General features: G+C 74.7%; 59 protein-coding genes and 2 tRNA genes (1 of these 61 cut by a window edge). 36 read left to right on the plus strand and 25 right to left on the minus strand.

Annotation, left to right across the window (positions count from 1 at the left end):
• On the minus strand, window positions 1-1,973 hold a 1,973-nt coding region (locus tag LWC35_RS22225), incomplete at its 3' end, for an ATP-dependent DNA helicase (protein ID WP_232872122.1).
• A 143-nt stretch (window positions 1,974-2,116) separates the two neighbouring features.
• On the opposite strand from LWC35_RS22225, the gene LWC35_RS22230 reads away from it, so the two are divergent.
• On the plus strand, window positions 2,117-3,001 hold the full coding sequence (locus LWC35_RS22230) for a thioesterase family protein (RefSeq protein ID WP_232872123.1): 885 nt from the start codon (window positions 2,117-2,119) through the stop codon (window positions 2,999-3,001).
• 111 nt (window positions 3,002-3,112) lie between these two features.
• On the opposite strand, the gene LWC35_RS22235 is transcribed toward LWC35_RS22230, so the two are convergent.
• Complete coding sequence (locus LWC35_RS22235) at window positions 3,113-3,838, minus strand: class I SAM-dependent methyltransferase (protein WP_232872124.1); 726 nt, start codon at window positions 3,836-3,838, stop codon at window positions 3,113-3,115.
• A gap of 112 nt (window positions 3,839-3,950) precedes the next feature.
• Here LWC35_RS22235 and LWC35_RS22240 point away from each other — a divergent pair, with 112 nt between their 5' ends.
• Window positions 3,951-4,838 (plus strand): AraC family transcriptional regulator, encoded by an 888-nt coding sequence (locus LWC35_RS22240; protein WP_232872126.1) that lies wholly within the window; start codon window positions 3,951-3,953, stop codon window positions 4,836-4,838.
• Between the two features lie 7 nt (window positions 4,839-4,845).
• On the opposite strand, the gene LWC35_RS22245 is transcribed toward LWC35_RS22240, so the two are convergent.
• Window positions 4,846-5,394 (minus strand): nicotinamidase, encoded by a 549-nt coding sequence (locus LWC35_RS22245; RefSeq protein ID WP_232872127.1) that lies wholly within the window; start codon window positions 5,392-5,394, stop codon window positions 4,846-4,848.
• Between the two features lie 65 nt (window positions 5,395-5,459).
• Window positions 5,460-6,758 (minus strand): nicotinate phosphoribosyltransferase, encoded by a 1,299-nt coding sequence (locus LWC35_RS22250; RefSeq protein WP_232872128.1) that lies wholly within the window; start codon window positions 6,756-6,758, stop codon window positions 5,460-5,462.
• A gap of 55 nt (window positions 6,759-6,813) precedes the next feature.
• Here LWC35_RS22250 and clpS point away from each other — a divergent pair, with 55 nt between their 5' ends.
• The 8 genes from clpS (at window position 6,814) to LWC35_RS22285 (ending at window position 12,397) form a co-directional block, all read left to right on the plus strand.
• Complete coding sequence (gene clpS, locus LWC35_RS22255; protein ID WP_232872130.1) at window positions 6,814-7,110, plus strand: ATP-dependent Clp protease adapter ClpS; 297 nt, start codon at window positions 6,814-6,816, stop codon at window positions 7,108-7,110.
• Entirely contained in the window at window positions 7,107-7,658 is a 552-nt protein-coding gene (locus tag LWC35_RS22260; protein WP_232872131.1) for a DUF2017 domain-containing protein, read from the plus strand. The genes clpS and LWC35_RS22260 overlap by 4 nt, the downstream gene beginning before the upstream one ends.
• Before the next feature lie 632 nt (window positions 7,659-8,290).
• Window positions 8,291-8,647, plus strand: coding sequence for a PE domain-containing protein (locus LWC35_RS22265; RefSeq protein WP_232872133.1), 357 nt, complete (start codon window positions 8,291-8,293; stop codon window positions 8,645-8,647).
• On the plus strand, window positions 8,610-9,185 hold the full coding sequence (locus tag LWC35_RS41025; protein ID WP_372463080.1) for a DUF3558 family protein: 576 nt from the start codon (window positions 8,610-8,612) through the stop codon (window positions 9,183-9,185). Before LWC35_RS22265 ends, LWC35_RS41025 begins: the two co-directional genes overlap by 38 nt.
• Before the next feature lie 11 nt (window positions 9,186-9,196).
• Window positions 9,197-10,528, plus strand: coding sequence for a hypothetical protein (locus tag LWC35_RS22270; protein ID WP_232872135.1), 1,332 nt, complete (start codon window positions 9,197-9,199; stop codon window positions 10,526-10,528).
• 51 nt (window positions 10,529-10,579) lie between these two features.
• The gene (locus tag LWC35_RS22275; protein ID WP_037050057.1) at window positions 10,580-11,050 is read left to right on the plus strand and encodes a M67 family metallopeptidase; all 471 of its coding nucleotides are present in this window, start codon (window positions 10,580-10,582) and stop codon (window positions 11,048-11,050) included.
• 54 nt (window positions 11,051-11,104) lie between these two features.
• Window positions 11,105-11,383 (plus strand): MoaD/ThiS family protein, encoded by a 279-nt coding sequence (locus LWC35_RS22280; protein WP_037050058.1) that lies wholly within the window; start codon window positions 11,105-11,107, stop codon window positions 11,381-11,383.
• 63 nt (window positions 11,384-11,446) lie between these two features.
• Window positions 11,447-12,397, plus strand: a complete 951-nt coding sequence (locus tag LWC35_RS22285; RefSeq protein ID WP_232872136.1) for a PLP-dependent cysteine synthase family protein — start codon at window positions 11,447-11,449, stop codon at window positions 12,395-12,397.
• Between the two features lie 15 nt (window positions 12,398-12,412).
• On the opposite strand, the gene LWC35_RS22290 is transcribed toward LWC35_RS22285, so the two are convergent.
• Window positions 12,413-12,784 carry a hypothetical protein gene (locus tag LWC35_RS22290; RefSeq protein WP_232872217.1) on the minus strand — a complete coding sequence of 124 codons (372 nt, stop codon included), beginning with the start codon at window positions 12,782-12,784 and terminating at the stop codon, window positions 12,413-12,415.
• 118 nt (window positions 12,785-12,902) lie between these two features.
• On the opposite strand from LWC35_RS22290, the gene LWC35_RS22295 reads away from it, so the two are divergent.
• From LWC35_RS22295 to rdgB, 7 genes are read left to right on the plus strand one after another with little or no spacing between them, the layout of a single operon-like run.
• Window positions 12,903-13,541: a rhomboid family intramembrane serine protease gene (locus LWC35_RS22295; RefSeq protein ID WP_232872138.1), complete on the plus strand. Its 639-nt coding sequence runs from the start codon at window positions 12,903-12,905 to the stop codon at window positions 13,539-13,541.
• Between the two features lie 40 nt (window positions 13,542-13,581).
• Window positions 13,582-14,412 (plus strand): glutamate racemase, encoded by an 831-nt coding sequence (gene murI, locus LWC35_RS22300; protein ID WP_232872139.1) that lies wholly within the window; start codon window positions 13,582-13,584, stop codon window positions 14,410-14,412.
• A gap of 9 nt (window positions 14,413-14,421) precedes the next feature.
• On the plus strand, window positions 14,422-14,787 hold the full coding sequence (locus LWC35_RS22305; RefSeq protein WP_232872140.1) for a hypothetical protein: 366 nt from the start codon (window positions 14,422-14,424) through the stop codon (window positions 14,785-14,787).
• A complete protein-coding gene (locus tag LWC35_RS22310; RefSeq protein ID WP_232872141.1) occupies window positions 14,780-15,205 on the plus strand; it encodes a hypothetical protein in 426 nt (141 codons plus the stop codon). The genes LWC35_RS22305 and LWC35_RS22310 overlap by 8 nt, the downstream gene beginning before the upstream one ends.
• Before the next feature lie 9 nt (window positions 15,206-15,214).
• Window positions 15,215-15,988 (plus strand): MBL fold metallo-hydrolase, encoded by a 774-nt coding sequence (locus LWC35_RS22315; protein WP_232872143.1) that lies wholly within the window; start codon window positions 15,215-15,217, stop codon window positions 15,986-15,988.
• Window positions 15,989-16,035: 47 nt separating this feature from the next.
• On the plus strand, window positions 16,036-16,758 hold the full coding sequence (gene rph, locus LWC35_RS22320; RefSeq protein ID WP_232872144.1) for a ribonuclease PH: 723 nt from the start codon (window positions 16,036-16,038) through the stop codon (window positions 16,756-16,758).
• A complete protein-coding gene (gene rdgB / locus LWC35_RS22325; RefSeq protein WP_232872145.1) occupies window positions 16,755-17,348 on the plus strand; it encodes an RdgB/HAM1 family non-canonical purine NTP pyrophosphatase in 594 nt (197 codons plus the stop codon). Before rph ends, rdgB begins: the two co-directional genes overlap by 4 nt.
• A 92-nt stretch (window positions 17,349-17,440) precedes the next feature.
• On the opposite strand, the gene pcaC is transcribed toward rdgB, so the two are convergent.
• The gene (gene pcaC / locus LWC35_RS22330; protein ID WP_232872146.1) at window positions 17,441-17,839 is read right to left on the minus strand and encodes a 4-carboxymuconolactone decarboxylase; all 399 of its coding nucleotides are present in this window, start codon (window positions 17,837-17,839) and stop codon (window positions 17,441-17,443) included.
• A gap of 246 nt (window positions 17,840-18,085) precedes the next feature.
• Here pcaC and LWC35_RS22335 point away from each other — a divergent pair, with 246 nt between their 5' ends.
• On the plus strand, window positions 18,086-18,775 hold the full coding sequence (locus LWC35_RS22335; RefSeq protein ID WP_232872147.1) for a TVP38/TMEM64 family protein: 690 nt from the start codon (window positions 18,086-18,088) through the stop codon (window positions 18,773-18,775).
• Between the two features lie 45 nt (window positions 18,776-18,820).
• Here the strand turns inward: LWC35_RS22335 and LWC35_RS22340 are convergent.
• From LWC35_RS22340 to bcp, 3 genes are all read right to left on the minus strand, one after another.
• Window positions 18,821-18,895: transfer RNA gene (locus LWC35_RS22340), tRNA-Leu, on the minus strand.
• Window positions 18,886-19,548, minus strand: a complete 663-nt coding sequence (locus LWC35_RS22345; protein ID WP_232872149.1) for a hypothetical protein — start codon at window positions 19,546-19,548, stop codon at window positions 18,886-18,888. Before LWC35_RS22345 ends, LWC35_RS22340 begins: the two co-directional genes overlap by 10 nt.
• 65 nt (window positions 19,549-19,613) lie before the next feature.
• Entirely contained in the window at window positions 19,614-20,081 is a 468-nt protein-coding gene (bcp, locus tag LWC35_RS22350) for a thioredoxin-dependent thiol peroxidase (protein WP_232872150.1), read from the minus strand.
• 121 nt (window positions 20,082-20,202) lie between these two features.
• On the opposite strand from bcp, the gene LWC35_RS22355 reads away from it, so the two are divergent.
• Window positions 20,203-20,424: a DUF3618 domain-containing protein gene (locus LWC35_RS22355; RefSeq protein WP_232872151.1), complete on the plus strand. Its 222-nt coding sequence runs from the start codon at window positions 20,203-20,205 to the stop codon at window positions 20,422-20,424.
• Between the two features lie 37 nt (window positions 20,425-20,461).
• Here the strand turns inward: LWC35_RS22355 and LWC35_RS22360 are convergent, their stop codons facing one another.
• The 4 genes from LWC35_RS22360 to LWC35_RS22375 form a co-directional block, all read right to left on the minus strand.
• Window positions 20,462-21,688 carry an NAD(P)/FAD-dependent oxidoreductase gene (locus tag LWC35_RS22360; protein WP_232872153.1) on the minus strand — a complete coding sequence of 409 codons (1,227 nt, stop codon included), beginning with the start codon at window positions 21,686-21,688 and terminating at the stop codon, window positions 20,462-20,464.
• A 102-nt stretch (window positions 21,689-21,790) separates the two neighbouring features.
• A complete protein-coding gene (locus LWC35_RS22365) occupies window positions 21,791-22,570 on the minus strand; it encodes a SigB/SigF/SigG family RNA polymerase sigma factor (protein WP_232872154.1) in 780 nt (259 codons plus the stop codon).
• Complete coding sequence (locus LWC35_RS22370; RefSeq protein WP_232872155.1) at window positions 22,567-23,004, minus strand: ATP-binding protein; 438 nt, start codon at window positions 23,002-23,004, stop codon at window positions 22,567-22,569. Before LWC35_RS22370 ends, LWC35_RS22365 begins: the two co-directional genes overlap by 4 nt.
• A 72-nt stretch (window positions 23,005-23,076) precedes the next feature.
• The gene (locus tag LWC35_RS22375) at window positions 23,077-23,508 is read right to left on the minus strand and encodes an STAS domain-containing protein (protein WP_232872156.1); all 432 of its coding nucleotides are present in this window, start codon (window positions 23,506-23,508) and stop codon (window positions 23,077-23,079) included.
• Between the two features lie 142 nt (window positions 23,509-23,650).
• On the opposite strand from LWC35_RS22375, the gene LWC35_RS22380 reads away from it, so the two are divergent.
• Window positions 23,651-25,906, plus strand: coding sequence for a SpoIIE family protein phosphatase (locus tag LWC35_RS22380; protein ID WP_232872158.1), 2,256 nt, complete (start codon window positions 23,651-23,653; stop codon window positions 25,904-25,906).
• A 154-nt stretch (window positions 25,907-26,060) separates the two neighbouring features.
• Window positions 26,061-26,870 (plus strand): hypothetical protein, encoded by an 810-nt coding sequence (locus LWC35_RS22385; RefSeq protein ID WP_232872160.1) that lies wholly within the window; start codon window positions 26,061-26,063, stop codon window positions 26,868-26,870.
• A gap of 204 nt (window positions 26,871-27,074) precedes the next feature.
• Here the strand turns inward: LWC35_RS22385 and LWC35_RS22390 are convergent, their stop codons facing one another.
• The 5 genes from LWC35_RS22390 to LWC35_RS22410 all read right to left on the minus strand — a co-directional run bounded on the left by LWC35_RS22390 (window position 27,075) and on the right by LWC35_RS22410 (window position 32,429).
• A complete protein-coding gene (locus tag LWC35_RS22390; RefSeq protein WP_308191044.1) occupies window positions 27,075-27,380 on the minus strand; it encodes a WhiB family transcriptional regulator in 306 nt (101 codons plus the stop codon).
• A gap of 277 nt (window positions 27,381-27,657) precedes the next feature.
• Window positions 27,658-28,053: an STAS domain-containing protein gene (locus LWC35_RS22395; protein ID WP_232872161.1), complete on the minus strand. Its 396-nt coding sequence runs from the start codon at window positions 28,051-28,053 to the stop codon at window positions 27,658-27,660.
• A 106-nt stretch (window positions 28,054-28,159) separates the two neighbouring features.
• On the minus strand, window positions 28,160-29,965 hold the full coding sequence (gene selB / locus LWC35_RS22400; protein WP_232872163.1) for a selenocysteine-specific translation elongation factor: 1,806 nt from the start codon (window positions 29,963-29,965) through the stop codon (window positions 28,160-28,162).
• Between the two features lies 1 nt (window position 29,966).
• Window positions 29,967-31,319, minus strand: coding sequence for an L-seryl-tRNA(Sec) selenium transferase (gene selA / locus LWC35_RS22405; RefSeq protein WP_232872164.1), 1,353 nt, complete (start codon window positions 31,317-31,319; stop codon window positions 29,967-29,969).
• A 21-nt stretch (window positions 31,320-31,340) separates the two neighbouring features.
• Window positions 31,341-32,429 (minus strand): hypothetical protein, encoded by a 1,089-nt coding sequence (locus tag LWC35_RS22410; protein ID WP_232872165.1) that lies wholly within the window; start codon window positions 32,427-32,429, stop codon window positions 31,341-31,343.
• Window positions 32,430-32,532: 103 nt separating this feature from the next.
• Here LWC35_RS22410 and selD point away from each other — a divergent pair, with 103 nt between their 5' ends.
• A complete protein-coding gene (gene selD, locus LWC35_RS22415; RefSeq protein WP_232872166.1) occupies window positions 32,533-33,576 on the plus strand; it encodes a selenide, water dikinase SelD in 1,044 nt (347 codons plus the stop codon).
• Window positions 33,577-33,581: 5 nt separating this feature from the next.
• Here the strand turns inward: selD and LWC35_RS22420 are convergent.
• A tRNA-Sec gene (locus LWC35_RS22420) sits at window positions 33,582-33,677 on the minus strand.
• Window positions 33,678-33,693: 16 nt separating this feature from the next.
• Window positions 33,694-34,083, minus strand: a complete 390-nt coding sequence (locus tag LWC35_RS22425) for an STAS domain-containing protein (protein WP_232872168.1) — start codon at window positions 34,081-34,083, stop codon at window positions 33,694-33,696.
• A 209-nt stretch (window positions 34,084-34,292) separates the two neighbouring features.
• Here LWC35_RS22425 and LWC35_RS22430 point away from each other — a divergent pair, with 209 nt between their 5' ends.
• The 6 genes from LWC35_RS22430 (at window position 34,293) to LWC35_RS40420 (ending at window position 42,834) form a co-directional block, all read left to right on the plus strand.
• Complete coding sequence (locus LWC35_RS22430) at window positions 34,293-34,574, plus strand: DUF2795 domain-containing protein (RefSeq protein ID WP_232872170.1); 282 nt, start codon at window positions 34,293-34,295, stop codon at window positions 34,572-34,574.
• 54 nt (window positions 34,575-34,628) lie between these two features.
• Window positions 34,629-35,312 (plus strand): alpha/beta fold hydrolase, encoded by a 684-nt coding sequence (locus tag LWC35_RS22435; protein WP_232872171.1) that lies wholly within the window; start codon window positions 34,629-34,631, stop codon window positions 35,310-35,312.
• Window positions 35,313-35,594: 282 nt separating this feature from the next.
• On the plus strand, window positions 35,595-36,377 hold the full coding sequence (locus LWC35_RS22440) for an ABC transporter ATP-binding protein (RefSeq protein ID WP_308194634.1): 783 nt from the start codon (window positions 35,595-35,597) through the stop codon (window positions 36,375-36,377).
• Window positions 36,374-38,074 (plus strand): sensor histidine kinase, encoded by a 1,701-nt coding sequence (locus tag LWC35_RS22445; protein ID WP_232872172.1) that lies wholly within the window; start codon window positions 36,374-36,376, stop codon window positions 38,072-38,074. Before LWC35_RS22440 ends, LWC35_RS22445 begins: the two co-directional genes overlap by 4 nt.
• A 3-nt stretch (window positions 38,075-38,077) precedes the next feature.
• Window positions 38,078-40,456 carry an FtsX-like permease family protein gene (locus LWC35_RS22450; protein WP_232872173.1) on the plus strand — a complete coding sequence of 793 codons (2,379 nt, stop codon included), beginning with the start codon at window positions 38,078-38,080 and terminating at the stop codon, window positions 40,454-40,456.
• Complete coding sequence (locus LWC35_RS40420) at window positions 40,453-42,834, plus strand: ABC transporter permease (protein WP_232872174.1); 2,382 nt, start codon at window positions 40,453-40,455, stop codon at window positions 42,832-42,834. The genes LWC35_RS22450 and LWC35_RS40420 overlap by 4 nt, the downstream gene beginning before the upstream one ends.
• A 28-nt stretch (window positions 42,835-42,862) precedes the next feature.
• Here the strand turns inward: LWC35_RS40420 and LWC35_RS22460 are convergent, their stop codons facing one another.
• A complete protein-coding gene (locus tag LWC35_RS22460; protein ID WP_232872175.1) occupies window positions 42,863-43,261 on the minus strand; it encodes a response regulator in 399 nt (132 codons plus the stop codon).
• Between the two features lie 241 nt (window positions 43,262-43,502).
• Here LWC35_RS22460 and LWC35_RS22465 point away from each other — a divergent pair, with 241 nt between their 5' ends.
• Window positions 43,503-45,233 (plus strand): trypsin-like peptidase domain-containing protein, encoded by a 1,731-nt coding sequence (locus LWC35_RS22465; RefSeq protein WP_232872177.1) that lies wholly within the window; start codon window positions 43,503-43,505, stop codon window positions 45,231-45,233.
• Window positions 45,234-45,392: 159 nt separating this feature from the next.
• On the plus strand, window positions 45,393-45,953 hold the full coding sequence (locus LWC35_RS22470; protein WP_232872178.1) for a dihydrofolate reductase family protein: 561 nt from the start codon (window positions 45,393-45,395) through the stop codon (window positions 45,951-45,953).
• A 30-nt stretch (window positions 45,954-45,983) separates the two neighbouring features.
• Here LWC35_RS22470 and LWC35_RS22475 read toward each other — a convergent pair whose 3' ends face one another.
• The gene (locus LWC35_RS22475; RefSeq protein ID WP_232872179.1) at window positions 45,984-47,339 is read right to left on the minus strand and encodes an MFS transporter; all 1,356 of its coding nucleotides are present in this window, start codon (window positions 47,337-47,339) and stop codon (window positions 45,984-45,986) included.
• Window positions 47,340-47,498: 159 nt separating this feature from the next.
• Window positions 47,499-48,116, minus strand: a complete 618-nt coding sequence (locus tag LWC35_RS22480; protein ID WP_232872180.1) for a TetR/AcrR family transcriptional regulator — start codon at window positions 48,114-48,116, stop codon at window positions 47,499-47,501.
• 153 nt (window positions 48,117-48,269) lie between these two features.
• Here LWC35_RS22480 and LWC35_RS22485 point away from each other — a divergent pair, with 153 nt between their 5' ends.
• Genes LWC35_RS22485 through LWC35_RS22510 form a run of 6 tightly spaced genes read left to right on the plus strand, consistent with a single transcriptional unit; the run spans window position 48,270 to window position 53,607 of the window.
• On the plus strand, window positions 48,270-49,163 hold the full coding sequence (locus tag LWC35_RS22485; RefSeq protein WP_232872182.1) for a hotdog family protein: 894 nt from the start codon (window positions 48,270-48,272) through the stop codon (window positions 49,161-49,163).
• On the plus strand, window positions 49,160-49,987 hold the full coding sequence (locus LWC35_RS22490) for an alpha/beta fold hydrolase (RefSeq protein WP_232872184.1): 828 nt from the start codon (window positions 49,160-49,162) through the stop codon (window positions 49,985-49,987). Before LWC35_RS22485 ends, LWC35_RS22490 begins: the two co-directional genes overlap by 4 nt.
• Window positions 49,984-51,615, plus strand: coding sequence for an AMP-binding protein (locus tag LWC35_RS22495; protein WP_232872185.1), 1,632 nt, complete (start codon window positions 49,984-49,986; stop codon window positions 51,613-51,615). Before LWC35_RS22490 ends, LWC35_RS22495 begins: the two co-directional genes overlap by 4 nt.
• Window positions 51,612-52,106 (plus strand): thiolase family protein, encoded by a 495-nt coding sequence (locus LWC35_RS22500; protein ID WP_232872187.1) that lies wholly within the window; start codon window positions 51,612-51,614, stop codon window positions 52,104-52,106. The genes LWC35_RS22495 and LWC35_RS22500 overlap by 4 nt, the downstream gene beginning before the upstream one ends.
• The gene (locus tag LWC35_RS22505; protein WP_232872188.1) at window positions 52,001-52,453 is read left to right on the plus strand and encodes an NAD(P)H-dependent oxidoreductase; all 453 of its coding nucleotides are present in this window, start codon (window positions 52,001-52,003) and stop codon (window positions 52,451-52,453) included. Before LWC35_RS22500 ends, LWC35_RS22505 begins: the two co-directional genes overlap by 106 nt.
• Window positions 52,450-53,607 carry an acyl-CoA dehydrogenase family protein gene (locus LWC35_RS22510; protein WP_232872189.1) on the plus strand — a complete coding sequence of 386 codons (1,158 nt, stop codon included), beginning with the start codon at window positions 52,450-52,452 and terminating at the stop codon, window positions 53,605-53,607. The genes LWC35_RS22505 and LWC35_RS22510 overlap by 4 nt, the downstream gene beginning before the upstream one ends.
• Window positions 53,608-53,835: 228 nt before the next feature.
• Here the strand turns inward: LWC35_RS22510 and LWC35_RS22515 are convergent, their stop codons facing one another.
• Both LWC35_RS22515 and LWC35_RS22520 read right to left on the minus strand, forming a co-directional pair.
• Window positions 53,836-54,489 carry a class I SAM-dependent methyltransferase gene (locus LWC35_RS22515; protein ID WP_232872190.1) on the minus strand — a complete coding sequence of 218 codons (654 nt, stop codon included), beginning with the start codon at window positions 54,487-54,489 and terminating at the stop codon, window positions 53,836-53,838.
• Between the two features lie 146 nt (window positions 54,490-54,635).
• Window positions 54,636-54,913: the 3' portion of an NAD(P)/FAD-dependent oxidoreductase gene (locus LWC35_RS22520; protein WP_232872192.1), read on the minus strand. 1,066 nt of this gene lie beyond the right edge of the window; the window shows 278 of its 1,344 coding nt (coding positions 1,067-1,344); the start codon falls outside the window, past its right edge; the stop codon is at window positions 54,636-54,638.

A 54,913-nucleotide genomic window follows, 5' to 3' on the forward strand; every position in this document is an offset into this window, starting at 1 on the left:
ATCCTCGGGTCGAGGATCGCGACCACCCCGCGGTCCGCCGTCCCCCGCAGCAGCCGGCCGGCGCCCTGGGCCAGCAGCAGCGCGGCATGGGTGGCGGAGACCGTGAGGAACCCGTTGCCGCCCCGGGAGTCCGCGGCCTTCTGGCGCGCGGCGACCAGCGGGTCGTCCGGGCGGGGGAACGGGATCCGGTCGATGATCACGCAGGACAGCGAGGGGCCCGGCACGTCGACGCCCTGCCACAGCGACAGCGTGCCGAACAGGCAGGTCTCGGTGTCCTCGGCGAACCGCTGGACCAGCAGCATCGTGGAGTCGTCGCCCTGGCAGAGCAGCGGCACGGACAGCCGCCCGCGCAGCGCCTCGGTGGCCTGCTTCGCCGCGCGCATCGAGGAGAACAGCCCGAGGGTGCGCCCGCCGGCCGCCTCCACCAGCCCGGCGATCTCGTCGAGGTACTCCGGCGCCAACCCGTCCCGCCCGGGCGGGGGCAGGTGCTTGGCGACGTAGAGGATCCCGCTGCGGGCGTGCGCGAACGGCGAGCCGACGTCGAGGCCCTTCCAGCGCGGCGCATCGGGATCCCGGACCGGGTCCTCGGAGTCGCCGCCCGCCGACTCGACCCCGCCCTCCGGCCGGGCCGCGACGATCTTCTCCGGCGGCAGGCCCCACTGCCGGGCCAGCGCGTCGAACGAGCCGCCCAGGGCCAGGGTCGCGCTGGTCAGCACGGTCGTGCGCTGCCCGAACAGCCGCTCCCGCAGCAGGCCCCCGACGGACAGCGGCGCCGCCCGCAGCACCTTGTGCCGGGCGCCGTCAGGGCCCTGCTCGGCCAGCCACACGACGTCGTACCGCTTGGCCGGATCGGGCTCCTCGAACGTCCTCAGCACCCGCACCACGGTCTCGGACACCTCGTCGAGCAGCGCGAGCGCGAGCTTGCGCCCGGTGGCGCCCTCGGGGTCCTCGCGGCGCTCCCCGCCGAGCGCCTGGCGGCACATACCGGCGGCGTCCCGGATCACCGTGAGCGCGCCCGTGGCGGCCTGCGGGATCGCCTCCCACCGCCCGGGGGGCAGGTCCTCGAGCACCATGCCGAGGCCCTCGCCCGCCTCCGCCAACCGGTCCGCGAGCGCCTGGTCGACGAGCTTGCCGCAGCGCCGCGCGGCGGCTGCGACCGTGCCGGCGGTCAGCTCCGCGGTGGCGGCGCCGGTGACGCGGTCGACCAGCTCGTGGGCCTCGTCGACCACCACGACGTCGTGCTCCGGGAGGACCTGCGCCTCGCCCATCGCGTCGATCGCCAGCAGCGCGTGGTTGGTGACGACGACGTCCGCCCGGCCGGCCTCGGCCCGCGCCTTCTCCGCGAAGCAGTCCTCGCCGACGGGGCACCGCGAGACGCCCAGGCACTCCCGCGCGGTCACCGAGACCTGGCGCCACGCGTTGTCCGGCACGCCGGGGACCAGCTCGTCCCGGTCCCCGGTCTCGGTGTCCGAGGCCCACTCGTGCAGGCGCTTGACGTTGCGCCCCATGGCCGAGATCGCGAACGCGTCGAACAGCTGCTCCTCGGCGGGATCGGCCATGTCCTCGTCGCCGTGGAGCTTGTTGAGGCACAGGTAGTTCCGCCGGCCTTTGAGGATCGCGAACGTGGGCTCGCGGCCGAGGGCGGGCCTGAGCGCCCTGGCCAGGCGCGGGAGGTCCCGGTCGACCAGCTGGCGCTGCAGCGCGATCGTGGCCGTGGAGATCACGACGGTGGTGTCGCGGGCCATCGCATGGCGGATCGCGGGCACCAGGTAGGCCAGCGACTTGCCCGTGCCGGTGCCGGCCTGCACGGCGAGGTGCTCACCGCTGGAGAGGGCCTTGCGGACGGCCTGGGCCATCGCGTCCTGCCCCTCGCGCCGGGTGCCGCCGACCGCCGTGACCGCCACCTCGAGCAGCTCGGCCACGCCCGGGAGGTCCTGGGAACGGACGGACGGGGAGGCGGGGGCGAGGGGCACCGCCCGACGATAGCCGCCGCCCCCGACAGGACCCGCCGACCGGGCCGATCGGGCGCGCGGAACCGCGGCGAGGTCGGGACGGTCACACGTGATCTCGCCCGTTACGGCAGCTCACGCAGGGGTAGATGGGCATCATGAGGCGGGTGACGTCCACGCAGATCCGACCCGAGGCCGACCGGTACCCCATGGTGCTGGAGGTGACGCCGCGCTACAGCGATCTCGACCCCAGCCGCCGCGTCGGCAGGGAGGCGCTGGTCCGCTGGTTCGAGGACGCGCGCGTGACCGCCGAGCACCGGGCCTTCCCCGAGCGCACCTTCGGCAACCGTCCGGCAGGGACCGGCCAGCTGCTCGCCTCCGTCGGCGTCGACGTGCTCGCGCCGCTGCGCATCGCGGACGACTACCGGGTCGGCGTGGCCCTGAACCGGGTCGGCAGCTCCTCCTTCAGCTACGTCTACGGCGTCTTCACCGGCGACGACCTCGTCGCCACCGGCGAGTCCACCAGCGTCTGGGTGGAGGGCGGCCGGCCCGCGCCGCTGCCGCAGGAGATGCGTTCGGCGCTCGAGCGCCTCGCGCTGCCCGGGGCCACCCCGAGCGAGCGCCGTGAGTTCGAGGAGTCGCGGCTCGTACGCGAGAACTACCCGTTCCGCTACGACGTGCGGACCCGTTTCGGCGACCTCGACACCAACCGGCACGTCAACAACGTCGCCCTCGCCGGCTGGTACCTCGACGGCCTCGCCGAGCTGCACACCGACGTCCTCGGCTACCCGGTCGGCGGCCCCCTCGACGGGCTGTCGCCGAGCTCGCTGCGCGTGGACTACCGCGTCCAGGTGCAGTACCCGGGCATCTACCAGCTGCGCGTCGGCGTCGTCGAGCTCGACGACAAGGAGGTCCGCTACGCGTGCGGGCTCTTCGACGGGCACCGCTGCATCGGGCTGGCCGACGCCGCCGGCGCCGTCCGGGCCGCCGACGCCGAGGGCCGGGACGTCGACCTGCGCGCGGCGTTCGAGCCGTTCCGGATGCGCGGCTGAGCCCGGCCGAGCGACGCCGCCGCCACGGCGCCCAGCCCCAGCGCCCGGCCGAGCCCGGCCGAGCCCCGGCCGAGCTCGGCTGGGGCGACGCCGCCCCGCGGTCGGGTCGGGCTACACCCGTGCCCGGTAGAAGGTCAGCGTGCCGAGTCGGGTGCGCCCCCGGCTCACCGCGGTCGCGTCGGTGAACCCGGCCTGACCCAGCAGGTCGAGCACCGACGGCCCGTGGCCGTGCCCGTGGCCGTGACCGTTGCCGCCCTGCGCCTGTGCGTGCCCGTGTCCGTGTCCGTGCCCGGCGCCCTTCCCGCGCAGCCGGAGCAGGAGCCCGTGCAGGCCGGTCACCACGGCGAACGCGCCGCCCGACTCCCGCGGGTCGCGGTCGAGGTCCATCAGGTGCAGGCTCCCGCCCGGCGCGAGCACCCGGCGGACCTCGCGCAGCGCGCCCACCTTCTCGTCCTCGGGCAGGTGGTGGAGCATCAGCGAGGAGAGCACCCGGTCGACGCTCCCGTCGGCGTACGGGAGCGACTGGGCGTAGGCCTGGTCGAGCTGCAGGGCCAGGCCCGCCCGCTCGGCCTTGTGCCGCGCGAGGGCGAGCGCCTCGGCGTCGGGGTCGGTCCCGATGACCGTCGCCCCCGGGACCGCCCGCTTCGCCAGGAGCAGGACGTTGCCGGTGCCGCAGCCGATCTCCAGCACGGTCGCACCGGGCTCGATCGCCGCCTGGGCGACGAGCTGCCAGTACGAGTCGCCGACGCCGGCGAGCTTGCCGAAGCCGTCGTAGAAGGGCAGGAACCTGGCGTTGATCATCGCGGGCAGGTAGTCCCGCGTCTCGGTGGTCGGCACGTGTGCTCCCGGGTGGTACGAATTTCGGTGGCTACCTGCTAGGTTCCCCAGCGCGTGAGCTGCGGACAAGGGACGAAGTGTGGGTGCAGGGGGACGTTCTTCGGGTGCCGGGATGCGGCAGACCCCGCAGGGTGTGCCGCTGCTCGACTACGTCCGCACGGCGGGGCTCCCGGCCGTCACCGTGCAGCACTGGGCCGGGGAGCACGGGGCGTACGGCCCGCGGTTCACGGGCGCGCACGCCCACGACTTCCTGCTCCTCCTCTACGTCGCCGACGGCGCCCTCGTCGCACGGGTCGACGGGAGCGAACGGACGATCGCCACGGGCGACGCCTTCGTGATCGCGCCCGGCGCCGTCGTCACCCCCGGCGAGCGGGCGCCCGACGGGGACGTCTGGGCGGTCTCCTTCCCGCCCGACGCCGTCGACCCGGCCGCCGCCGCCCCCCTGGTCTCCTGGCGCGGGCACCCGTTGCTCGCCCCGTTCGTCGGCAACCACCGCGGCGGCGGGCAACGCCTGCGCGTCCCCGCCGAGGACCGCCCGGCCTGGCTCGCACACCTCACCGACCTCGACGCGGAGCTGCGCGGCCGGCGCGACGGCTACGCCGACGCCGCCCGCGCCCACCTCACCCTGCTGCTGGTCCGGCTCGGGCGGCTGGACATCGACGGGCCGGACGAGCTCGGCGTCGACCCGCTGGTGGCGCAGGTGCTGGAGTTCGTCGAGAACCGCTACCACGAGGCCATCTCGCTGCGGGACGTCGCCGCCGCGGTCGGGCTGACCCCCGGCCACCTGACCACGGTCGTCGGACGCGCGACCGGCCGCACGGTCCAGCAGTGGATCACCGAGCGGCGGATGCGGGAGGCGCGCCGGCTGCTCGCCGACACCGATCTCACCGTCGCCGACGTCGCCCGCCGGATCGGCTACCGGGACGCGGGCTACTTCGTCCGCCGCTTCCGCAGCGCCCACCGGGTCACCCCCACGGCTTGGCGGCGCGGGGAGCCCTGAGGGGCTCCTAGGCGATCACCACTCCGGCCTCGCGCATCTCCACCAGCGCGAGCTCGGTGGTCACGGGCAGCACGCCGGCGCACAGCTCCAGCAGGACGCCCGTGTCCAGGCCGGCGCGGCGCGCGTCGAGCGCGGTGGCCTTCACGCAGTGGTCGGTGGCGATGCCGGCGATGTCGACGGAATCGACGTCGTGCGCCCGCAGCCACTCCTCGAGGGTGCGCTCCCGGGGCTCGCGGCCCTCGAAGCCCGAGTAGGCGGCGGCGTGGTGGCCCTTGTCGAACACGGCCTCGATCCGCGCGACGTCCAGCGCGGGATGGAAGCTCGAGCCCGGCGTCCCGGCGAGGCAGTGCACCGGCCAGGTGTCGATGAAGTCCGGGGTGTCGCTGAAGTGCCCGCCCGGCGAGACGTGCATGTCGCGGCTGGCGACGACGTGGTCGTAGTCGGCCTGGCGGAGGTACTCGGAGATGGCGGCGGCGGTGGCCGCGCCGCCTTTCACGGCCAGGGAACCGCCCTCGCAGAAGTCGTTCTGGACGTCGACGACGATCAGGGCGCGCATGTCCTCGGTGCTCCCTTCCGGTGCTCTCTTCCGGTGCTCTTCTCGCGGTGCTCTCTTCTCGGTGCTCAGGGCCCCGGGAAGACGGTGGGGATGGCGGGCTCGCCGCGGGAGAGCTTGAGGCCCTCCCACGGCACGGAGACCAGGGCGGCCCGCAGTCGCTCGCGGCCGTCGTCGAGGCCGGGCAGGTCGGCGACGGTCTCGCCCTCGCGGACCAGCGGGATCGGGAGGACGCGGTCGTGCGGGCCGCGCTCCGGGCTGATCGTGACGGGGTGCACGACCTCCTCGACCGCCGTCCCGGTCGGCTTGTGGCGGCGCAGCGCGGACTTCCGCCCGCCCCGCGACTCCTTGCTGCTCGAGCGCTTCGCGACCGGGCGGCCGTCGACCTCGACGAGCTTGTAGACCATGCTCGCGGTGGGCGCGCCGGACCCGGTGACCAGGCTGGTGCCGACGCCGTAGGAGTCCACCGGCTCGGCCCGCAGCGACGCGATGGCGTACTCGTCCAGGTCGCCGGACAGGACGATCTTCGTCCCGGTGGCGCCCAGGGCGTCGAGCTGCTCGCGGGCCTGTCGGGCGAGGACACCCAGGTCGCCGGAGTCGATCCGGATCGCGCCCAGCTCGGGTCCCGCCGCCTCGATCGCGCGCGCGATGCCCTGCCGGATGTCGTAGGTGTCGACGAGCAGGGTCGTGTCCACGCCCAGGGTCTCGACCTGGCTGCGGAAGGCGGCGACCTCGTCGTCGTGCAGGAGGACCCAGGCGTGCGCGGCGGTGCCGGCCGTCGGGACGCCGTGCCGGCGCCCGGCCTCCAGGTTCGACGTCGCGGCGAAGCCGGCGAGGTAGGCCGCGCGGGCGGAGGCGACCGCGGCCTCCTCGTGCGTGCGCCGCGAGCCCATCTCGATCAACGGCCGGTTGCCGGCGGCCGTGACCATGCGGGCGGCGGCCGAGGCGATCGCGCTGTCGTGGTTGAGGATCGAGAGGAAGAGGGTCTCGAGGACGACGGTGTCGGCGAACGTGCAGCTGACGGTGAGGATGGGGGAGCCGGGGAAGTAGAGCTCGCCCTCGGGATAGCCGTCGATGTCGCCGGTGAAGCGGTAGTCCGCCAGCCACTTCAGGGTCCGCTCGTCGAGGGAGCCCTGCAGGGAGGCGAGCTCGGCGTCGCCGAACCGGAAGTCGCGCAGCGCGACGAGCAACCGGCCGGTGCCCGCGACGACGCCGTAGCGGCGGCCGTCCGGCAGGCGCCGGGCGAACAGCTCGAACACGCACTGCCGGTCGGCCGTGCCGTCGGCCAGGGCCGCGGCGACCATCGTCAGCTCGTACATGTCGGTGAGGAGCGCGGTGCTGGCGCTCGAACCCGAGGGGCCGCTCATGCGGTGAGCCTATGCGGCGTACTGCGCGGGCGCGTGTGCGTGACACCATGGACCCATGTCCGCGCCGCTGAGCTCGCCCACCACCCAGGTGGACCCTGCCCTGGACGAGGACGTCGCGGGGGCCACTCCGTGGCAGGCCGTCGTCTGGAACGACCCGGTCAACCTCATGTCGTACGTCACCTACGTGCTGCAGAAGATCTTCGGCTACCCCGAGCCGAAAGCCACCGCGCTGATGCTCGACGTCCACCACAAGGGCAAGGCGGCGGTGTCGAGCGGGGACAAGGACAAGATCGAGGGCGACGTCGCCAAACTGCACGCGGCCGGCCTCTGGGCCACCATGCAGCGCACGTGAACGGCTGGAAGCGCGCGGGGCGCGGGGCGCGGACCCGGTTCGTCGCGACGCTCGAGGAGCAGGAGTCGACGGTCCTGCGGGGGCTGGTCATCGAGGTCACCCAGATGCTCGACGGCCGCGCCGCCGACACCCCGCAGGACGAGCTCGCCGAGCTGACCGGCATGCGCACCGGGCCCACCTCCCGACCCGACGACCGGGTCCTGGCCCGCCTGCTGCCGGACTTCACCTCGGAGGACGCCGACCTCGCCGCCGGGCTGCGCTCGTTGCACGAGCCCGAGCTCATCCAGGCGAAGAAGTACGCGGCCGAGTCCGTGCTCACCGCCCTGCCGTCCCGCGGCGGTCGCGTGGAACTGACGGTCGACCAGGCCGACGAGTGGCTGGCGGCGCTCAACGACGTCCGCCTCGCGCTCGGCACCGCCCTGGACGTCTCGGAGGAGACTCCGGAGGAGTTCCCGGACGACGACCCCCGCGCCCCCCACCTCGGGGTGTACCACTGGCTCACCTTCGTGCAGGACTCGCTGGTCCAGGCGCGGATGCAGGTGCTGTAGGGCGCTTCCGGCAGGTGCCGCTGCCGTGTGCTGTGTGCCGGCAGCACGGTGTTGTGGGCGGTGTCGGCACACTCCGTGCGGTGACGCCGATGCGTGGTGTTGTGCGTGGTTTCGTGGCGCCCACCACGGCATGATCGCTTGTCGGGGATGGGGAGGGTCGGATTTCGACCGTCCTTGTTCACGAGTTGTGATCTTGGGGGGCGAAGCCTCCGCTGTAGAGGCCGGCAGCGCGGTGTCGGGGTGGTGTCGGCCGGCCGGCGTCGTGGGCTGCCGGTGCGGTGCTGCGGCACTGCTGGAGACTTCATCGCTCGTCCTGGACGAGGAGAGTCGTATATCGACCGTCCTCATCCAGGATGAATGATCTTCAGCGCGAGGTGGGTGCTGGAAAGGCCGGCCCCGCAGTGTTGTGGGTGGTCTCGGCAGGCACCTGCGGTGGGGCCACTTGCAGGGGTGCTTTGGCGACCACGGGTGTGGTCGATGGTGGTGGCGGGGAGGGCTCGGGTGAACCGGCCTCGTCCAGGAGCTGGTGATACCGACGTTGTGCGGCCCCCAGGGACCCGATCGTGTTCACGATCGCAACGGGTTCGTCGCAGACGTGCCTCCGTGGGGCGGTTCGCTGAGATCATCCCCGCATGACCGCTCCTCGGTGGGACGACCCGGGTCCCGTCGTGCCCCGCTCCGCGCAGCCCCTCAGCTACTCGCCTGTGCTCCGGATCGACCCGGAGCGGGTCGAGGGGATGGTGGGGAGGTTGGAGGGGGTGATTCGGGAGGTGGCTGAGATTGAGAGGACGCTCGATGTTCTCTTCGTAGCGGCCCCAGCGAACGACGAAGTGAGCAGGAACGCCTCCAAGCAATCCGCTGCCATGATCAATCATGCTCGAGCGTATCTCGCAAGGTGGCGTCAGGACCTGATGGTTGCCGGTGCAGCGGTCGCCGCACAGGCCCAGGGCTATGCTGCAACGGAGGGCACATTTGCGAGCCGTACCTAGTGGTGCCTCGGCGCTCCTGGCGTTTCTGTTGGCGTCCTTGGTGGGCCTCATATCGGCCTGCTCTGGCGAAGTCGGTCCTCCGTCGCGGACCAATGACTCGGCAGTGGCGTCGGCGCAAGGCGTCGCACCTGGGCAAGAGTCTTTCGTGCCCAGGATTGATTCCTGCGGCGTCCTGGACTCGGCAGCGGCTGAACGGCTCAGTATCGGAGTGATGTCAGTCGATCGCGACTCGAGCGAGTTCGCGACCAGGTGTTCATGGATAGCCAAAGATCACACCTTCGAAGTCAACTTGATAATCAATCTGGCGGTTGGTCTCGATCGTTCAGTCGATATGGATGTTCATATTCCTGTGGATATCCAAGGTTATCCTGCGGTCCAGGTCGATGCAGACGGAGGTCCGACCTGTCGCTATTGGGTAGGGATTGCTAGTAATCAAACCTTCAGTGCAGGAGCGAGCAGCCTTTCCACCTCTGCGCCGCCGCTTTGTGATAAGGCGAGGGCGCTGGCGTCGGAGGTTCTGGACGCACTTCGGAAGTAGGGGGAGCTGTGGTGGAGCGGACCTACACCGGGACGGCGGTGGCGTTCGAGGGGCTGACGCTGCCGGAGATCCGGGATCCCGTGGCGACGGGGCCGGGGCCGGGGTCGATGCGGGCGGCGGAGCAGGCGCTGGCGGAGGTGTCGCGGAAGCTCGAGGACGTCAACGCCGAGCTCGGGGCGCTGGAGCGGGAGTACGCGGACGCGCACGAGGGGGAGGCCGCCGAGGCCACCCGGATGTACCTGCGCAAGCTGGGGGAGCCGGGGCGGGTCGGGACGGTGATGTTCCGGCTCGCGGCGCGGGCGCTGGGCGACCAGGCCGAGTACTACACGGTCGCGAACCGCGAGCTCACGGCGCTGCGGACCACGGAGACCTACCTCGGCCGGACCGGCCCGTACCAGCTCGACGAGCGGCAGCAGTCGGCCGCGCACGTCGCGAACCGCTACCAGGAGAACTCGAACGCCAACCTGGCGAGCGCGTTCCAGGCCTTCACCCCGCTCACGCTCCCCACGCCCGACACCACCGCGGTCGCCCCCGCCACGGCGCCCGGTTGGCCGAGAGACGGCGATGTCGCGGTCCCGACCGCGCCCACGGCGACGGCTGCGGCCCCGCCCGGAGGAGGCGCGGCGACGCCCGTGCCACTCGCCCCGCCGGCGCCGGTTCCCGGCGACCCCGCAGGCACCGTTGCCCCGGCCGGAGTGGCCCCGGCTGTCCCGCCGGCCCCGACGCCGGCCGTCGGGGGCGTTCGAGGCGGGCCGCCGGCCCTGCGTCCGCCGAGCGCGCCGGACCCCGGGAATCTCGCACCCACGCCCGTCGCGGGGCTGAACCGCCGGGCCGGCCTCCCGGTCACGGCTCCTCCGCCCCCGTCCGGGGACCGCGCGCCGACGCGACGCACACCGGTCGACCTGCCGCCCGGCGTCCTGAGCCCGTCCGCGCCGAGAACCGCAGCCCCACGAGCCCCCGAACGGATCGGGCCCGAACGCATCGGCCCCGGGAGGCCCGGCACGGGCACACCGTTCGCGGGACCGGGCGAGAGCGGTCGAACCCCGGTCCCGCGCGCCGGCGAGCCGGTCACGCGGCCCACACCCGGTGAGCGGCTCCGGACGGCGGACCCGCTCGGCGAGCCGGCCCGGACCGGCCAGGCGGCGCGGACGTCGCCGTCGCACCTCCCGTACGTGCCCGCGGGAGCGGGTGCCGGCGGCCGCGGCGAGCCGCACCCGCGGCCGGACTGGCTGGTCGAGGACGATCCCGACGGCGTCTGGCTCGCCGACGTGCCGACCTACGGACCCGGCGTCCTGCGCGGCGAGGACGGCGGCGGGGACGGGCGCACCGGATCGGGCATGTGAGTCTCGTCGGGCGGATGTGCTCCGGTCGGACGCGTTACGTACGCTGGCAGCGTGCTGGTCATCCGGAAGGATCTCCTCGACGAGATCGTCGCCCATGCCCGCCGGGACCACCCGGACGAGGCGTGCGGCGTCGTCGCGGGTCCCGAGGGCTCCGACCGGCCCGAGCGGTTCATCCCGATGCTGAACGCGGCGCGCTCGCCCACGTTCTACGAGTTCGACTCGGGTGACCTGCTCCGGCTGTACCGGGAGATGGACTCGCGCGACGAGGTGCCCGTGGTCATCTACCACTCGCACACCGCGACCGAGGCCTACCCGTCGCGCACCGACATCTCGTACGCCTCCGAGCCCGAGGCCCACTACGTCCTGGTCTCCACCCGCGACTCGGCGGAGACGAACCACACGGGCCACGAGTTCCGGTCGTTCCGGATCGTCGACGGTGTGGTGACCGAGGAAGAAGTCGAGGTCGTGGAGACTTATATGTTCGCGCACACCGGCGCGGACGACGTCCCCGACCTCGGCTGACCCGTCCTCGCCACACCCTCACCGAACGAACCCGAGCAGGAGCACCGAAGAACCATGGCCGTCACCGTCTCCATCCCGACCATCCTCCGCACCCACACCGGGGGCGAGAAGGCCGTCGAGGCCAAGGGGGGCACCGTCGCCGAGGTGATCGACGACCTCGAGTCGCGGCACGCCGGCCTGAAGGACCGCCTCATCTCGGACGGCAAGCTGCACCGCTTCGTCAACATCTACGTCGACGACGAGGACGTCCGCTTCGCCGGTGGCCTCGAGGCCCCCGTCAAGGAGACCTCGACCGTCACCATCCTGCCGGCCGTCGCCGGCGGCATGCGCTGAGCTGACGGCACCGGGCGGCGGGACGGAGAACCCCGCCGCCCTCTGCCCGCTCTTGGAGGAGCGATGGCGCGCTACGACTCACTTCTGCAGGCAGTGGGGGACACACCCCTGGTAGGCCTGCCGTCGTTGTCGCCCGCGGAGAACGTCCGGCTGTGGGCGAAGCTCGAGGACCGCAACCCCACCGGCTCGATCAAGGACCGGCCCGCGCTGGCCATGATCGAGAAGGCCGAGGCCGACGGCCTCCTCACGCCCGGCTGCACGATCCTGGAACCGACCTCGGGGAACACGGGCATCTCGCTGGCGATGGCCGCGAAGCTCAAGGGCTACCGCCTCGTCTGCGTGATGCCCGAGAACACCTCTGAGGAGCGGCGGCAGCTGCTCACCATGTACGGCGCCGAGATCATCTCCTCGCCGGCCGCCGGCGGCTCGAACCAGGCCGTCGCGATGGCCAAGGAGCTGGCCGCCGAGCACCCCGACTGGATCATGCTCTACCAGTACGGGAACCCGGCCAACGCCGACGCGCACTACCGGACCACCGGGCCGGAGATCCTGCGCGACTGCCCGGAGATCACGCACTTCGTCGCGGGCCTGGGCACCACCGGCACCCTGGTCGGCACCGGCCGCTACCTGCGCGAGCAGAAGCCCGACGTGCAGATCATCGCCGCCGAGCCGCGTTACGGCGAGCTCGTGTACGGCCTGCGGAACCTCGACGAGGGGTTCGTCCCCGAGCTGTACGACCCGTCCGTCCTCACGGGCCGGTACTCCGTCGGCAGCTACGACGCCCTGCGCCGCACCCGCGAGCTTGTGGAGAAGGAGGGCATCTTCGCCGGCATCTCGACCGGCGGGATCCTCCACGCCGCGCTCGCGGTCGCCGAGAAGGCCGCCGGGTCCGGCGAGACCGCCGACATCGTCATCGTGGTCTGCGACGGCGGCTGGAAGTACCTCTCCACCGGGGCCTACTCCGGCGCGCTCGACGACGCCGCGGAAGGCATCGAGGGCCACCTCTGGGCGTGAGCTGAGCCGGCCTGCTCACCCCAGGTGCACGGCGGGCGTCGCCGCGGCGGCGTCCCGTCGCCCAGCCCTCACCAGGACCAGGACCAGCGACACCCCGATCGCCAGGACCGCGGCCGCCCAGGCGAACGCGACCGTGTAGCCGTGCACCGCCGCGTCGGGCAGCTGCGCGGGATCGGTGATCGGGTGGTCGCAGACGTAGGCCGCCGCGGCCGTGGTGGCGATCGTGTTGAGCGGCGCGGTGCCCTGCGGGAGCGCGATGTTCACGATCGTCGCGTCGAGCACCACCATGAGCTGGGCCAGCGCGATGACGAACAGCGCGGCCCAGCGGCCCGGGTGCCGCTTGTCGGGGCGGCAGGTCGCCGGCGGGTCGGCGACGGGTGCGGACATGCTCGGCTCTCCCGGAGGGCGCGGTGCTTCCGCGGATCATGGTGCCGAAGGGGCCGACACTTCTCGTCCGATTCCCGTTCACGGCAGGGTGACGGGGATTCCGCGTACCCTCGGTCACATGGCTGCGCCGCAGGTACCGAGCTCCCTCCCCGCCGCGCGGTCGTCGCGCGGCCTCGCGCGGATCGTGCCGCCGCACCCGGTGCGGGCCGCCGTGGTCATGCTCCTGTTCACGGCGGTGCTCTACGCCGTGGAGTTCTACGACCAGATGTCGGGCCAGTACCTCGACAACGAGGGGATCATCTCGCGCAACGCCGACGGGGCCTGGGGCATCCTCTGGGCGCCGCTGCTGCACGGCGGATGGCCGCACCTGTGGGCGAACACCCTGCCCTTCCTGGTGTTCGGGTGGCTCGCCATGGCGGGCGGGATCCGGCAGTGGTTCGGCGTCACGGCGCTGATCTGGCTCGGCAGCGGGGCCGCGGTGTGGCTGGTCGGGCCGAGCATGGCGTCGACGATCGGGATGTCCGGCGTCATCTTCGGGTGGCTGCTGTTCCTGCTGGCCAGGGGCTTCTTCGCCCGGTCGGGGCGGCAGATCGCGCTGGCCGTGGTCCTGCTCTTCTTCGAGGGTGGGATGCTGTTCGGTGTGCTCCCCGGCAACCCCGGGATCTCGTGGCAGGCGCACCTGTTCGGAGCGCTGTTCGGGGTCCTGGCCGCGTGGATGGTCGCGCGGGCCGACCGGACACCGGCGCCGGTCCGATGACCGGCGCCGTAAGCCCGCCCCCGATCACCGCAGGACACCCGTGACCGATCGTGACGCGCCCATCGGCATCTTCGACTCCGGCGTCGGCGGACTGACCGTCGCCCGTGCCGTCATCGACCAGCTCCCCGCCGAACGGGTCGTCTACGTGGGCGACACCGCGCACGGCCCCTACGGCCCGCTGCGCATCGCCGACATCCGACGGCACGCGCTCGCCATCGGCGACGACCTGGTCGACCGCGGCGTGAAGCTGCTGGTCATCGCGTGCAACACCGCATCCGCGGCCTGCCTGGCCGACGCCCGCGAGCGCTACCCCGTGCCCGTCGTCGAGGTCGTCCTGCCGGCCGTCCGCCGGGCCGTCGCGGCCACCCGCAACGGCCGGATCGGCGTCATCGGCACGAAGGCCACCATCGCCTCCGGCGCCTACACGGACGCCTTCGCCGCGGCGCGGGACGTCGAGGTCACCGCCGTGGCCTGCCCACGGTTCGTCGACTTCGTCGAGCGCGGGATGACGAGCGGCCGACAGGTCCTGGGCCTGGCGCAGAGCTACCTGGAGCCGCTGCAGCAGGCCCGCGTCGACACCGTCGTGCTGGGCTGCACCCACTACCCGCTGCTCACCGGCGTGCTGCAGATCGTGCTGGGCCCCGACGTCAGCCTGGTCTCCAGCGCCGACGAGACGGCCAAGGACGTGGTGCGCACCCTGATGGCGTCGGACCTCGCGCGGGACCCGGAGACCGACCCGCCGCCCGGCCCGCACGAGTTCCTCGCGACCGGCGACCCGGAGCCCTTCCGCCGGCTCGGCCGGCGCTTCCTCGGCCCGGAGATCGGCCGGGTCCAGCAGGTGCCGGCGGAGGCCGCGGAGGCGCTCCGGTAGCGTCGGAGCGTGATCGGCGTCCTGGAGGTCGTGGCCTACGTGGTCGCGGCGGCCGTCGCGCTGTACGGCCTGTTCACCACGATCCGCAACCGTCCGCCGGACCGCACGCACCGGATCGCGGTCGGGGTCTTCGAGGCGGTCCTGGTGGTGCAGGCGGTCGTCGCCGCGGTGCGGGTGTTCACCGGCGTCCAGCTGCCCGAACAGTCGACGTTCCTCATCTACCTGCTGGTCAGCGTGTGCGTCATGCCGATCGCGCTGCAGTTCGCGACGGCCGAGCCGACCCGCTGGGGCGGCACGGTGATCGCCGTCGGGGCGATCGGGACCGGGGTGGCCGTGTGGCGGCTGCACGACCTGTGGGTCGCCGGCCATGGCTGAGCCGACCGGGGCCCCGGGCAGGCAGCCGCGCGCGACCTCGAGCGGACCGGGCCGGGTCCTCATCGCCGTCTACGCGATCTTCGCCCTGTCCGCGACGGCCCGGGCCGGGGTGCAGATCGCGACGAAGTTCTCCGAGGCACCGGTGGCGTACCTGCTCTCGGGCCTCGCCGGCGTGGTCTACGTCCTCGCCACGATCGGCCTGGCCGGGCGCAGCCCGGGACACCGGCGCCTGGCGTGGGGCGCGGTCGTGTTCGAACTGGTCGGGGTGCTGGTCGTCGGCACGCTGACCGTCTTCGACACCGGCGACTTCCCCGACGACACGGTCTGGTCGGTGTACGGCCGCGGATACGGCTTCATCCCGCTGGTGCTGCCGTTCATCGGGCTCTGGTGGCTGCGTCGCACCTCGTCCAAGGGTTAGCCTCGCCCCATGAAGGTCGTCGTGCTCGGCTGTTCCGGCAGCGGACCGGGGCCGGGTTCGCCGGCGTCCGGCTACCTCGTCGAGGCGGGGGAGACCCGGCTGACGCTCGACCTCGGCAACGGCACCTTCGGCGCGTTGCAGCGCTCCCTCGACCCCTGGGGGCTCGACGCCGCGGCCTTCAGCCACCTGCACCCGGACCACTGCGCGGACTTCTCGGCGCTCGCGGTGTGGCGGCGCTACCACCCTGGCCCGCCCTACGACCCCACGCGCAACCGCCTGCCGGTGTTCGCGCCCGTCGAGGCGCCGGAGCGGCTCGGGGCGGCCTACGCGCCCTCCGCGGCCGAGCGGACGGAGACCGACCTCGCGGACGTCTTCGCCTTCCAGGTCCTCGCGGACGGCTGCGCGGCCACCGTCGGCGGCGCGGTGCTGCGGGCCGCGGCGGTCGACCACCTGTGCGAGGCCTACGCGCTGCGTGTGGAGCACGGCGGCCGCAGCCTCGTCTACAGCGGCGACACGGGGCCGTGCCAGGGGCTGGTCGACCTGGCCCGCGGTGCGGACGTCCTGCTCTGCGAGGCGTCCTGGCCGCACACCGACGACATGCCGGCGGGCGTCCACCTCTCCGGCCGGCAGGCGGGGGAGCACGCCGCGGCCGCGGGCGTCGGACGGCTGCTGCTCACCCACGTCCCGGTCTGGACCGACCCGCACGCGATGCTCGCCGAGGCGAAGGCGGCGTTCGACGGGCCGGTCGAGCTCGTCCGCCCGGACGGCGAGTACGAGGTCTGACCCGGTTCCCGAGAACGGGTCCCGACCCGGGTTCCTAGGATGTCGGGGTGACGCGAGCAGACGGCAGGACGGACGACGAGCTGCGCCCCGTGCGCATCACCCGCGGTTTCCAGAAGCACCCGGCGGGCTCCGTGCTCGTCGAGTTCGGGGACACCAAGGTGCTGTGCGCGGCCAGCGTGACCGAGGGTGTGCCGCGCTGGCGCAAGGGGTCCGGGCTGGGCTGGCTGACCGCGGAGTACGCGATGCTGCCGTCGGCCACCAACACGCGGTCGGACCGCGAGTCGGTGAAGGGCCGGGTCGGCGGCCGGACGCACGAGATCAGCCGGCTCATCGGCCGCTCCCTGCGCGCCTGCATCGACCTCAAGGCGCTCGGCGAGAACACGATCGCCCTGGACTGCGACGTGCTGCAGGCCGACGGCGGCACCCGCACCGCGGCCATCACCGGCGCGTACGTGGCCCTGGTGGACGCCGTGACCTGGCTGGGCGAGCGGAACAGGCTGGCCGACCCCAAGCCGATCTCGTGCCAGGTGGCGGCCGTGAGCGTCGGCGTCGTCGACGGGCGGGTGCGGCTGGACCTGCCCTACGAGGAGGACTCGCGCGCGGAGGTGGACACCAACGTCGTCGCGACGGACACCGGCACGCTGATCGAGGTCCAGGGCACCGGCGAGGGCGCCACCTTCACCCGCAGCACGCTCGATGCGATGCTCGACACCGCGCTCGCCGGCATCGCGCAGCTCACGCGCCTCCAGACGGAGGCGCTCGAGTCGTGAAGATCCTGCTCGCCACACGCAACGCCGGGAAGCTCGTCGAGCTGCGCCGGCTGGCGGAGGGCTCGGGCGTCGAGGTGCTCGGGCTCGCCGACGTCCCGGAGTTCCCCGAGGCCCCCGAGACCGGCGCGACCTTCGCCGAGAACGCGCTGGCCAAGGCGCGTGACGCCGCCACCGCGACCGGACTGCCGTCGGTCGCCGACGACTCCGGCCTCGCCGTCGACGCGCTCAACGGCATGCCCGGCGTCCTCTCCGCCCGGTGGGCCGGCCGGCACGGCGACGACCTCGCCAACCTGAACCTGCTGCTCGGCCAGCTGGGCGACGTCCCCGACGAGCGCCGCGGCGCGGCCTTCGTCTGCGCGGCGGCACTCGTGGTGCCGGACGGGCCCGAGGAGGTCGTGCACGGGGAGTGGCCCGGGCGGGTCGTCCGGGCGCCGCGCGGGAGCAACGGCTTCGGCTACGACCCGATCTTCGTGCCCGAGGGGGAGGAACGGACCGCCGCGGAGCTCAGCCCCGAGGAGAAGGACGCGGACAGCCACCGGGGCCGCGCCTTCCGCGCCCTCCTCCCGCACCTCGAGGCGCTGTCGGCCTGAGTGCTGTCGGGCTGAGAGCTGCCGGCGCGCACTGTGGTTCCACAATGTTCGAAACCGCTGCTCAGAGGCGCGTTGTGGAACCATGGTGCGGGTCAGTCGGTGGGGGCGTCCTCGGCGAGGACCTTCTTGGCCCGGGCGAACGCGCTGTTGGCCGCGGGCACGCCGCAGTAGACGGCGCTCTGCAGCAGCACCTCGACGATCTCCTCGCGGGTCAGCCCGTTGCGGCGGGCCGCCCGCAGGTGCAGCTCCAGCTCGTCGAGGTGCCCGTGCGCGACGAGCGCGGTCAGCGTGATCGCGCTGCGCATCCGCCGGTCGAGGCCGGGCCGGGTCCAGATCCCGCCCCAGGCGTACCGGGTGATCATCTCCTGGAACTCGCCGGTGACGTCGTCGGCCCGCTCCAGCGAGGCGTCGACGTGCGTGGCGCCCAGGACCTCGCGGCGGACGGCGAGGCCCGCGGGATCGAGGTCCAGCTCGCGCTTCTCGGTACTCACGGCCGCACGGTAGCCCGGCCGGTGCCCCCGGACCGGGCGGGTTCCGGTGATCGGAAGGCGGGCGCCGGCGGTGATCGTCGCTCGGGACCTTCGGTAGCCAGATGCGGCGCTGTGCGGTCCCGGACGGCGATCGTGGCCGCGACGCGGCGGCCTCCCGGTCTCGGGCGTGAAGGGATCATCCGCCTGCGGCGGTCGGGGAACGGGTGTGACGCGGGGTCGGCCGGCGCGGTCGGTACCGTCGGGGGAGTGAGAGGGTGGCGGCCCGTGCTGGCCGGGCTGGGCGTGCTGGCACTGGTCGCGGCGGTGCTCGTCGTGGCGCGGGTGTACGGCGTGCCGGGCGTCGCGGACCTGCGGCGGATCACCGCGGAGGCCGGACCCTGGGCGCCGTTGCTGTTCCTGGGCCTGCAGGCGGGGCTGTGCGTCGCGCCCGTCCCGCGGACCGTGTTCACGCTGGCGGCGGGGGTGCTGTTCGGGTCGCTCGTCGGGTTGGTGGTCACGCTGGCCGCGACCACCCTGGCCGGGGTGCTGGCCTACCTGCTCGTCCGGGCGACGGGCGGAGCACTGGTGGAGCGGTACGTCCGCGGCTCCGCGGTGACATGGGTACGGCGCCGCCTCGACCATCACGGCACGCTCGCGGTGACCTCGATGCGGCTGGTGCCCCTGGTCCCCTTCGCCGCACTCAACTACGTCTGTGGGCTGTCCAGGGTGCGGTTCCTGCCCTACCTGCTCGGGACCGTCGTGGGGATCATCCCCGGGACCGTCGCGATCGTGGTGCTCGGCGACGCCGTGAGCGGCCGGCCCTCGCCGGCGCTCGTCGCGGTGTCGCTGGTGTGCGGGCTCATCGGCTTCGCGGGGATCGTCGTGGCGGCCCGCAAGCCCGTCCCGGAGGAGGCTCCGGCCGACGAGGTGGGGGAGGAGACGCGGCGGGCCCGCTGAGCCCCGGCTCGGTGGACTTCGCCGCATCGTCGCTGGTCGGAAGAGTACCGGCGGCGGGATTCGAACCCGCACTGTCAACCACCTAAAGGTCGCGCCTCCTGCCAGTTGGGCTACGCCGGCTCTGTACTTGTGTTCTTTTGCCGGCACCAGGTGTCGGTGACGGCGTGGCAGTTCGGGCACAGGATACGGAGGTTCTCGAGCCGGTTGTCGGTGTGGTCCCCGTTGATGTGGTCGAGTTGCAGCGGCAGCAGCACCCCACGCCACTCGGACAGCCCGCACTCCTCGCAGTGCGCGGGCTTCAGTCCTTCTCTGATGAGTCGTCGCCGCAGGCCGGAGGTCCGGTAGAGGGACCCCCGCACGAGGATCTCCGACAACGGGCGCTTGCGGATCAGCTCCGGGCGTGTCCTCGGCCAGCGCGGACCGACGAAGTGGGAGGTGTCGAGCCCCAAACGCCGGATGTGTCCGTTGAGAAGGCGGTGAACTCCGCCGTTCGGCGTGTACCCCAGCCGCCGGCTCAGGTCGGACACCGAGTCGCGCGCCGCTACCGCGGCGGTGAGGTCCTCGTCCGTCCAGCTCCGCCGTACCGTCCGGCCGGCCCCGACGGCTGACCGCGGGATGTGCGAGGCGTCGAGTCCCAGCCGCGCGATGTGCGTCCGGATCACGTCGTACTTACCGGGCAGGATGCCCAGCTTCCGGCACACCTCGCTCAGTGTGCGGCTCGACGCCACCGCCTCGGTCAGCTGCTCGTCCGTCCACCTGCGGGCTCTCGGCATGAACCGAAGGTAGCGAACACATGTTCGAACCTGCTCGAGTTGTCCACAGGGGCAGATCCACAGGGTCAGACCTTGAGGTCCCGCCGCAGCTTGGCGACGTGGCCCGTGGCGCGGACGTTGTACAGCGCCGCCTCGATCTTCCCCTCCTCGTCGACGAGGAAGGTCGAGCGGATCACGCCGGTGACCGTCTTGCCGTACATCGTCTTCTCGCCGAAGGCGCCCCACTCCTCGAGGACCTTCCGGTCCGGGTCCGAGAGCAGCGGGAAGGTCAGGCTCTCCTTGTCGCGGAACTTCGCGAGCTTGGCCGGCTTGTCCGGGGAGATGCCCAGGACGTCGATGCCGGCGTCGTTCAGCTCGGCGAGGTTGTCCCGGAAGTCGCACGCCTCCTTGGTGCAGCCGGGCGTGGACGCGGCCGGGTAGAAGTACACGATCACCTTGCGGCCGCGCAGGTCGGACAGGGTGACCGGCTTGTCGTCGGCGTCGGGCAGCGTGAAGTCCGGGGCGGTGTCGCCCGGCGCGAGGCGTGTCGTCATGCCCCGATCCTGTCAGTTCCCCCCGACAGCGGGACGTCGCCGGGCCCGCGCCGGACCGCTCGTCTACGGTGTGCCCGAGCCAGATCCCGAGTCAGATCCCCGAAGCACGGAGGAGTGTGTCGTGGCCCGCGACCCCGAGAGCATCCAGAGCGAGATCGAGAAGACGCGGGACGCGCTCGCCGACAGCCTGGACGCGCTGACCGACCGCGCGAACCCGAAACGGTTCGTCGACTCGGGCAAGCAGCAGATCGCGCTCAAGCTCGAGGACCCGAAGATCCGCTACGCGCTGATCGGCGTCGGCGCGGTCCTCGCCCTCGCCGTCCTCAAGAAGCTGTTCTCCTGACGGGGACCCGGGGGCCCGTTCGGGCCCCCGGCCGCCCTCACCGCCGCAACGACGCCGCGAACTCCAGCGCCTGCGCCCGGTCGGCCTCGTTCAGCAGCAGCGCGCGGTAGCGCGCGATGTAGCGGGCCGCGCCGAAGCCGGCCACCGCCACCAGTCGGTCGCCCCGCAGGTAGCCGACCACGGTGCCCTTCACCGCACCGCCGGAGAGCCCCTCGCCGTGCAGCGGCAGGATCGTGTCGGCGAGGTCGGGCCGCCCGATCAGCTGGATCTTCAGCCCGAACTGGTCCGACCAGAAGTAGGGGACCGTCGGGGGCGGCGCCTCGGTGCCGGTGACCGCGCGGGCGACGACGGTGGCCTGGTCGGCGGCCGAGGTCCAGTGCTCGTGCCGGTGCCGGCCGCCCTGCGCCGGGTAGTCCCAGGCGGCGGCGTCGCCCACGGCCCACACGCCGTCGAGCCCGAGCACGCGGCCCTGCGCGTCGCACGGGATCCCGTCGCTCAGGTCGAGCCCGGTGTCGGCGAGCCAGCCGAGGTCCGGCCGGCCGCCGATCCCGACGAGCGCGACGTCGGCCTCGATCCGCGACCCGTCGGCCAGCTCGACGGCGACGCCCGGGCCCTGCGCGGACACGAACCCGGTCAGCGCCACTCCCGTCCGCAGGTCCACGCCGCCCTCGCGGATCAGCCGCGCGGCGAGCGCGCCGACCTCGGCGCCCAGCCCGCGCACCAGCGGCACCGGCGCGGCCTCGACCATCGTGACCTGCACGCCCTTGTCGATCGCGGTGCTGGCGACCTCGGCGCCGATGAACCCGGCGCCGACCACGAGCAGGGTCGACGCCTTGTCGAGCTCGTCGCGCAGGGCGACGGCGTCGTCGAGGGTCCGCAGGGTGTGGACGCTCTCGGGCTGGCCGGGCAGCCGGCGCGCCTCGACGCCAGGGGCGAGCACGATCGCGTCGGCGGTGAGCACCGCGCCGTCGGCCAGCTCGACCTCACCGGGCCGCAGCGCGACGGCGCGCAGCCCGAGGTACATGCGGACGCCGAGGTCCTCGAGCGCGGCCTCCTCCTTCAGGGCCAGCCGCTCGGCCTCCCAGGCGCCCGCGAGGAGCTGCTTGGACAGCGGCGGGCGGTCGTAGGGCGGGTGCACCTCGGCGCCGACGAGGCTGATCCGGCCCTCGTAGCCTGCCTGCCGCAGCTGCTCCACGGTCCGGATGCCGCCGAGCCCCGCCCCGACGACCAGCACGTGCTCCGGCCCACCGCTCAACGTCTCCACGCTCCTGTCCCCGGCGACTGCGACGCGGCCATCCTGGCCGACGCGCCCGGCCGCTGTCTCGGGGCCCGCACGGTCTGTTGCGCGGCCCACACCAGGGGGTGATCAGCCCGTGCGCGTGTCCGGGTCGAGCCGGGACCGGAGCCGGTCCAGGGTCTGGGCGAGCAGGCGCGAGACGTGCATCTGGGAGATGCCCACCTGCTCGGCGATCTGGGTCTGGGTCATGTTGCCGAAGAACCGCAGCATGACGATGGTGCGCTCGCGCTCGGCCAGCTCGCCGAGCACGGGCCGCAGGGCCTGCCGGTGGTCGACGCGGTCGAGCTCGGCGTCGGCCGCACCGACCAGCTCGCCGACCGTGGCGCTGCCCTGCTCGGAGGACAGCATCTCGTCGAGCGACGAGCTGCGGTAGGCCTCGGAGGCCTCCAGGCCCTCCAGGACCTCGGCGACCGGTACACCGAGCTGCTCGGCGATCTCCGAGGGCCGGGGCGCCCGGCCCAGCCGCTGGGACAGGTCCGACACCGCGCCGTTGATGGACACGTGCATGTCCTTGAGCCGCCGGGGCACCCGCATCGACCAGCCCTGGTCGCGGAAGTGCCGGCGGACCTCGCCGCTGATGGTCGGCACGGCGAAGGAGAAGAAGTCCGTGCCCTTGTCCGGTGAGTAGCGGTCGACCGCGTTGATGAGCCCCACGGTCGCGACCTGCACCAGGTCGTCGAGCGGCTCGCCGCGATGGGCGAAGCGGCGGGCGATGTGCTGCGCGATCGGGAGGAAGCCGGTCACCAGCCGGTCGCGGAGCGCCTCCCGGCGCGGGTCGTCCTTGTCGAGCCCTGCGTACTCCGCCAGGAGCGGGGTCAGGTGACCGTACTCGGAGTCGGCCGCACTCACCGGGGGGCTGCGTCGGCGCGCTTGTGGAGGCGGATGCCCACGGTGCCGATGCCGTTCGCCTCGAGCTCCACCTCGTCGGCCAGGGTCTGCAGGACCCGCCAGCCGAAGGTGTCCGTGGACACGGGGGTCCCCGCGTCGCCGGTGTCGACCTCGGCGTGGACGCGGATGAGCTCCTCGCGCACGTCGAAGGTGCACCGGAGCGAGGACCCCGGTACGGCGACGTCGACCAGGGTCGCGCACGCTTCGTCGACGGCCATCCGCAGGTCCGAGATGGCGTCCAGGTCGAAGTCCGCGCGGGCGGCGAGGTCCGAGGCGACGGCACGGATGGTCGGGATCAGCGAGGCCGAGGCGCTGGTGCGCACCTCCACCACCGATCCCGGCGTCTCCACCGTCCCCGGGCCGTCTCCGGCGCCCACGGGATCCACTTCGGACACGCGACGTCTTCCCTTCGTCACGGACCCGCTCGGGCCCTCGATCCCCATCGTGCTACCCGGGGTGCGTTCTTATCAATCCGGTCGGCGTACTCGACCCGCGGGGCGGTCGCCGTCCACCCGGGCGAGGAGCTCGTCCAGGCCCGGGAGCAGGGTGAACAACTGGTCCGACCCGGTGACCTCGAGCGGTCGGGTGACCGCCCGCGAGCCACCGAGCAGGTGCAGCGCGCGACCCTGGGCCTCCGCCCGGTGCGCGGCACGGATGAGCACCGCCAGCCCGCTCGACGCCAGGAACCCGACGCCGGCGAGGTCGACCGCGGCCACGGCGTCGGTCGGCTCGGCCTCCAGCAGGGCGCCGAGCGCCTCGCCGAGGGCCGGCGCGGTCAGCGTGTCGACCTCGCCGCCGACGACGAGCACGTACACGCCCGGCACGGGCGAGGTGAGCTCGGTGTCGAGCCCGCCGGGACGCGACGGGCCACGCGAGGCGGGGAACGGCAGGGCACTCACCTCCGGCGTCGGCGTGCCCACGCGGGTCGCGGGCAGGCGGGGGCGCAGGGCGGCTGCGGGCTCAACCGGTCCCGGCGCACCCTACCCAGGCGGTGGCGGCCGCCGGGGCGCGGGTGGGCGGGGCGGCCATTACGCTCGGCGCGTGGAGACGACCGACCAGCGTGGCCTGGCCGAGGACCTGGCCGAGGACCTGGCCCACGACCTGGCCCAGGGGGTGGCCCGCGACGGCCTGCCCGGCGACGTTCCCGACCTGCCCACGGTCCTCTACGACGCGCCCGCGGCCGTGCTGATGATCGACCTCGACGAGCGGCGGGTCGTCTACGCCAACGCGGCGGCCGTGGAGCTGACCGGCGACCGCGTCTCGTTGCCGGTCGACATCGACGCCTGGGGCGACGCCGCCGGGCTGACCGACCTCGGCGGCAAGCGGATGAGCGAGACGAGCTCGCCGCTGTCGCTGGTCGCCGCGGGCATCCCGGTCGCGGGCGAGCCGGTCGCGGTCCACGACGCGGCCCGCCGGGGCTCCACCGCCACCGAGGAGCAGCGCGAGGCGTCCGAGGGCCGGCTGCTGTGGGTCACGGGTTTCGTCCTGGGGCCGGGCGGGCTGGGCGACACGGGCGAGCAGCTCCCGGTCCCCGCCGAGCTGCGGTCCCGGGCACTCGTGGTGTTCCTGCAGCTCTCCGGCAGCGAGCACGGCGACCGGCGGCGCCTGGAGGTGCTGCGGGACCGGGCGGTCGTCGCCACCGACATGTCGTTCACCATCACCGACCCGCGGCGCGAGGACGGCCCGCTGATCTGGGTCAACCCGTCCTTCACCCGGCTCACCGGCTACGCGGTGGAGGAGGCGGTCGGGCGCAACTGCCGGTTCCTGCAGGGCCCGAACACCGATCGGCGGAGCGTGGAGCGGATGCGCGCGGCGCTGCGCGCGCAGGAGCCGATCACCGAGGTGCTGCTGAACTACCGCAAGGACGGCACCGCCTTCTGGAACCAGGTGTCGATCTCCCCGGTGGTCGACGGCGCCGGGGACCTCGTCAACTTCGTCGGCGTGCAGAACGACGTCACCGAACGGGTGCTCGTCGAGCAGGAGCGCCGCGCGGCGCTGGCCGACGCGGAGGAGGCCCGCAGCCAGCTGCGGCTGCTCGCCGAGGCGACCACGCACATGACCGAGGCGCTCGGCGTCGACGACGCCTGCCACGGCCTGGCCCGCCTGGTCGTGCCGCAGCTGGCGGACGTCTGCGCGGTGGACCTGCTGGACCGCCCGGGTTCGGGGCTGCCGCGCCGGGTCGCCGTGGCCGCGCGCGATCGCGCCGACGAGGACCGGATCGCGCGGATGGCCGACCTGCGCGACTACCGGGCCGGTCACGACAGCACCACCGGACGGGTGCTGGCGACCGGCGAGCCGGTGCTGCTGTCGGACCTGCCCGAGCACGGCACCGACCGCTACGACGCCGGTTCCCCGGCCGCCGAGCTCTACGACCGGCTGCGGATGCGGTCGGCGATGGTGGTGCCGCTGCGCGCCCGCGGGAAGGTGCTGGGTGCGCTCACCCTGGTCACCCAGCACCCGTACGGCCGCCGCTACAGCCAGAAGGACCTGCACCTGGCCACCGACCTCGCCGGGCGCGCCGGGCTGACGGTCGACAACGCGCGGCTCTACGAGCGCGAGCACGCCGCCGCCGCGACGCTGCAGCACAGCCTGCTGCCGGCCGTGCCCGAGGTGGGCGGCCTGCAGATGGCCGCGCGGTACCGGGTCGGCACGGACGGCAACCAGGTGGGCGGCGACTGGTACGACGTGCTGCCGCTGCCCGACGGGGCCGTCGGCATCGCGGTGGGCGACGTCGTCGGGCACGACCTGTCCGCCGCCGCGGCGATGGGGCAGCTGCGCGGTGTGCTCCGCTCCTACGCGTGGGACGGCGGCCGCCCCGGCTCGGTGCTCGACCGCTGCGACCAGCTCGTGCAGGGCCTGGAGATGGCCTCGATGGCGACCGCGGTGTACGCCCGGCTCGAGCCGCCGGACGCCTCGGGCGACCGGGTGCTGCGCTACGCCAACGCCGGGCATCCCGCGCCGCTGCTGCTCACGCGCGAGGGCGAGCTGCGCCGGCTCGACGAGCACCTCTCACCGATGATCGGGGTCGTCCCGACGCTCGGCCGCGCCGGCGAGGAGGGCCGCACCGAGGCCACGCTCACGGTGCCCGCCGGGGCGCTGCTGCTGCTCTACACGGACGGCCTGACCGACATCGCGGGGGAGGACGCCGACGAGCGCGTCGACCTGCTCGAACGCACCCTGCGGGAGATTCCCGCGGACTCGCCCGCCGAGGCCGTCGTCGACCGGGTGCTGGAGGTCTGCGAGCCGGCGCACCTCCGCGACGACATCGCGGTGCTCGCCGTGCGTCTCGAGGGCTGAGGGCACGGGCGGGGGAACGGCGTCCCGTTCGTCCCACGCCGACGACCGCTGCACCCGTTCGGGGTAACCGACTGCCTTCCGGTGCCGCCCGCTCACGGAACCGTGACGTCCGTTCGGCGTGCGAGGCCGCATACGGGGACGTGGACAGGAAACGATGCCGTTGACACCGGTCGACGAGGCCGGGAGCGAGACGGTCGGCAACGGCGCCGACCGGGCAGGGGGCGAGCGAGGAATGGTGGCGGTGCCGGAGATCGAGGGCATCGGCACGCCCGCGCAACGGCGCGGCGGGCCGGCCCGAATCCCGCCCGCGCGTCGGCGGCTGGTGGCCGTCGCGGTGAGCCCCATGGAGCTGCTGCGGCCCGAGTCCGACCTTGCGCGCCTGGTGGCCGACGCCGGCCGGGTGGACCTGCTGCTCGCCCGGGCCGACGCGCCCGCCGCACCGGCCACGCCGGTGCCCGTGCCGCCGGTGCCCGTGCCGCCCGTGTCGCTCGTGTCGCCCGAGGGCGTCACGAGCCTGCCGGTCTCCCTCGACCGGGTCGACGTCCGGTTCGACGGGGCCGACGCGCCGGGGCACGTCGACGAGTGGGACGACCTCGACGGCGACCTCGACGAGTACGACGACGAGTACGGCGACGACGAGTACGGGGAAGACGACGAGGACGGGGACGAGGACGGGGTCGCGGCCGCGGTCGAGGCCCTCGGCCTGCAGGACGTGCACGTCCACCGGCTCGGGCTGCCCGGCCGGATCGGTGCCGCCGCCGAGGACGACCTGGTCGCGGCGTTGTCCGAGCTCGTCGGCTTCGACCCCGAGCCGGGCGTGTACTGCGTGGCCCCGCTGCCCTCGCCGGCCGACCCGGAGCGGACGACGGTCGTCGCCGCCGTCCAGCGGGTGGTGCGGGTCTACGGGCTTCCGCTGCTGCGCTACCGCTCTCTCGAGCTCAGCGTGGTCGGCAGCGACGCCTGAGAACCGCCGGAACCGCCGGGGTGGTGTGGCTCACCTCGCCGCGGGGTTGACCGGACGCGGTCCGAGGTATCCCTGCCGTAGCGAGGCCGGGGGCCGCCGCGCACGACGAAGGGGCGGTCCCGGGAAGCTCCCGGGGACCGCCCCTTCGCTGCTCGGTCTCCCGCGGCCCCCGACGCCGCGGGAGCACGCGAGGGCGCCCGCGGGTCAGCTCGCGGAGGCGAGACGCTTCTGCTGGTCGCGGCGCTCCAGCAGCGTGCGGCGCTCGGACTCCCCGAGGCCGCCCCACACGCCGAACGGCTCGCGCGTCTCGAGCGCGAACTCCCGGCACATGTCCATCACCGGACACCGCTGGCACACGGCCTTGGCCTGTGCGGTCCGGCGGGCGCGCGAGGGGTTGCGCTCGCCGTCCGGGTGGAAGAAGACCGCGCTGTCCATGCCGCGGCACGCGCCCAGGCGCTGCCACTGCCAGGCGTGGTCCATGGGCCCAGGGAGGCGGGACACGTCGCTCACTCGGCTCACCTTCGCTCTCGTCGGAGGGCCCGACCACGTGCCGGGCGATCTGCCGCGGCGTTCCCCAAGGTCCTCACGGCCAAACGCCCGAGGGGACGGAACACGGCGGAGAGAGCGGATTCGTCCGGATACGGACGAGTGCGCCGGCGTGGGGCCGGCGCCGGTCCGATCCGAGTCCTCGCAGCTCAGAGCGGCCGCAGAGGATCCCGCGATCGGCGCCGGGGCGCATCTCGACACGCCCTCTTCGTGACGGTCGTCACAGTCCTGCCGACCTCGGTCAGGTGGCTTGCAGGGCCTGCTCGACCGTGTCGTGGATGTCGAACATCGGGACCAGACCGGCGATGGACAGCGGGCGCAGCACGCGCCGCCCGGTGCACGCGAGCCGGAGCTCGACCCCGGCCTGGTGCGCGGCCTCCCGGACCTCGATCAGCACGGCGAGGCCGCTGGTGCCGAGGAAGGTGACGCCGTCGAGCGCCAGCACCACGAGCTGGGCACCGTCCGACAGCTGACCGAGCACGACCGAACGCAGCTGCGGGGAGGTCAGCATGTCGACCTCGCCGCCGACCTCGACGACGACCTGCCCCTCGCCCGCCGGGCGCGTCGAGACGGTGATCTGGTCGTCCGACTCGCCGCGGCGGACCGCGGCGCCGGAGGCGTCGTGCGTGTGCTGCATTGGCGGAACGGTAAGGGCTGCCGGACCGCACTGCCACTCGGAGCGCGACCCCCGGTCCGCGGTCGCGGACCGCGCGGCGAACGGTCGCCGGCCCGCGGCGGGAGCGTCAGCGGAGCTCGTGGTGGCTGTCGTCGGGGCGTCGCGTGTGCCCGGTCCGGCCCAGCAGCTCGAGCAGCGGGACGGCGACCCGACGGCTCGTTCCCAGCGCCTGACGTGCCTCGCTGAGCGTGAACACCGGCCCGATGGTCCGCAGCACCTCGACGGCCCGGTCCGGGGCGTCGGGCAGCAGCACGACGCCGCGGGCGAGCTCCACGAGCTCACCGGCGCGCACCAGCGCCGCGAGCTCCTTCGGGCCGAGGCCGAGCTGGGCCAGCCGGTCGGCGTCCGGGGCCGCGAACGGGTCGCCCGTGAGGTCCCGGCGCAGGGTCGCCAGGGCCTCCCGGACCGTCGCCGGGAGGGAGTGGGCCCGGTCGAGCCGGACGCGGCCGTCGCGCAGCACCAGCGGCGCCTCGGGACTGCTCGGGGCCGCGGCCAGGACCGCGGGCAGCAGTGCGGCGTCGGGCAGGTCGGCGGCGCGCCGCGCGGCCTCGGTCGTCAGCCCCGGATCGAGGGGCTCCGCGGCGTCGTGCGCCCGGACGGCCTCGGCGAGCGTGACCACGGCCCGGGCGGCCCGCGCGGGGTCCACCAGCCAGCCGTGGGCCGCCGGCACGTGCAGGTCCGCGACCTCCCGCGGCGGGACGCCCATCGCGACCAGGTCGGCAGCCCGGGCGACCCCGCGCCGGCCCAGCTCGCCCGCCGCGGTGCCGACACCGGGCGCGGCGAGCTCGGCGGCCCGGCGCCGGGCGGCCCCGCGGCGGGTCAGCGCCGGCGGCCGGACGTCGAGGACCACCGCCCCGGCGAGGACGGCACGCCGCCCCGGGTCGCGCAGGACGGCGCGGTCGCCGATGCGCAGCGGCAGCGGGTGCTCCAGGCGCAGCCGCGCGTGGTGGGGACCCAGCGGCCGCACCCGCACCCCGGTGGCCGCGGCGCCGGCGTGCAGCATCAGCGATCCCGGGAGCTCGACGGGCGCGTCGGGATCGGCCCGGCTCCCCGGCGCGCGGAGTCTGACGTCGACGTCGGTCGCGGTGCGCCAGGCACCGGGCGTGAGCAGGGCGTCCCCGCGCCCGACCGCCTCCTTGGACAGCCCGCGCAGGTTCACCGCCACCCGCGCGACGCCGGTGACCTCCTCGCGCGGCTCGCCGAGGCTCTCCAGCCCGCGCACGCCGACCCGGCGCCCGCCGAGCTCCAGCTCGTCGCCCAGCCGGATCGTGCCCGCGCCCAGCGTGCCGGTCACGACCGTCCCGGCGCCGCGGATGGTGAAGGCACGGTCCACCCACAGCCGGACGTCGGCGGCCGGATCGGGCTCGGGCAGGTCGCCGACCAGCGCGTCGAGCGCGGCGCGGAGCTCGGGGAGACCCGCGCCGCGCGGGGCGCACACCGGCACGACCGGCAGCGCGCCGAGCGACGAGCGGGCCAGCGCCGCCTGCGCGTCCTCGCGGGCGGGTTCGGGGTCGAGCAGGTCGCAGCGGGTGATCACGAGCAGCCCGCGGTCCACCCCGAGGGCGTCGAGCGCGTCGAGGTGCTCGGCGGACTGGGGCATCCAGCCCTCGTCGGCCGCGACCACGATCATGGCCGCGGGGACCGGCCCGGCGCCGGCCAGCATCGTCGTCACGAAGCGTTCGTGGCCGGGCACGTCGACGAAGGCCAGCTCGGTGCCCGAGTCGAGGCGGGTCCACGCGAACCCGAGGTCGATCGTCAGGCCGCGGCGGCGCTCCTCCGCCAGCCGGTCGGGCTCCATCCCGGTCAGGGCGCGGACCAGGGTGGACTTGCCGTGGTCGACGTGCCCCGCCGTCGCGATCACACGGGCCGGCATCTCAGGTCCCGGCGGTGACGGTGGCCGTGACGGCGGCGGCGAGGGCGGCGTCGTCCGCCGGGTCCAGGGCACGCAGGTCCAGCAGGCACCGCCCGCCTTCGAGCCGGCCCAGAACGGCCGGGTCGCCGGCACGCAGGGCCGCGGCGAACCGCTCGGGCAGCGCGACGGCCGCGCTCGGCAAGGTGACGCCCGGGGCGCCGCCGCCGCCGACCGTCGAGACGGAGTCCACGACCTCGGCGATCCCGCCCAGCTCCCCGGCGAGCCGTTCGGCCCGGCGCCGCAGGTCCCCGACCGGGACCTCCAGCGCCGTCCGGACGGGGGTGTCGGGGCCGCGCAGCGTGGCCTCCAGCGCTGCCAGCGTGAGCTTGTCGACGCGCATCGCCCGGGCGAGCGGGAACCGCCGGACCCGCTCGACCAGCTCCGCGCCTTCGCCGGCGCCGCCCAGGACCAGTCCCGCCTGCGGCCCGCCGAGGAGCTTGTCGCCGGACGCGGTGACGAGCGTGGCGCCGCGGGCGAGCATGCCGGCGGCGTCGGGTTCGTCGGGCAGCAGCGGGTGCGGGGTGAGCAGTCCCGATCCGATGTCGACCACCACCGGCACGCCCAGTCCCGCCAGCTCCTCGGGGCCGACCTCGCTGGTGAAGCCGCTGACGGTGAAGTTCGAGGGGTGCACCTTGAGCACGAACCCGGTCTCCGGGCCGATCGCGCGCGCGTAGTCGGCGAGGTGCGTGCGGTTGGTGGTGCCGACCTCGCGCAGCCGGGCGCCGGTCGACTCGAGCAGGTCGGGGATGCGGAAGCCGTCGCCGATCTCGACGAGCTCGCCGCGGGAGACCACGATCTCCTTCCCGCCCGCGAGGGTCGCGGCGACGAGCGCGAGCGCGGCCGCGCCGTTGTTCGCGACGTACGCGGCGGCCGCGCCGGGCACGGCCGCGAGCAGGGCGTCGACGACCCCCGCGCCGCGCCGGCCGCGCGTGCCGGTCGCGAGGTCGAGCTCGACGTCGCAGGTCCCGGCCGCGACCGCCAGGGCCTCCCGCGCGGCGGCCGAGAGCGGCGCGCGGCCGAGGTTGGTGTGGAGCAGCACGCCCGTCGCGTTGAGCACGGGGCGCAGCCGGGTGGCGGTGCGGGGGAGGGCGGCCAGCGCGGCGTCGGCGACCTCGGTCGGCGGGATGGCGCCCGCGCGGGCCCGTTGCTGGGCGTCGACGACCGCGCGCTTCACCAACGCGCGGCCCAGCCGTCGTGCGGCCTCCGCCAGGCGGGGGTCGGCGAGCACCGCGTCGGTGCGCGGTACCGCGCGGCGCGGGTCGGGTGCGTCCGCGGGCGGGGGAACGGGCGTGCCGCGGACCGGGGCGTCCGTCATGGGAAGAGCATGCCGTGCCCGTCAGCCCGGGCGCAGGGCGTGCCGGTTCTCCGTGTTCTGCTCGCGGCGCTGTTCCGGGACGCGGACGGCTCCGCGGTCGGCCGGACGGGTCTGCTCGGCCTCGAACAGGTCCGCGGTGCCGGGGGTCGGGGTCCACACCGCGGCAGCGGCCTCGCCGCGCTGGTCCCCGGCCGCGGGTGTGCCGGCCGGCTCGGGGTGGTCGGGATGACCGGCCCGGTCGGTGGTCTCCTCCGCGACGGGCCCGGCCTGCGCCCCGACGGCCTCGACGGTGGCCTCGACGGTGCGCTCGGCTGGGTCCTCGGCTGGGTCCTCGGCGCGGTCGGCGGACCCGGCCTCCTCGACGACGCCGTCCTCGGCCCGACCGGCCGGCTCCTCGGCCGCGTCCGCACCGGACGCGACCGGCTCCTCCACGGGCTCCCGCTCCCCGCCGGACGCGGCCCCGGTGGGCCCCTGCTCGGGCGCCGCGGGGTACGGCTCGTCCGTCGCGTCCACCGGGGCGGCGGCAACCGCGAACGCCGCGTCCAGCCCGCGCAGCTCGGCGCCCAGCGCGGCGTGCAACCGGGCCAGCTCGGTGCGCAGCGCGGTGCGCAGCCCGGCGAGCTCCTCCAGTCGCTCGGCGTGCTCGGCCACCCGGGCGGCCAGGTCGGCGCGCTCCGCGGCCACCGCCGCCCATTCGGCGTCGGCGTCGGCGCGGGCCCGTCCCGCGGCGGTGTGGGCGCGCTCCATCAGGTCGGCGGCCTCGCGCGTGGCGGCGGCGCGGATCTCGGCGGCGTCGCGCTCGGCGGCGGCCCGGATGTCGGAGGCCTCGCGCTCGGCGAGCCGCAGCACCTTCTCCGCGCGGAACCCGAAGCTCTGCGGCACGGTGGGCAGGCCCTCCGCCGGGGTGCCGGCCCGCAGGGTCCGCAGCTCCTCCGCGAGCCCCGCGGCGTGCTGCTCGGCCATGCGGCGGGCGTTCTCGGCGGCCTGGGCGCGCCGCTCCAGCTCGCGGACCAGTGCGTCGACCTGGTCGCGCGCGTAGCCGCGGCGCACCACCTCGAACGCACCGGACCGGTTGACCGGGTCGGCGTCACGCTCCGGAACGGGTGTCACACCTCCAGGGTGACTCCCGTCCCGGACGATCTCCCTGCGGGGTCGCCAAGGGTCGGTCAGTGGGAGCCCGCGTGCGACGGGCGGACTCCGCTACGGTCGAGGGATGACGGCGGGTACCACCGGACAGACGCGCAGACTCACCCAGTTCAGCCACGGTGCGGGCTGTGGCTGCAAGATCGGCCCGGGTCGGCTCGCCGAGGTCCTCGCCGGGGTCACCCCGCCCAGTCACCCCGACCTGCTCGTCGGCACCGAGACGGGTGACGACGCCGCCGTCTGGCGGCTCGACGCCGACCGCGCGCTGGTGGCGACCACGGACTTCTTCACGCCGGTCGTCGACGACCCGCGGACCTGGGGCCGGATCGCCGCGACCAACGCCGTGTCCGACGTCTTCGCCATGGGCGGCCGCCCGCTGTTCGCCCTCAACATCGTGGCCTGGCCGTCGGAGACGTTGCCGCCGGAGATGCTCGCGGAGGTGCTCGAGGGCGGCGCCGACGCCGGCCGGGAGTGCGGGTTCGCCGTGGTCGGCGGCCACTCGATCGACGACCCGGAGCCCAAGTACGGGCTGGCCGTGGTCGGCGAGCTGCACCCGGACCGCATCCTCACCAACACCGGCCTGCGCCCGGGGGACGCGCTCGTGCTGACCAAGCCCCTCGGCGTCGGCATCGCCACCACGGCCGTCAAGGTCGGGACCGCGGGCGAGGATCTGCTCGGCCGGGCGGTCGAGTCGATGTGCACGCCCAACGCCGCCGCCTCGGCCGCCGCGCTCGCCGCCGGCGCGACCGGGTGCACGGACGTCACCGGGTTCGGCCTGCTGGGGCACCTGCGCAAGATGGCCGCCGCCTCCGGGGTGGACGCCGAGATCGTCGTCGGCGACGTGCCGCTGCTGCCGGGCGTGCGCGAGCTGGCCGAGGCCGGCACGGTCCCGGGCGGCACCCGCCGCAACCGGGACTGGGTGGCCGAGGTGCTGGACCCCGCGTCGGGCGTCACGGAGACGGACGTGCTGCTCCTGGCCGACGCGCAGACCTCCGGCGGGCTGCTGTTCGGCGCCGCCCCGGACCGTGCCGCGGCCGCCGTGGCGGAGCTGCCGGGCGCCGCGGTCGTCGGCCGGGTGCGCGAGGGGACCGGCCGGATCCGCGTCACCCGCTGAGGGCTTGGCGGAGGCGGACGGGAATCGAACCCGCCTGACCGAGGTGCTCGGCCACGTCGGTGTTGAAGACCGCGGGGGCCACCAGGCGCCCAGACGCCTCCCTGGTGCGGTGCCGGCTCAGCCGGTGGGACGCAGCGCGTCGGACACGCCGTCGGCTACGTCGAACAGCGCCAGCAGCCCGGTCGCCTCGAGCGCCCGGGTCACGATGCGCGACCCGCACACCAGCCGCAGCGTCTGGCCGCGCCGCTCCACCGCGTCCTTCGCCGCGACGAGCACGGCCAGCCCGGCGGACCCCAGGAAGGTCACCCCGGACAGGTCCAGGACGACGAGCGGGGCCTCGGGGAGCCGCGCGTCGAGCTCGGTGCGCAGCAGGGGGGCGGTCAACGTGTCGATCTCGCCGCGGACGTGCGCGACCAGGGACGCGCCGTCACCCTCACCGGCCCGTTCGAAACGGACGACGTCCTCGATCTCGACGCCACCCTCGTCGGCGGGGGTCTCACTGCTCATTGCGCACCGTGCTCCTCGACTTCCGCGGACGCGTGCTGCGGACTGTCGTCTCAACCGCCTGCCAACCCTACGGGGGCGCGCCGGGGCCGCACAACAGACACCCCCTCCGGCGGGTCGCGGGCCGCACCGCGTTTGAGGAATGTGATATGGGGCACTCTCCTGCGACGCGCCCGGTGCCCCTCCCGGAGCGCCCGGACCAGGAGGTACCCGTGTACCGACGGACGTCGCGCACCGACCTGGCGCGCATCGGCCAGGTGCTGGCCGGTCTGACCTATCCCGCGGCGAAGTGGCAGATCATCGCCCACGCCGACCACTACGGGGCGGACTCGCTGAGCGCGGCCCAGCTCTGGTCGCTGCCGGTCGGGACCTATCCGGACCTGACCGCGATCGGGGTGGCCCTCGGGCTGCTGCCCCGGCCGCGCCCGGGCTACCGGCAGCAGCCCCGGGTCCAGGCCGCGGCCGCGGACCAGCCCCGGGACGTCGACGCCTGACCTCCCGCCTTTCGGCGGTTGCCGCTGCCGTGTGACGTGGCCCACCCTCGGGTCGTGGCCACCTACGTCCTCGTGCACGGCGCGTTCGTCGGCGGTTGGTACTGGGACGAGGTCCGGGCCCGGCTGGAGAAGGCCGGGCACGTCGTCGACGCGCCGCAGCTGCTCAGCTCGGGCCCGGATCCCGCGGCGCTCGGCGACCTCGCCGCCGACACCGAGCTGGTCCGGGGGCACGTCGAGTCCGCCGGGGAGCCGGTCGTGCTCGTCGGGCACTCCTACGGCGGCATGGTCGTCACCGAGCTCGCCGACCATCCCGACGTGGTGCACGGCGTGTACCTCGCCGCGTTGTGGCCGGCCGGCGGCACCTCCGCGTTCGACCTGCTGGCGACGCTGCCGCCGCTGCCCTGGGCCGTCCCGCAGGACGACGGCACGCTGGTGACCGTCGACGACGTCGGCGTGCTCCACGAGGCGATCTGTGCCGACGTGCCCCGCGAGCGTGCCGAGCCGCTGCTGCGCCGGATGCGGCCCCAGTCGCTCGCCAGCCTCGGCTCGCCCAGCTCGGCGCCCGAGCGCACGCACCCGGTCACGTACGTGATCTGCGAGAACGACGCGTCCTTCCCGCCCGAGGCGCAGGAACGCATGGCCGCGGCCGCCGACCACGTCGAACGGCTCCCGTCCTCGCACGCGCCGATGTTCTCCCTGCCCGACGAGCTGGCGGAGCTGCTCGGCCGGATCCGCTGACCGGCCGCCGCCCACGCCCCCGTCGCCGACCTGCTCCGCCAGATCGGGCACGACGAGCGGAGGCACGAGCAGGAGTCGGAGCGCCACCTGGCCCAGGGCCGGCTGAGGTGACCCGCCCGGGTGATCCGTCCGACGGTGATCCCCGGGCCGGCGTAACGCCCGCGCCGGACCCGGCGAGGACAGGCCGGGGGTGGTGCCAGTACCACCCTCCTCCGGCGTGCCAGCCGGTGTCTTCGCCGCGGACACTCCCGGCGCGGACCCGGCGCTCCCTAGGGTGATCAGGTGACACAGCAGACCGAGTCCGCCGTCGGCGCTGCCGGCGCCCCGCGCGGCGCGGCGCCCGGCCCCGCCCTCGTCGTCCGTGGTCTGCGCAAGACCTACGAGGCCGGCACGGCGCCCGTGCGCGCCCTGCGCGGCGTCGACCTCACCGTCCGCGCCGGCGAGTTCGTCGCGCTCATGGGGCCCTCGGGCTGCGGCAAGTCCACGCTGCTGCACCTGCTCGCCGGGCTGGACCGGCCGGACGAGGGCACGATCGCGCTCGACGGCACCCGCATCGAGGAGCTCGGCGCCCCGCGCCTCGCCCGGCTGCGCCGCCGCAGCGTCGGGCTGGTCTTCCAGTTCTTCCACCTCATCGAGCACATGTCGGCGCTGGAGAACGTCTCGCTCGCCGCGCTGGTCGCCGGGGCCAAGCCGGCCGAGGCCACCGCCCGGGCCCGGGACCTGCTCGACCAGCTCGGCCTGCTCGACAAGGCCCGGGAGCTTCCCGCGGCGCTCTCCGGCGGTCAGCGCCAGCGCGTGGCGATCGCCCGCGCGCTGGCCAACCGCCCCACCTTGCTGCTGGCCGACGAGCCGACCGGCGCCCTGGACTCGGACGGCGCCGCCGAGGTCCTCGACCTGTTCCAGCGCCTGCACGCCCAGGGGCAGACGATCCTCATGGTCACCCACAGCCGCGAGGTCGCCGAGGGCGCGCAACGGCTGGTCCGCATGCGCGACGGCCGCATCCTGGCCGACGGCGAGCCGTCCGGCCCCGTCGAGGTGCCCGCCGGGCTGCGGGCCCCCCGGTGAGCGACCGCACCCCGCTCCCGGCCGGCGCCGGGTTCCGCAGCCACCGCCGCGTCGGCGTCGGCACGGGCAGGCGCGCCCGCAGCTCCCTGCTGCTGTCCGGACTCGTCGGCGCGGCCGGGGTGATCGCGCCCGGTGTCGTCGTCGGGCTGCTGGGCGGCGGTCCGGCCTGGTGGGTGACCGGGCTGATCGCCGCGGTCGTGCTCGCCGTGGGGGTGGCCCTGATGTTCAGCGCCGCCGCGCGCCGCGCGAGCACCGCGGTGCTGGTCGGTGCCTCGGAGTTCGGCGGGCTGTCCGTGGCGGTCTGCGCGGGCCTGCTCGTCGTGCTGCTCGTGTTCGGGCGGATGCCGCTCGGGGCCGAGCGCGCGCTGGTGAACCCCGCCCTGGTGGGGATGCTCGTCGTCGCCGTGGCGGCGGGACCGCTCGGCCGCCGCGCCGCGCGCACCACCCGGGCCGCGCTGCAGGGCGTCCGCCGCTCGCCCGACGAGCTGCTCGCGGACTTCGCCGAGCGCGCCGGTCGCGGCACGCCGGTCGACGACCTGCTCCGCCAGCTCGCCGAGACCATGCGGCAGGACTGGCGGCTGTCCCGCGTCCAGATCTGGGCGGACCGGGGCGACGCGCCCCGGACCCTCGCGCGCAGCCTGGTCGTCCCGCAGCCGGTCGAACCCGGGCCCGAGCCGCTGCCGCTGGACGAGGACGAGCTCGCCACCCTGCAGCGCGCCGGCGTCGCCGGACCGGGCTGGCTGGAGCTGTGGCTGCCGCACCTGGTCGAGGAGGACGGGCCGGCCCGCCGCGGACAGCTGCGGCTCGCGCCCGCGGTCCACGGCGGCGAGGTGCTGGCGCTGGTGGTGATCGAGCGCGACGCCGACGCCGACACCTTCGGCGAGGCGGACGAGCGGGCGCTCGCCGAGGTCGTCCGGCGCCTGGCGATCGTGCTGCGCAACCGCGCCCTCGACGAGGCGCTCCAGGCGACCCTCGCCGACCTGCGCCGCACCAACGCCGACCTGCAGGCCTCCCGCACCCGCCTCGTCGCGGCGGCGGACGCCGAGCGTCGCCGCATCGAGCGCGACCTGCACGACGGCGCGCAGCAGCACCTGGTCGCGCTCGCCGTCGGGCTGCGGCTGGTCCGCGACTCCCTCACGTCTCCCGACGACCCCGACGCCGAGCTGCTCGACGAGCTCGACCGCGGCGTCCGCGACTCCATCCAGGCCCTGCGCGACCTGGCCCACGGCATCTACCCGCCGCTGCTGCGCGACGCCGGCCTGGGCGACGCGCTGCGGGCCGCGGCCAAGCGCAGCCCGTTGACCGTCGAGGTGCACGCGGCCGGCGTGCGCCGGCTGCCCGAGCAGGCCGAGGCGGCCGTCTACTTCTGCTGTCTCGAGGCGCTGCAGAACGCGGGCAAGCACGCCCCGGGCGCCCACGTCACGATCACGCTCGAGGTCGCGGCCGGCGCCGACGGCGACGAGCTGACCGTGGTCGTCGCCGACGACGGGCCCGGCTTCGACCCCGCCCGGGTCGCCGGCGGCGGCGGGCTGCAGAACATGGCGGACCGGCTCGGCGCCATCGGCGGCACCGTGGAGCTCGTGTCGGCGCCGGGGGAGGGCACGGTCCTCACCGGGCGCATCCCGGTCCCGGCCGGGACGGCGGCGCCCCCGCCGCCGGCGCCGGTCGCCACGCGCCCGACGCCCGTGGCGGGCTGAACGGTGCCCGCGCGCGACGCCCGCGCGCCGGGCCCGCGCGGTGCGGTGCGCCTCGTCGCCCGTGCCGAGCTGCGGGAACGGCGCTGGAGCCTGCTCGCCCTCGGCGTGGTGCTGGGCCTGGTCGGCGGCGTGGTGCTGGGGGCGGTCGCGGTCGGTGAGCGCACCGCCACCGCCTATCCCCGGCTCGTCGAGGCCGTCCACCTCGACGACGCCCGGCTGATCGTCCCGGCCGACCGGCCCGCGCTGATCGAGGCGCTGCCGACCCTGCCCGGCGTGGCCGACGCATGGCTGACCGAGGCGTGGGTCGCCCAGGTCGACGGGCCGCAGGTGCAGTACATGTCGCTCGCCGCGGGCACCGCCCCGCACCCCGGGCTCGTCACCCCGGTGATCGTCGACGGGCGCGCGGCCGACCCCGCGGCGGCGGACGAGGTCGTGGTCTCCGAGCGGGTGGCCGAGCACGGCACGGGCGTCGGCACGGTCCTGCCGCTGCGGATGCTCACCCTCGAGGACATGGCGCGGTTCGCCGTCGGGTTCACCCCGCACGGGCCCGCGACCACGGTGCGCGTCGTCGGTGTCGCCCGGATGCCGGCCTGGGGTCAGGCCCTGCCCGACGTCCTGGCCGGACCGGCGTTCGCCCGCGCGCTGGCCGGGACCGGGATCGGGCACGCCGCCTATGTCCGGCTCGACCCCGCGCCCGGCGCCGCCGTCCGCTTCGACGAGGCCGTCGCCGCGTATGCGGCCGCACAGCCGTCGATCGTCGGCGACTACCTCACGCCCGGGGTGGAGCACCCGCGCGCGCCCGACCCGGCGGTGCAGGCGGCCGAGCGGGCCCTGCTCCTCGGGGTCGGGTTGTTCGCGCTGGTCGTGGCGCTGGGCGCGCTGCAGGTCGTCGGGCTCGGGTTGCTGCGCAGCGCGGGGACGGCCCGCGCGGCGCGGTCGGTGGAGTCCGCGCTGGGCATGACGGCGGCGCAGAGCGTGATCGCCCGGGTCGTGGCGGCGGTTCCCGCGGCGGCGGCCGCCGGAGTGCTCGGCGCCGCGGTCGTCGTGGCCGCCGGCGCGCTCGCGCCGCTGGGCAGCCAGGCCCGCTTCGAGCCCGTGCCCGGCTTCCGCCCGCAGTGGGCGCTCGCGGCGGCGGGCGGCGCGGCCCTGGTGGTCCTGTTCCTGCTGGTCACGGCGGTCGCGGCGGCGTTCGCCTGGCGGCGGCGGGCGCTGGCGGTGCCCGAGCCGGCCGCACCTCGCGCGGGATCGCTCGCCGCCGTCGTCGGCGGGTCGCTGGGGCGCTGGCCGACCGTCCTGCTCGGCAGCAGGCTCGCGCAGGCCGGCGCCCGGCGCGGCGTGCCGCCGGTGGTCACGGTGCTCGCCGCCACGGCGGCGGTCGCCGGGATCGTCGCCACCGTGCCGGTGGGGGCGAGCCTCGACCGGCTGGTCGCGGCGCCGCAGCGGTGGGCGGGCGGCGCCGACGTCACGATCGCGGACACCCGCGAGCCGGACGTCGTCGCGCTCGTCGAGGACCCGCGGGTGGCGGCGGTGGCGATCACCGACACGGCGTACGCCCGGCTCGCCTCCGGCGGCACGCTCGGGGTCGTCAGCATCACCGCCCGCAAGGGCACGCCGCCGGTCGAGCTGGTCTCCGGACGGCTGCCGGCCGCGCCCGACGAGGTCGCCGTGAACCCCCGGCTGGCCGCCGAACGCGGGCTGTCCGCGGGGGAGCGGATCGACACCCTCGCCACCGACGGGACGCCGCGCCCGTTGACCGTCGTCGGGCTCGTGGTGGTGCCCAACGAGAACCACGGGCCGCTCGGCCAGGATCTCCTCGCCACCGCCGACGGGCTGCTCGCGGTGAGCCCCGAGCGCAACTTCCCGCTGCTCACGACGCACGTCTACGCCCGGCCGGGCACGGCCGACGCGCTCGCCGCCGAGCTGGGCGGACGGCTGGAGCTGGCCCCGCCGACCGTGCCCGACGCGATCCGCAACCTCGGCGACCTCGGCCGGCTGCCCGACGTGCTCGCGGTGGTGCTCGCCGTCGTCGCCGGCACGGGGCTGGCGCACTCGCTGCTGGTCGGCGCGCGGCGGCTGGCCCGCGAGATGGCGGTGTTCTCGGTGCTCGGGGCGACCCCGGGGCAGGTGCGGACCACGCTCGGCGTGCTGGCGGCGTCGACCGCGGTGCCCGCCGTGCTGCTCGGGGTGCCGATCGGGCTCGGCGTCGCCCGGCTGTTCTGGTGGCAGGTCGCCTCGACGATCGGGGTCGGCGGTGACATCGCGGTGCCGGTCGGGCCGATCGCCCTGCTGATCGCGGCCGTGCCCCTCGGCGCCGCCGTCGTCGCGGCGGTTCCGGTCCGGCGGCCCCGCACGCCTGCCGTCACCTCCCTGGCGGCGCTGTGACCGGCGCGGGGCGGCACGGCATGCGGGCCGTCGCCCGGGCGGAGCTGCGCGCGGGCCTGCGGGCGCTGCTCGTCCTCGGTCTGATCGCGGGTGCGGTCGGCGGGCTCCTGCTCGGTGCGGCGGTGGTCGCGGACCGCACCGGCAGCGCCTACCCGCGGCTGGTCCAGCGAACCGGCCTCGACGACGCCCGCGCCTACCTCCCCGCCGACCTGCCCGACGTCACGGCCGGGTTCGCCGGGCTGCCCGGGGTCGAGGAGAGCTGGACGGCCTACGCCTGGATCGCGCAGATCGCCGGCCCCACGCTGCAGTACACCGCGGTGGTCGCCGGCCCCGAGCGCCCCGACGACCTGGTCGCGCCCGTGATCGTCGCCGGCCGCGCCCCGCGCGTCGAGGCCGCCGACGAGCTGCTCGTCGGCGAGCCCCTCGCCGCCGCGGCAGGGCTGCACGTGGGCGACCGGATCACGCTGAAGATGCTGACCCTGCGCCAGGTCGCGCGGTTCGACGTCGGCTTCGGCGAGCCGGAGGGCGCCACCCGCCGGATGACGGTCGTCGGCATCGGGCGGATGCCGGCCTGGACGGGCCCGCTCGGCGACTCCCTGTCCACCCCCGCCTTCGCCGCGCAGAACGCCGGGGCCGCCGGCGGCCGCTCCGGCTTCGCGCGGCTGGCCTACACCGGCGACCCCGCGGCCGACGCCGCGCTGCGGGACCGGTTCGTCGCCGCCCTCGCGCGCAGCTACGAGGGCCTGCCCCGGCCGTTGCTCGTGGGGAACTACGTGCCCGAGGTCCCGGTCTTCCCGACCACGGACGCCGACCCCGCCGTCGCCGCGGCCGAACGCGTGCTCGGCATCGGCCTGTGGGGGTTCGCGCTGGTCGTGGCGGTGGGCGGGTGCGTCGTCGTGGGGCAGGGGCTGGTGCGCCACCACGCCCGCGGCGCCCTCGACCAGCGGGTGGAGAACGCGCTGGGCATGACGACCGCCGAGCGGATCGGGGCCCGGGTGCTGGCCGCGACCGCGGGGGCCGGGGTGGCCGCGGTCGTCGCCGCCGGCACGACACTGGCCGCGGGCGCACTCGAACCGCTCGGCAGCCAGGCGCGTTTCGAGCCCGACACCGGCTTCCGGCCCGTCTGGGGCACGGTCGCCGGGGGAGGCGCGGTCGTGCTGCTCGCCTTCCTGGCCCTGGCCGCGGGCAGCGCCGCACTGGCCGGGCGCGCCGCCGTCGCGCCGCCGCTGCCCGGCCGGCCCCGGCCCGCCCGCTGGGCGGTGCGCTGGCCGCCGCTGTTCGTGGGGCTGCGGCTCGCGCTCCGCGGCCGCACGGTGCCCGGGACGATCGGGCTGCCCGCCGCGGTCACGGCGACCGGGATCGCGGTGACGGTCGCCGGGATCGTCGCGTCGACCATGCTCGGCGCCAGCCTGCAGCGGCTCGTCGACACCCCCGCCCGCTACGGGTTCACCTCCGACCTCACGATCGCCGACGCCCGCGAGCCGGACATGGCCGCGCTCGCGGCCGACCCTCGGGTCGCCGGGCTGACCGAGGTCGAGACCGGGCGGGTGACGATCGACCCGGCCAGGTCCCGGCAGATCGACGCCTACGCGCACGTGCTGCGCAAGGGCGCCATCCCGGTGTCGCTGGTCAGCGGCCGGATGCCGGCGGGGCCGGGGGAGGTCGCCGTCGGGGCGCGGGTGGCCGTGCGCGAGCAGCTCGGCCTCGGTGACCCGGTCGAGCTCACCTCGTCCGACGGCCGCACGGCCCGGCTCACGGTGACCGGCGTGGCCGTGCCGCAGCCCGAGCGCGCCGCCCCGCTCGGCGAGGGCCTGCTGATGACGCCCGAGCAGCTGCGCGCGCTGTTCCGGCAGCCGCTGGCGTCGGCCCACGTCCTGGCCGTACCGGGGCAGGCGGACGCCCTCTACGCCGACCTCGCCCAACGGCTCGAGGTGCACCTCCCGGGCATGCCGCCGGAGATCGACACCCTCGCCGGGCTGCTCCGGCTGCCCGAGATCCTGGCGACGCTGCTGGCCGTCGTCGCCGTCGCGGGCCTGGTCCACACGCTGGTCAGCGCGGTCCGCCGGCACACCCGCGACGCCGCGCTGCTGTCCGTGCTGGGCGCGACACCGGGGCAGGTGCGGGCCGCGCTCGGTGTCCTGGCCGGCACGACCGTGCTGCCGGGCGTGGTGTTCGGCGTCCTGTTCGGGTTGGGCGGCGGGCGGCTGCTGTGGTGGCAGGTGGCGAGCCAGACGGGGGTGGCGCCCGACGTCGCGGTGCCGGTGTGGCCGATCGCGCTGATCATCCCGGCGGTGCTGGTCGGCTCGCTCGTGCTCGGGGCGGTGCCCGCGATCCGGATGGCCCGCGCGCCGGTGGCGGCGTCGCTGCGGACCGGATGAGTCCCCGGGCCGCGGTCTCGATGCGCGGCTACGCCGCAGTGCTGATCCGGTTCCAGAGATCGAGCAGCACGGGCGCGCCGAGCTCCTCCTTGTGCAGGTAGCCGGCGATGCCGGGACCGTGCGGATCGATCCGCAGGTCCTCGAGGCGGTAGGTCGAGCACAGCACGGTGCGGGTCCCGGGCGCGGCGGCGGAGACCCGCGCTGCGGCCTCGGCGCCGTCGATGCCGGGCAGGTTGACGTCCATCAGCACGAGGTCCGGGTGGAGCGCGGCGACGGCGGCGACGGCGGCCTCGCCGGTCTCGGCGACCCCCGCGATCTCCCACCCGGGCATCCGCCGGACGACCGCGGCGGCGGCGAACCGGAACGGCCGGTGGTCGTCCACCACCAGCACGCGCACCCGCGCCGTCGACGCGACTCGTTGCTCCATGCGGGACAGTGTGCCTCGCGTGCGTCCGGTCCGCCGAGGATGCCGCCCGGTGGCCGCTCCGGGTGTCCACCGCCTGGAGGGGAAGTGGTGCTGGCCCCACCCCTCTTCACGGGTTGAACCCCTCGTGACCCCGGGGCCTGCGGCGGGACAGTTCTCCTCGTCAACGACGGGCCGCGCAGCCGCCGGCTCCGGGCGAGGGCCGACGGGCCCAGAGCCGCCCCACCCGAGAGGACCACACCCCATGACCGGCACCATCGCCCGAGCCGCCGCCGCCGTCGCCGTCGCCGCCTCGGTCACCCTCGCCACCGCGGGCACGGCCCTGGCCGCCGAACCCGGTGCCCCGCCCGGACCCGGGACGTCGCCCCCGCAGGCCACGCCGACCGAGAAGGCCGCCGCCGAGGTCCGCCCGGCGATCGTCTACCTCACCGAGACCTTCACCGCCTACGTCGGCGACGGCACCGGCCTGTACTACAACAACGGCCAGCCGCTCACGCTCAACGCCACCTGCACCGGCTTCGGCGTGAACCCGCAGGGCTACGTCGCGACGGCGGGCCACTGCGTGGACACCACCAGCCCCGACGGCATCCGCGCGGACTTCATCCAGATGGTCGCGCAGGACATCGCCGCCAAGACGCCCGGCGTGACCGTGCAGGACGCCATGACCTACGGCATGGCCAACTGGACCGTGGAGGGCCAGGCCAAGGGCTCGCCGATCGACGCGCAGTACTCGGCCGTGATCGGCTCGGGCACCGGCAGCGGCGCCAAGGGCGAGGTCGTGCCGGCCCGGCTCGTCGACTTCCGCCCGCCCAGCCAGGGCGACGTCGCGCTGCTGAAGATCGAGAGCTCCGACCTGCCGACGGTGCAGCTCGGCTCGGACGCCGACACCGCCATCGGCACCCCGGTGCTGTCGATCGGCTACCCGGCCGCGGCCGACGCCGTCACCGACACGACGCTGGAGCCGTCCAACAAGGACGGCCAGATCAGCACCAAGCGCACCATGGGCAGCGTCCCGTACTACGAGACCTCCGCGTCGCTGTCGCCGGGCATGAGCGGCGGTCCGACGGTGGACATGGACGGCGACGTCCTGGGCATCAACAGCGCCCACCTGCCCAACGACCAGGCCTTCAACTTCATCGCCCCGGCCAGCGGGCTGACCGAGCTGCTGGCCCGCAACGGCGTGCAGAACCGGCTGGGCCCCAACGACGCCCTCTACCGCGACGCGCTCGCGAACTACTGGGCCGGCCGCTACACCGACGCCATCGCCGGCTTCGAGCGGCTGCTGCTCGTCGACCCCGGACACGGGCAGGCACAGCAGTTCAAGACCGAGGCCGCGAAGGCCAAGGAGCGCTTCGGCGACACCCCGGTCGCCCCACCCGCGGAGCAGGGCGGCACCGGCTTCCTCGGCCTCGCCCCGTGGATGTTCTGGACGATCGTCGGTGGTGCCGCCGCGCTCCTCGTCGGCGGGATCGCGCTGCTGGTGGTGCTGCTGCGCCGGCGCAAGGGCCGCGGCGAGGCCGCCGTGGCCGACATCCCGGCCCCGCGGGACCCGCGCTTCGACGACCCTACGAACCGGGCGCCGCAGGCCCCGCGCATGCCGCAGGCGCCCTGGGGGAGCACGCCGGTGCAGCCCGTGCAGCCTCCGCAGGGCCCGGCCTGGCAGCAGCCCCGGCCCGCCGCGCCGGCCGGTCTCGCCGACGGCCCGACCGCGGTCGTCACCCCGGCCGACATCATGGCCTCGCAGCGCCCCGCCCCGGCCGGCCCGTTCCTGAGCCCCGGCGCGGCGCCGACCGCCTCGCAACCCCCCACGGCGCCGCCGGCGCCGTCCGCCCCACCGGTCAACGGATCGGGTGAGGAGGCCGCCGCGCCCACCGCCGTGGTCTCGATCCCGAAGGCCGGGAGCTGCCCGAACTGCGGCTCGACCGTCACGCCCGGCGCGGTCTTCTGCGCCACCTGCGGGACCCGCCAGAGCTGACCCGCAGCACCGACTCGTGGGGCCGGTCCGGAACTCCGGGCCGGCCCTTCGGCCGTTCTCGAAGATTTTTCCGCAGAAGTGTCATGAACGCCGGCACTGCTCCGACCACCTGGCGAGCGGCGCCCGCGGAAGGGCGCCACCGACGCGGGAGGAACCGCCGTGCGCAACCTGATCCACTTCGTCCACACCTCGATCGACGGCCGCATCCAGGGGCCGAACGGGGAGTTCGACTGGCCCGAGATGGGCCCGGAGCTGTCCGCCTACTCCCTCGAGATGAACGACGCGCTCGACACCCTGGTCTTCGGCCGTCGCGTCTGGGAGATGATGGCGGCGTACTGGCCGACCGCGGACCAGGTCTCCGACGACGCGCACAGCCGGGCCTACGCGCCGCGGTGGCGGGCCACGGACAAGGTCGTCGTGTCCCGCACCCTCGAGCGGGTCGACGTCGAGCGCACCACCCTGATCCGCGACGACGTGCTCGCCGAGATCGCCGCGCTGAAGGAGCGCCCGGGCAAGGACATCGTCCTGATGGGCGGGGCGGCCCTCGCGGGTTCGCTCGCCGCGGCGGGACTGATCGACGAGGTGCGCGTCTGCGTGCACCCGGTCGTCCTGGGCGGACCGCACCAGCTGCTGGCCTCGGGTGGCCGGCTGGCCTTCGACTTCGTCGGCACCCGGGTCTTCGACGGCCGGGTCGTGGAGTCGACCTACCGCGCGCGGTGACCGTCGACCGCCCCCCCGCGGGTCCGCTACTCAGTCGTGAACCACTTGGCGTGCTTCCTCCGCCTCGGAGGTCATGTAGAGATCCCGGCGGAAGCGCTCCTTGATGGTCGCGACGGCCACGAACGTCACGGCCGCCGTGCCGATGATGTAAAGGGCTACGGACCAGGAGCTCCCCGACGCTGCGAGGAGTGCGGTCATGATGAACGGCGCCAGGCCACCCGCGAAGACGGAAGCGAACTGGTAGCCGAGGGAGGCGCCCGAGTAGCGGACGTCGGCAGGGAACATCTCGGCGTACAGCGTGGCCTGGGGGCCGTACATCGTGGCGTGGATGGTGAACCCGACGAGCAGGGCGAGGAAGACGAGCGGCACGGAACCGGTGTCGATCAGCCAGAACATCGGGAAGGCCCAGATCCCCATCAGCACGGTGCCCGTGAGATAGAGCTTCTTGCGGCTACCCATCCGGTCTGTGAGCGCGCCGAAGAGGGGCATCGAGACGACCTGGGTCAGCCCGGCGCCCATCACGCACCACAGGATCGCCGAGCGGGACATGCCGACCTGGCTGGTCGCATAGTTCAGCATGCCGCTGATCAGGATGTAGAAGGTCGCGTTGACGACGAAGAAGGCGCCCGCGGCCTGAAGGATCTCCCGCCAGTAGTGCCGGAGGGCCTGCACCAGCGGCGCCTTGCGCAGCCCCGCCTCCCGCTTGGACTGCGCGGACTGCTGCTGCAGCTCCCGGAAGACCGGGGTGTCCTCGATCTTGAGCTGCACGTAGGTGCCGATCAGGACGAGCAGCAGCCCGGAGAGGAACGGGACGCGCCAGCCCCAGCTGGTGAACTGCTCCTCGGAAAGCGTCGTGGTCAGCAGGAGGAAGAACAGGTTGCCCGCGACCGCGCCGGCGATGGCGCCGGTCTGGACGAGCGAGCCGTAGAAGCCGCGCTTCTCGACGGGGGCGTGCTCGGTGAGCAGCAGTGCGGCGCCACCCCACTGGGCGCCGACACCGAGCCCCTGCACCAGGCGGACGACCACGAGCAGGATCGGCGCCCAGATGCCGATGGCGTCATAGCCGGGGAGGATCCCGATCGCGAACGTCGCGCCGCCCATGAGCAGCATGGCCGCGACCAGGGGGGGTTTGCGGCCGAAGCGGTCACCGACGTGGCCGGCGATGATTCCGCCGAGCGGTCGGGCGACGAACCCGACGGCGAACGTCGCGAACGAGGCGAGGGTGCCGGCGACCGGGCTGACCGAGGGGAAGAACTGGTGCCCGAACACCAGGGCCGCGGCCGTGGCGTAGATGAGGAAGTCGAACCACTCGAGCGCGGTGGCGAAGACCGCCGCGGCGGCCAGCCTCCCCATCCGCTTCGGCGGAACGTGCACGTGCTGGTCCATCCGAGTCCACCTCCAGGCCGCATCGGCGCGGCCGTGTGATGTCGGGGGCCGGGGCCGTCGACATGGGTACGAACGATCGTTCGCAGAACCTAGCGACTTCGGTCATAGAGGACAAGGTCCGATCGTCGTCGGTCCTCGACGAGCGCCCGCGGGACGGGCTCAGCGGGCGAGCGGGGCCTCGAGCAGGGCCAGGGCGAAGCGCGCGTACTGCTCGGCGAGCTGGCCGCGGCCGAGCGGGCCGTCCGGCCGGTACCAGGTCGCGATCGCGGCGACGGTGCTCAGGATCGCGCGCGCCGCGTCGCCGGCGTAGGGCGTGCGGAACGTGCCGTCGGCGCTGCCCTGGGCGACGATCTGCTCGAACGTCGCCTGGGTGGCGTCCCGGTCCTCGACCAGGGCCGCGCGGTCCTCCGGATCCAGGTAGCGGAGCTCGTTCGTCGCGACCAGGGTCGCGGTCCGGTGGTCGACGACGAACCCGACGTGTGCGCGGACCGCCTCGCGCAGCCGGGAGGGGGCGTCGTCCCCGGCGAGCTCGACGGCGGCCAGGATGCGGCCCCGCAGCTCGGCGTTGGCGTGGCGCAGCGCCGCGGCCAGCAGCTTCGACTTCGACGGGAAGTAGTTGTAGAGGTTCGACAGGCTGGTGTCGGCACCGCGCGCGACGTCCCGCATCGAGGCGCCGTTGAAGCCCTGGGTGCCGAACGCCTGGATCGCGGCGTTGAGGATCGCGGCCTCGTTCCGCCGTCCCGTGTCGGCGACGAGGGCACCAGAACGAGTGTTCATGTTGTCCACGGTAGCGCACCGAGCGTTCCCCGGTTCGGGCTTGACATGCTGGCGGACGGAATGATTCGGTGAGTTACGCAAGAACGTTCGTTCGTGTGGCGTGGGCCACCGGCGCCGCGCAGGTCGTGGCGGGCTCGTCGGAGAGGACGGTCAATGGGCAGCAGCACCACCGAGGCCTCCCGGGAGGCTGCGGCCTCCGGGGAGCGGGCGGAGGCGCCCTACTTCGAGGACTTCGAGGTGGGGCGGGTGTACACGGGTCCCGCGCGGACGTTCTCCGCGGCGGTGGTGGCCGCCTTCGCCGAGGTCAGCGGCGACGAGGCCGCGCTGCACACCGAGCGCGGACCGTCCGCGGACGGCCGTCCGCTCGTGCACGGCCCCTTGGGCCTGGCCGGATTCTTCGGTTGGCACCACGACCGCGGCCTCTCGGTGAACGTCGAGGCCGCCTTCGACACGCACTGGGACTTCGTGGCCCCGATCCACGTGGGGGACTCCGTCACCTACGAGATGACGGTGACCCGCACGCGTCGCACGTCGGCACTGCGCAACGGCGTCGTCGGCAGGCACGTGGTGGTACGCAACCAGCACGGCGAGATCGTGCAGGTGGGCCGAACCGCCGCGCTGGTCACGGCGCGCGAGGTCGTGGACGATCGCGCCGCCCGGCTCGGCCGGGCCTTCCCCTCCACGCAGTGGGCGCAGGCGCTGGCGGCGCGGCTCGCCGACTCGGCCGCGTTCACCCGCGCGACCGGGACCTGGGACGGCACCATCGGCCTCCGCTTCGGCGGGGACCTGGTGGTCTTCCGCGTGTACAAGGGGCGGGTGCTCGAGGCCGGGACCCGGACCCCGGACGGGCCGACGTTCGTGGTCTCCGCCCCGGATGTCGTGTGGGCGGGACTGCTCACCGGCCCGCAGAACGACTTCACCAAGCGGACCATGCGCGACGAGTTCGAGGTCGAGGGCAGCGCCTACGAGTACCTCCGGCTGACCTCGGCGATCGTCGCACTGGTCGAGGAGGCCCGGGCCTTCGCCCGGGCGGAGGGGACACGATGAGGGCCGACTACGTCGAGGTGGGTGGGACCCGCTCGTTCGTGCTGGAGGAGGGCGAGGGACAGCCCGTGCTGTGCCTGCACACCGCAGGTCAGAGCGGGGTCCAGTGGCGCGAGGTCCAGCCGCGGCTCGCGGAGCTGGGCTACCGGGTGGTGGTCCCGGACCTGCCCGGACACGGCCGCTCGGAACCCGCCCTCGGAGGCCCGGTGCGCGACCTCGAGGTCTACGCCCGGTGGTGCGAGGAGCTCATGGACCGGCTCGCGATGGACCGGCCCTTCGTCGTCGGCTGCTCCATCGGCGGCGCGATCACGCTGCAGCTCGCGGTGCGCCGCGGTGAGCGCCTGGCCGGGGCCGTCGCGATGGCGGCGCACGGCGGCACCGACTCCACGATGCTGACCGTGCGCGGGCTGGAGCGCGAGCTGGTCGACTCGGCCGCGCCGAGCCGCTCGGACCGGACCTACTTCGGGACGCTCGCCGTCGTCGGGCGGCGGGTGCCCGCCGAGCGGGCGGAGCTGATCGCCCGGATGCACCGCCGCGAGGACCCCGAGATCTCCAACAGCGACCTCATCGGCTGGGCCACCCACGACGTGCTGGCGAAGCTCGACGGCGTGGCCTGCCCGACCCACCTCGTCGTCGGGGACGACGACCTGTGGCTCGACCCCGCGGACGTCCGGCGCGCCGCCGACCTCATCCCGGGCTCCCGTTACACCCTGCTGGAGGGAATCGGGCACTACCCGATGGAGGAGCTCGAGGGCTTCGCCGACGTCCTGCACGGCTGGCTGGGCGAGCTGAACGGCCGCGACGGCCGGGATCGGGGCGCCGCATGAGCACCCTGGCCGATCTGCTGGCCGACACCGCCGTCGCCGCGCCGGAGAGCACCGCCCTGATCGACGGTGGGCCCGAGCCGCACCGCGTCACCCGGGCGGAGCTGGTCGCGCGCGTCCTGACGCTGCGCGAGGACCTGCGTGCCCACGGCGTTGGCGAGGGCGACTGCGTGGGCGTGTGGTTGCCGAACTGGTCCGAGTCGCTGGTGGTGCAGTTCGCCGCAGCCGCGCTCGGCGCCCACGTCATCGGCATCAACACCCGCTACGGCGTGGCCGACGTCGCGCACGTTCTCGACCGGGCCCGCCCGCGGGTCGTGATGATCGCGCACGACTTCCTCGGCCTGGACCTGCGCGCACGACTGCGCGACGCGGTCGCCGAGGCGGATGCGCCGGCACCCGCCGTCGCCGTCGTGACCGGCCCCGGCCGTCCGCCCGCGGACGAGGCCGCCGCTGCGACCTACGACGTCGGCGCTGGCGCCTGGGTGCCCACCCCGCCGTCGGGTGCGGCCGATCCGGAGGCCCTGCGCGGCACGTCGGACGCCCTGGCCGTGGCGTTCACGACCTCCGGCTCGACCGGCATGCCGAAGCTCGCCGCCCACCTCGGCAGCGCCGTGGCCACCCACGCACGGAACGTCGCAGCCGCGGGCGGTTGGGACGCGGAGTCGGTCAGCCTGGTCGTGCTGCCGCTGTCCGGGGTCTTCGGGTACGTCCCGGCCCTCACCGCGATCGCCGCGGGCGGGGCGGCGCTACTGGAGCCGACGTTCGACGACGGGCTGGTCGTACGGCACATGGCCGAGTTCGGGGTGACGCACCTGGCCAGCGCGGACGACGTCGCCGGGCGGCTGATGGAGAGCCACCGCGCCCACGGCGGCGATCTGTCGCGTTGGCGCCGCATGCTCCTCGGAGACTTCTACGGCAAGTCGATCCGGGTCGCGGAGTGGGCCGAGAAGGAGACGGACACCCCGACCATGGGCATCTTCGGGTCCAGCGAGCTTTTCGCCCTGACGTCGTTCTGGCTCGAGCACGACCCGGCGCCCGCGCGCTGGCGGGCGGGTGGTCGACCCGTGTCCACGGAGATCGAGGTGCGGGCCGTCGACCCGGTCACGGGCGGACCGGCGCCCGAGGGTGAGCCCGGTGAGCTGCAGTTCCGCGGCTACAACGTCGTCGACGCCTACCTCGGCGACACCGACGGTGCCCTCCGCGCGCGCTCGTTCACCGCGGACGGCTGGTTCCGCTCCGGCGACCTGGGAACGGTCCGCCCGGACGGCGCGTTCGACTACGCGGGCCGGATGGGCGACTCGATCCGGCTGCGCGGCTTCCTGGTGGAGCCCGCCGAGATCGAGGTCCGGCTGGCCGAGCACCCGAGCGTGGCGCGGACCAAGGTCGTCGGCGTCACGGTGGCCGACGACACGAAGGCCGTCGCGTTCGTCGAGGCCGTGCCGGGCGCCGACCCGGACCCGGCCGAGCTGCGGGCCTGGTGTGCCCGGACCCTGGCGAAGTTCAAGGTGCCCGACTCGGTGCACCTCGTCGAGGAGATGCCGACCACCGTCGGCACCAACGGTTCCAAGATCAAGGCCGCCGCGCTGCGTGAGCTCGCGGTGCAGCTGTACGCCACGGAGGTCACCCGGTGAGTACCCGCAGCATGTCCGACGTCGTCGTCTGCGACCCGGTGCGCACGCCGGTCGGCGTCGACGGCGGGGTGTTCGCCACCCTGACCGCCGCGGACCTGGCCACCCAGGCCCTGCAGGGCCTGATCGCCCGCACCGGGCTGGGCGAGGGCGACGTCGACGACGTCGTGCTCGGCTACTGCTACCCGACGAGCGAGGCGCCCGCGATCGGCCGGGTCGCCGCACTGAACGCGGGGCTCGGCATCGGCGTGGCCGGCATGCAGCTCGACCGCCGCTGCGGCTCCGGGCTGCAGGCCGTCCTGCAGGCGGCGCTGACCGTAGGACAGGGCTGGGCGGACCTGGTCGTCGCCGGCGGCGTCGAGGCGATGAGCCAGGCCGAGTACTACGCGTGTTCCTCAAGGGCTTCGCCTACGGCGTCACCGACCCCGACCACCCCGGCCGGACGCTGCGCTACGGCGAGGGCCCGCTCGCGGGCAAGCGGGCCCTCGTGGTGACCACCGTCGGGGGGCGGGGCCCGGACCTCGGACCCCGCGGCGTCCACGGGGACCTCGACGAGCTGCTCTTCCCCCTCCAGCACGGCACGCTGTTCTACGTCGGCTACGAGGTCCTGCCGCCCGTCGTCGTCGCGGGCGCGAACCGGGTGTCGGACGACGAGTTCGCGACCGCCGCGAAGGAGCTGCGCGAGCGGGTGCTCGCGATCTCGAGCACGGCCCCGATCCCGTTCCGCACGCAGAACGGCGGGGACTACGACGACGACCTCGTCCTGCGCGACCACGTCGCCCCCGGCCGGGCCGGGCTCGGCGTCCACCTGCGCGATCGATCCATGGAGACGGACAGATGACCCGACCGTTCCTCACCGAGGACCGCCTGGCGATCCAGGCGATGGCCCGCGACTTCGCGATGAAGGAGGTCCTGCCCGTCGCCAACGAGCTCGACCCCGAGCACGGCGAGATCCCGATGGCCCTGCGGGAGAAGATGGCCGAGCTGGGCTTCTTCGGCATCCTCATCCCGGAGGAGTACGGCGGGCTCGGCCTGGGGCTGTCCGAGTACGCGATCATCGTCGAGGAGCTGGCCCGCGCCTGGATGAGCGTGGCCAGCCTGATCGCCCGCGGGCAGCAGTTCACCGCCGGCTTCGACGCCGACCAACGTGCCCGCTACCTGCCCGCCATGGCGCGGGGCGAGTTCCTCAGCGCGTTCGCGCTGTCCGAGGCCGAGGCAGGGTCCGACGTCGCCAACCTGAGCTGCCGCGCCGTCCCGGACGGCGAGGGCTGGCGGATCACCGGCCAGAAGATGTGGTGCACCTTCGCCGACGGCTCGGACTACCTGCAGGTCTTCGCGCGGACCGAGCCCGCCGACCCGGCGCACCGCTCGCGCGGGGTGACCTGCTTCCTCATGCCGAAGGAGCGGGGCACCCTGCCCGAGGGCGTCACCGGCACCCCGGTCCGCAAGATCGGCTACCACGGCTGGAAGACCTGGGAGCTCGCCTTCGACGGCGCCTACGCGAGCGAGATCGTCGGCGAGCCGGGCAAGGGTTTCCGCATCGCCATGGGTGACCTCGACACCGCCCGCATCCACACCGCGGCCCGCGCGATCGGGCTGGCCCGCGGGGCGCTGGAGGACTCGATCTCCTACGTCGGTGAGCGGGTCCAGTTCGGGCGCCCGATCGGTGCCAACCAGGGGCTGCGCTTCAAGATCGCCGACATGGCGGCGCAGGTCGAGGCTGCGCGGGCACTGATGTACCAGGTGTGTACCGCGGTGGACGCCGGGCAGCCCAGCCCGACGCAGGCCTCGATGGTCAAGCTCGTGGCCTCCGAGATGGCCGAGCGGGTGACCAGCGAGGGTCTGCAGATCCACGGCGGCGCCGGCTACACCACCGACTTCCCGGCGGAACGCTACTGGCGGGACGCCCGGCTCACCAAGATCTTCGAAGGGACCTCCGAGATCCAGATGCGCATCATCTCCGACGCCCTGCTGGGGCGCGCCGACCGTACCTGAGACACCGCCCCGTCGCTGTCACGTGCACCGCCCAGGTTCTCGAGACGGCCCGGGTAGGGCCAGGACATCGCAGTCGTCGACCGGCTGCGCAGCGAAGGTGTTTCACGAGACGACCGGCGGTGGTGAACCTCGCCTGCGAAGAGGTCACTCCGTCGTCCATGGGCACTGCCCCGGCCCGCTTGTCGACGATCCGAGAGTCCGACGATGCCTCGTCGCCGACGGCCTCTTCTAGGAGGCCCGCGCGTCCGGCCGGTCCACCGCGGCGGGGCGCGGCCGGCGGGCGACGAGCAGCACCGCTGGCGGGAGGTTGCGCCAGACGACCGGCATCGTCTCCACCTCGGTGAACCGCGCGTCGAAGGCCCGTCGCAGGTCGCGAGCCCGGTTGGGCAGCGCGGTGCGGGTGAGCACGGCGGTCGCCATCCCCTCGGGCGTGAGCGCGGCGGCGATCGCGTCGAGCACCGCGTCGCGCCGGTGCCCGGGCAGCAGCGTCCACGGCAGCGACGTGACGACGGCCTCGGCGCGCGCGATCCCCGCCTCGGCGAGCAGCGCCGGGAGGCGCTCGGCGTCGCCCTGCCGGACGTCGACGCCGGGCAGGCGGGCGGCGAGGCGCGCGGCCAGCACCTCGTCCAGCTCGATCGCCAGCAGCCGCGACCCTGCGGGGAGCCGCTCGTGGATGCGCTCGGTGAGGGCGCCCGTGCCCGCCCCGAGCTCGACGACGGTCGGTGTGCCCGAGTCCGGCAGCAGGCCCGCGAGCTGCGCGGCGAGCAGGCGGCCGGACGGCGCCGGGGACCCGAACAGGTGCGGGCGGCGGACCGCGCGGCACAGGAAGGCCCAGCCGGAGCGGTGGTCGGGGACACGGCCGGACGTGATCCGCGAGGTCATGCGCGGACCGTGCACCATGCGGCGCGTTCCCGCAGCGCGGAACACGAAACGATCAACTGTTCCGCCACGACGTGTGCCTCCCGGACGGGCGGGCACGTCGACGGGGCACCCCCGCTCGGATCGGCCTCGAGCGGTCTTGCGGGACGTCAGGCCGCTGCCGGCATCCGCTCGACCGCCGTGCCGCCGGTCAGGGTGATCAGCCGGTGCGCGCGGTTGCGGGCGTGGCGCAGCGAGCGGAGCCAGTCGTAGAGCGTGCCCAGCCGGTTGCCCCAACCGACCAGGAACATGACGTGCACGTAGCGCCAGAGCAGGTAGGCCGGATACCCGGTGAGCGTGACGCCGCGTATCTGGGCCACCGCCTTTCGGGCGCCGATCGTGGCCATGCTGCCCTTGTCGACGTACCGGAACGGGGCGGGTGTGCTCG

Origin of the sequence: Pseudonocardia kujensis, from assembly GCF_021283305.1 — a bacterium.
In the GTDB taxonomy this organism is placed as follows: domain Bacteria; phylum Actinomycetota; class Actinomycetes; order Mycobacteriales; family Pseudonocardiaceae; genus Pseudonocardia; species Pseudonocardia kujensis.

Coding starts and splice junctions, on each gene's coding strand:
- LWC35_RS22240 (WP_232872126.1), top strand. CDS start 3,951: ATGCGGCAGACCCCGCAGGGTGTGCCGCTGCTCGACTACGTCCGCACG.
- LWC35_RS22245 (WP_232872127.1), bottom strand. CDS start 5,394: ATGCGCGCCCTGATCGTCGTCGACGTCCAGAACGACTTCTGCGAGGGC.
- LWC35_RS22250 (WP_232872128.1), bottom strand. CDS start 6,758: ATGAGCGGCCCCTCGGGTTCGAGCGCCAGCACCGCGCTCCTCACCGAC.
- clpS (WP_232872130.1), top strand. CDS start 6,814: ATGTCCGCGCCGCTGAGCTCGCCCACCACCCAGGTGGACCCTGCCCTG.
- LWC35_RS22265 (WP_232872133.1), top strand. CDS start 8,291: ATGACCGCTCCTCGGTGGGACGACCCGGGTCCCGTCGTGCCCCGCTCC.
- LWC35_RS41025 (WP_372463080.1), top strand. CDS start 8,610: ATGCTGCAACGGAGGGCACATTTGCGAGCCGTACCTAGTGGTGCCTCG.
- LWC35_RS22280 (WP_037050058.1), top strand. CDS start 11,105: ATGGCCGTCACCGTCTCCATCCCGACCATCCTCCGCACCCACACCGGG.
- LWC35_RS22285 (WP_232872136.1), top strand. CDS start 11,447: ATGGCGCGCTACGACTCACTTCTGCAGGCAGTGGGGGACACACCCCTG.
- LWC35_RS22290 (WP_232872217.1), bottom strand. CDS start 12,784: ATGTCCGCACCCGTCGCCGACCCGCCGGCGACCTGCCGCCCCGACAAG.
- LWC35_RS22295 (WP_232872138.1), top strand. CDS start 12,903: ATGGCTGCGCCGCAGGTACCGAGCTCCCTCCCCGCCGCGCGGTCGTCG.
- LWC35_RS22310 (WP_232872141.1), top strand. CDS start 14,780: ATGGCTGAGCCGACCGGGGCCCCGGGCAGGCAGCCGCGCGCGACCTCG.
- LWC35_RS22315 (WP_232872143.1), top strand. CDS start 15,215: ATGAAGGTCGTCGTGCTCGGCTGTTCCGGCAGCGGACCGGGGCCGGGT.
- LWC35_RS22345 (WP_232872149.1), bottom strand. CDS start 19,548: ATGCCGAGAGCCCGCAGGTGGACGGACGAGCAGCTGACCGAGGCGGTG.
- bcp (WP_232872150.1), bottom strand. CDS start 20,081: ATGACGACACGCCTCGCGCCGGGCGACACCGCCCCGGACTTCACGCTG.
- LWC35_RS22385 (WP_232872160.1), top strand. CDS start 26,061: ATGCCGTTGACACCGGTCGACGAGGCCGGGAGCGAGACGGTCGGCAAC.
- LWC35_RS22395 (WP_232872161.1), bottom strand. CDS start 28,053: ATGCAGCACACGCACGACGCCTCCGGCGCCGCGGTCCGCCGCGGCGAG.
- selB (WP_232872163.1), bottom strand. CDS start 29,965: ATGCCGGCCCGTGTGATCGCGACGGCGGGGCACGTCGACCACGGCAAG.
- selA (WP_232872164.1), bottom strand. CDS start 31,319: ATGACGGACGCCCCGGTCCGCGGCACGCCCGTTCCCCCGCCCGCGGAC.
- selD (WP_232872166.1), top strand. CDS start 32,533: ATGACGGCGGGTACCACCGGACAGACGCGCAGACTCACCCAGTTCAGC.
- LWC35_RS22425 (WP_232872168.1), bottom strand. CDS start 34,083: ATGAGCAGTGAGACCCCCGCCGACGAGGGTGGCGTCGAGATCGAGGAC.
- LWC35_RS22460 (WP_232872175.1), bottom strand. CDS start 43,261: ATGGAGCAACGAGTCGCGTCGACGGCGCGGGTGCGCGTGCTGGTGGTG.
- LWC35_RS22465 (WP_232872177.1), top strand. CDS start 43,503: ATGACCGGCACCATCGCCCGAGCCGCCGCCGCCGTCGCCGTCGCCGCC.
- LWC35_RS22475 (WP_232872179.1), bottom strand. CDS start 47,339: ATGGACCAGCACGTGCACGTTCCGCCGAAGCGGATGGGGAGGCTGGCC.
- LWC35_RS22480 (WP_232872180.1), bottom strand. CDS start 48,116: ATGAACACTCGTTCTGGTGCCCTCGTCGCCGACACGGGACGGCGGAAC.
- LWC35_RS22485 (WP_232872182.1), top strand. CDS start 48,270: ATGGGCAGCAGCACCACCGAGGCCTCCCGGGAGGCTGCGGCCTCCGGG.
- LWC35_RS22490 (WP_232872184.1), top strand. CDS start 49,160: ATGAGGGCCGACTACGTCGAGGTGGGTGGGACCCGCTCGTTCGTGCTG.
- LWC35_RS22495 (WP_232872185.1), top strand. CDS start 49,984: ATGAGCACCCTGGCCGATCTGCTGGCCGACACCGCCGTCGCCGCGCCG.
- LWC35_RS22510 (WP_232872189.1), top strand. CDS start 52,450: ATGACCCGACCGTTCCTCACCGAGGACCGCCTGGCGATCCAGGCGATG.
- LWC35_RS22515 (WP_232872190.1), bottom strand. CDS start 54,489: ATGACCTCGCGGATCACGTCCGGCCGTGTCCCCGACCACCGCTCCGGC.